The following is a 56,483-nucleotide window of genomic DNA, read 5'->3' as shown; positions in this document are numbered from 1 at the left end:
CATGATACGCATCTGATCGATTTTTCCGGTTTTTTTTAAGGGCGGTGCGACTGATTTTTGCGTCATATTTTGTTGCACAATTGCATCAATAGGATGCTGTTTGATTTGCACAATATCGGCAGAATATGCAGACAAGGGGAGACAGCTTAAGCTCCAATAAAGACAATGGCTAAGTCTATTCTGGTATAAATTTTTAAAATTATTCATTGTTATACTCACTTTTATCATTTATTGAATTTTTCAAAAATCTCAATTTATTCATCATTGTTTTATTATGCAGTGGGCTGGTTGTAGAGCAATCAGGCACGAAGTAAATCATCAATCAACAGCTTTTCATTTTAAACACCGCTGCCTGCGCACGAGGGTTTTGCCTGAGTATTTCACTCAAATTTTCAGGATGAATTTGCCAGCTCACACCAAACTGGTCTTTACACCAGCTACATTGGCTTTCTGTACCTTTTAGCGTGATGCTATTCCAGTAATAATCAATTTCAGTTTGATTTTCGCATTCAATGATCAAGGATACGGCTTCATTAAATTCAAACGGTTGAGGAACCCCACTGTCCATGGCCATCAGGGTGAAGTGATTGGCGATCACTTGGGCATGTTTGATTTGTCCGGCGTACTCGTCCTCGCTATATTTTAAAATGCCTTGGGTGCGAAAATGATGAAATAGGCTTTGGTAAAAATTTAACGCAGCCAGACATTGTCCCTGATATGCGCCGCAATACATCAGCGTTGGGACAATCTTTTGCTGATTGGTATCGGATAATTTTCCTAAATAAAGTTGCCAGCTAAAACCATATTGATCTTGCAGCCAGCCATAATAATCACTCCATGCATATTGCCCCAATGCCATTTGTGCAGAACCGCCTTCAATCAATTGATTCCAGTAGCAATCAATCTCGGTTCGATTTTCACAAATCACCATAAAAGAAATTGAAGGATTGGGATGAAATGTAGGTTCATCATTAATGGCTAAAAACCGTATGCCCGCCAATTGTGCTTTTACCGCATACTGATTTTCTTCGATCAGGTGGCTATTGGGAAAAATAGAGCAATACCATTCAAATGCAGCTTTGGCATTTTTTTCAAACCACAGGCAAGGGTAGATAGAGTGTGTCATTATTATGCTCTATGTCTGCAATATCAGCAGATAATGCGGCCTTCTACAGCCTTAACACAAGTAAGTTTATAGAGCTTAATTGTATAAAAATTATTCAGCTGGAAATGAAAAATACTGCCTTAACATGGCATCTTTCCAGCATTTTAAAACTCATCAGAATACTGTAACTTGAGCCTATATTCATCGATATCAACAACAGTACTTTTCGTATACGGTTGTGGGTGGAGTGGGAGAGTGAGGGCGATAAATAGACCTTAAAAATGATTCGGGATGTCTTGATCACTGCCAACGACACACTTACAGCATAACAAGTTGCCACAATGCCCAACAGTTGCATTGGGCAACGGATCATGCAGAAAATCCACTTAGCGATCAATACACATTTTCTAGCTTGTTTTCTTTATCTAAATGAACGCTATCTTTAGGTAAAACCATCAATACAGACAGGTTTGAATGCGAATTTTCATTTCCAACGCTTGTTGCACAATAAAGGTTTTCATCCAGTTCACCTGTTGTCCCATGGGATTGGTTTTAATGGCTGTATTTAAGAAATCTAATGACGGCTGACTGAACAACTGCGTTTCAATTGCATCTGTAAGCTGAGCGCTATTGGCGGTCAGTGGCAGGCTGACCAGATAAAATGCCTTGGGATAATTATAAAAGGCGTAGAGCAGGTTAAAGGCTTTTTGATCGGCCTTTAAATTTCCTGCACCGATTTCATAGCCGCGATCCTGGTTGCTATGGGTTACACCGATCAAAAAATCATATTGATTACCCGAAAGTCGTAGTCCAAATTGCAGTCCAATCTGGTCAGCACTCAGTTCATGCTGAACAAAATTATTCAGAATGGTACCATCCTCAGCCCAAGGTTCTTGTAAGACCAGTAAATGCTGATTGTGCTGATAGATATGACCAGCAAGCTGGGCGCGTTCTAGGCGGGACTTAACGGATTCAATGTTTGGGTCGGGTAGTGGCATAATTTAAAAAACACAGGAGATAGGAGAAAGTTCAGTTAATGTATGAAATTTTCAAGGCGAATAAAATATATGGCTTAGAGGAATTAACAATCAGCTTATATTTTGTACATTTTAATCTTTAGTTGTGATCCTGACTGTCCCTGAGTAGAATAACAAGAGGCTTAAGCTGATCATTAATAAAAACTTATACTCATTATCAGAGAAGCTTTATATGATAAATTTGCATATCAATATAATAAAACAAGCAATAGTTGTGATAACTAAATCTCTATAATGAATATATATATTTTTAAAAGTGTAATAAGTACACGTTGATCTGAGTTGGTGTTGTCAATGTCCATAACTGAGGAAAGACTTACTCATCTTAAACAGCTTGAAGCTGAGAGTATTCACATTATCCGTGAAGTGGCTGCCGAATTTGAAAATCCGGTCATGTTGTATTCTATTGGTAAAGATTCTGCAGTAATGCTGCATCTTGCTTTAAAAGCATTCTACCCCGCAAAACTCCCATTCCCGCTACTGCATGTAGACACGGGCTGGAAGTTTAAAGATATGATCACATTCCGCGACAACATGGCGAAAACCCATGGTTTCGATTTGATCGTGCATCAAAATAAAGAAGGTAAAGACGCTGGGATCAATCCGTTTGATCACGGTAGTTCTAAATATACCGACATCATGAAAACCCAAGGCTTAAAACAGGCTTTGGATAAATACGGTTTTGATGCAGCTTTTGGTGGCGCGCGCCGTGATGAAGAAAAATCACGTGCCAAAGAACGTGTTTATTCATTCCGTGATAGCAAACACCGTTGGGATCCTAAAAACCAGCGTCCTGAACTTTGGAATCTTTACAACGGTAAAGTGAACAAAGGTGAAAGTATTCGTGTATTCCCGTTATCAAACTGGACTGAGCTTGATATCTGGCAATACATCTACTTGGAAAGCATTCCATTAGTACCACTTTATTTAGCTGCAGAACGTCCTGTGGTTGAGCGTAGTGGCACACTGATTATGGTTGATGATGAACGTATGCCTTTAAAAGAAGGTGAGGTTCCGCAAATGAAATCGGTACGTTTCCGTACATTAGGTTGTTACCCATTAACGGGTGCGGTTGAATCAACTGCCAACACCTTGCCGGAAATTATCCAGGAAATGCTTTTAGCCACCAGTTCTGAACGTCAAGGTCGTATGATTGACCATGATGAAGCAGGCTCGATGGAAAAGAAAAAGCAGGAAGGTTACTTCTAATTAATCTCTCCCAACCTCTCTTTACGAAAGAGAGGAGAAAAAGTCCCTCTTTTATAAAGAGGGATTTAGGGAGATTTAGAAACCGATTTCAACGAATTTGTGGAGCTTTGAGCGATGTCTCATCAATCAGAATTGATTAGCCAGGATATCTTGGCGTATTTAAAACAGCATGAAAATAAAGACCTGTTACGTTTCCTGACTTGCGGTAACGTGGATGACGGTAAATCGACTTTAATCGGTCGTTTGCTTTACGATTCAAAATTGATCTATGAAGATCAATTGCAAGCCGTAACCCGTGACTCTAAAAAAGTCGGTACAACAGGTGATGCACCTGACTTGGCGCTTCTTGTAGATGGTCTTCAAGCTGAACGTGAGCAGGGGATTACCATTGATGTGGCATACCGTTATTTCTCTACAGAAAAACGTAAGTTCATCATTGCCGATACTCCGGGGCATGAGCAATATACCCGTAACATGGCTACAGGTGCATCTACCTGTGACCTTGCAATCATCCTGATTGATGCGCGTTATGGTGTACAAACTCAAACACGTCGTCACACTTACATTGCAAGCTTGCTCGGTATTAAGAACATTATTGTTGCGATCAACAAAATGGACTTGGTGGAATTCTCTGAAGCACGCTTCAATGAAATTCAAGCTGACTATGCTAACTTCGTAAGCCAATTGGGCGACCGTAAGCCAAGCAACATCATCTTTACGCCTATTTCTGCATTGAATGGCGATAACGTGGTGAACAAGTCTGAAAACACACCGTGGTATACCGGTCAAACCCTAATGGGTTCACTTGAGTCTGTTGAAATTAACCGTGATACCGCGAAACGTGATTTCCGTTTCCCTGTGCAGTATGTGAACCGTCCTAACCTCGACTTCCGTGGTTTCGCAGGTACGATTGCGCTGGGTGAAATTAACGTAGGCGATAAAGTTGTTGCGTTACCATCGGGTAAATCTTCAACTGTTAAAGAAATCGTGACCTTTGATGGCAACCTTGAACATGCTTTTGCAGGTCAAGCGGTAACATTAACGCTAAACGATGAGATTGACGTATCACGCGGTAATATGCTGGTTCGTGCGGATCAGGGTATTCCTGCCATTTCACGTTCGGTTAAAGCAACTGTGGTCTGGATGGCGGATCAACCGCTTGTGTTGGGCAAGTTGTATAACATCAAAATTGGTACGCAAACTGTTCCTGCCAAAGTTACTGGCATTAACTTCCGTACCAATGTGAATACACTTGAGCAAATGCAAGTGGATCATCTTGATCTAAATGCCATTGCCAATGTAACTGTTGAATTTGATGCGCCAGTGGTCTTTGACCGTTATCAGGACAGCCGTTATACCGGTTCGTTTATCTTCATTGATCGTTTGAATAACGTAACGATTGGTGCAGGTATGGTTGAAGAGTCGGTTGAATGGACTGCACATAGCAACCCTGTAACTGCGGAAGACCGTGCGGCACGTTTGGGTCAAAAACCTGCGTCAATTACAGTATCTGCTAAAGCACTGGAAAATGCGCAAGCGCTTGAAAACTTGTTATTACAACAAGGTATTGTCGCGATTGCCAAAGCTGACCTTGATGCTGCGCAAGTTGCACTGCTTCGTGAAACGGGTATAGCGGTCATTACCACTGTTGCGGAAGCTACAGATGTAAGCTTCGCGCAAGAGTCGGTTGAAGAGCTGGCTGAAAAAATTGTGGAATTGGTTCGTCTGTAATAGGTTGAATTGATTTAAAAAAACCCGCTTAATGCGGGTTTTTTACTCTATAATAATATTTAATTAGTAAACATATTTCTAAAAAATGCGCGAAAAATTTTCTTGTTTTTATAATGATGAATCTGACGATAACCTTAAACCGATTTGGGAGAGTGAGGGAACTCTTTTTGTATTTGATACAAATGTTTTAATAGATCTTTATTCTTTTCAACCTGAAAGTCGTGAAGACTTTTTCAAAGTACTAGATAAGTTAAAAGATAGAATTTGGATTCCTTATCATGTTGGTCTAGAGTTTCAGAGAAGACGCTTAGAAATCATAAAAAAACGTAGAGAGCATTTTGCTAAAATAGATAAAGAAGTAGATGATTTAAATAGTACTTTCTCTTTTGATCAAAAAAAATTTACTACATTAACTACACAGTTGATTACTAAAAAGAATTATCCTGATTTATATGAAAAGATACAAAATCTTTCAAATACATTTGCTGAAAAATCAGAATTATTAAAAAAACAATTAAAAGTTGATTTAATTGGATTAAAAGAAGGAATTAAATCTTATGATAAAGATAAAATTTTCTTGAATACGGATGATCATATTCGTAAAAAAATTGATAGTTATTTTACAAATGATAAAGTTGGTGATTGTATCTTTGCTAATCAAAATGATATTGATCAATTAAATTTAGAGGGAGAAGAGCGTTTTAATAAAAAAATACCCCCGGGTTATGAAGATGAGAAAGAAAAAGGAGAGTCAACTTTTGATTTCAATGGTCTAATCTATAAAAGAAAATTTGGTGATCTAATTATTTTTAAAGAAATTATTCAAATCGCATTATCTAGAAAAATTGATAATATAATCTTTATTTCCGGTGATAAAAAACCAGATTGGAGAATGATTGATAAACTAGATGGAGAAAAGATCCTAGGTGCGCGAACAGAACTAAAATTAGAATTGAAGAATAAAGCTAATGTAACTAATTTTTTCATATTTCAAATTGAAGAGTTGTTAGACAAAACTGAAAAGTTTTTAAATGTACAAATTAGAGAAGATTCATTGACAGATATCAAGAAATCTTTAAATGAAAATAAATTAATTATAAAAATTTCTAAAGAAAATAGAGATAAAGCTAGTCAAAATCTTGAAAAAATTAAAAATAAATTATATTTGGAATATAGAGGTATAGGTATTGACTTAAAAGAACCTGAATTAACAAATAAAGCTTTAAATTTCATTGCAAAACATGGAATTGGAGGTGTTGAAGAGGAGGACAATTTACATGCTATTGTTTATCAAGATATTGAGTCTAGATTGACTGAGAGTAAAAAGGAACAAACTTATTTGGAGAAACTTCAATCGTTAGCTTCAAACTCGTATCTTAAAAAATATTATGAATTAGATAAGCTTTTTGAAACATTAATGAATGAAAAAAATATAATAATTAATAAAATAGATGAAATAGAATTAATTGAAGATGAAAAAAATGTCTCTATGCTTAAAAAAATGGCATTAGAGCAAGAAAAGAAATTATTAAGAAATAAGTTGAATGAGATTAGACAGCAGTTAGAAGAAGTGCAAATAGATATGGTGAGTACAAAATTCGAATAGTTTTTTCATTTTATGAAATCAAAGACAGATGATTTTTGGCTATAAAAAAATTATAAATTTAATTGTTATGATAAGATATATCTTTAATTATAAGATGTATCTTAGTTATGCCAAATTCCAACCTTATTGAGAACAGTGAAAGTACGCCAAAACCCCGCAAACGCCTGTTTGAAGCAGGTGAAATGAAACTGTTGGTACTACATTTTATTGCTCAAGCACCCAAGTTTAGTTATGACATCATCAAAGATGTTGCTGCTTTTGTCGGGGGGGAATATAAACCGAGTACAGGCACGATCTGCCCGACGATTAACTATCTTGAAGAACAACAATATACACAAGTGATCATGAGTGCTGATGAGCGCAAGCAATATCACATTACTGACAAAGGTCTTGAGCATCTTGAAGACAGTCAGGATACCTTGCACAGAGTTCTCAGCCGTTTCGAAACCCGCCGCCGGATTAAAAATGATGAACGCTATATCGACATCAACAATGCGATGGAAAGCCTAAAAGCTTCACTACGTTTGAAACTGTCGCACGCTGAATTAAGCAGTAAAGACATTCAAAAAATTGCAGAACAGATTGATCAAGCAGCAGCAAACATTACCCGTTTGTAATTCAATTCACGATTTAAAAATTAGGTTAAATGATGAAAAATAATCTCCCAAAATTTCACCCAAAACATCTGGCTTGGCTGATGCCCCTCATCCTGTCAGGCATTATGAGTGGGGCAATTTCCTGCTTTAACATGTTGCTAAATAACGGCTTTGTTGATGGCTTCTTTTCTCTGTGGCTACATGCCTGGAGCTTATCATGGCTGATGGCATTTCCACTGATTCTGGTGGTGCTGCCACTGGTACGTAAATTTCTGATGCAATTTGTGGATATGCCCAAATAAGAAACACTTCGGTTGATTAAAAATTATCCAAACCATGAATATGAAAGAAGGGGGGTGAATGCATAACTTTAGCCCCGTTTTTTTATCAGCCAGCTCACTAAGCGGGTCAACATCAGCAGTACGGCAAAATAGATCTGAAAGACGGCTGCAAAGATCATGATCCAGCCGCTATTCCCGGGTGTCTTTCTTGCATCAATCTCAATTGCAAATACCAAAATTGCAATCACAATTTCAAAAGCAATTACGGTTTTCAATAGCCAGGTCCAGGGAAAACGCAACAACCATGTGAGGAAAATAATGCCCACACAAGGAAACAGGCAAAATAGAAAAATAATTTTTAAATCCATAATATTTGGGCATTTTTATTGGGGGAGTTAGTCTTACAATATATTGAATAATAATGGAAATAAAGCAATGCACCTTGAAATGACTATTCAATATTCAATTGGGTATTTTTATCGCCTAGCAATAATCATTTTAAATTAACCCATTGAATCCAAAATTCTTTTCAATTCATTCAAACTTTTCACCCCTGCAATCCGTTGCATGATTTGTCCATTTTTAAAAATCAGCGTAGAGGGCAAGCCGTAAACGTTATAGCGCAATGTCAAAATAGGGGATTGATCGATATTCACTTTGCCAAATTTGATCTCGGGTTTTACTTCAGCATAATGTGCAGCCAACTGTTCAAAGACAGGGAAGTTTTGTACACAGGGTTTGCACCAGTCGGCATAGAAACGGATGACTGCCAGACCTTCAAACCATTCAAAGTCACTATAATTATCTTCATTGTATTCAATGACAGCTGACATCAATTTGTCCTCATATTTTCCGGATCAATGCTTGGACCAAGTCATGTTCAATTCTGTATGACCAGTGTTTTTATCCATGGCTTGGCTGATGGTTTTAAAGCCCTGCTGCTGATAAAAATTTACCGCTGCGGTATTTTCAGCATACACATTTAAATGCAATTCATCACATTGCTGTTTTAAAAAATCAATTAAACATTTGCCATATCCACAGCCTTGCTGATGAGGTGCAATAAAAAGTGCAGCTAGCACCGCCTCTGATCTTAATAAAGATGCAAATCCGAACACCGTTTTATTTTCTTTAATGACATAATTTTCTGCCAAAGGCAGATAAAGATCACGCATTGGAATCAGCTGCTTTTCCCAGTAAGTAGCAGGAATAAAATCATGTGCCTGTAAGGAAGCATTGAGCCAGATGTCTAAGATAGCTTCCATATCCTGTATTTCAGCTTTTTGAATAGTTGCCATGCCTATCTCATATCATTTTGCTGAATAGTGGGAAGATTATACATAAGTCCACGGTTATTCATTCCCGGCTATTTCTATGTTCAAATAGGACGGTAAATTTAAAAAGTAATGAATAGATCAGGAAGAAAATATGTCACAAGCGACTATGCAACAAGTCATTATCACAGAACCGGGCGGCGTGGATAAACTCGCTTACGAAACTGTTGCAGTACCTGAAGCTAAAGCAGATGAAGTCTTGGTAAAGGTGCATGCATTTGGTATTAACCGTCCAGATATCTTGCAGCGCCAGGGTCTATATCCAATGCCTAAAGGGGTGACGCCTGTACCGGGTCTGGAAGTGGCGGGTGAAGTGGTGGCTGTAGGAAGTGAGGTTTCTAAGTTTAATGTCGGCGACAAGGTTTGTGGCTTAACCAATGGTGGTGGTTATGCAGAATATTGCGTGGTGCCTGAAAGCCAGACTTTAAATATTCCTGAAGGTGTAAGCTTTGTGCAGGCAGCGGCGATTCCTGAAACCTTTTTTACCGTATGGGCCAACGTGTTCCAGATGGGTAAAGCCAAAGCAGGGGAAACGGTACTAGTGCATGGTGGAACCAGCGGTATTGGTACCACTGCATTGATGCTGTGTAAATCACTCGGTATTAAAACTTTTGCCACTGTAGGTTCGGATGAAAAAGTTGCAGCAATTTCAGATTTAACCACGGCAATCAACTATAAGACTCAAGACTTTGAGCAGGTCATTAATGAAAAAACTGACAATGGTGGTGTCGATGTGATTTTAGATATGGTTGGTGCGCCATATCTGGATAAGAACCTGAATCTGCTACGTCGTGAGGGTCGTCTGGTCTATATCGCATTCTTGGGTGGTGCCAAAGCCAAAGAGGTGAAACTCGGTCAAATCATGATGAAACGTCTGACCATTACCGGTTCAACCATGCGTGCGCGTAATACTGCTGAAAAGGCTGAAATTGCTCAAGGCTTAAAGGAGCAGGTTGCACCGCTGTGGGCAAAGGGGGAATGTCTGCCAATGATCTATAAAACTTTCAAGTTTGATCAGATTCAGGATGCACATGCGGTGATGGATACCGGTGAACATGTCGGTAAAGTTGTGGTAGAAATCATTTAACGATTCAAGCTTTAAATAAAATAAAAGCCAACAGATGTTGGCTTTTATTTTGCATGTAATAAAAAATGATAAGTAATTTAAATTAATGAATAGAAAAAAGGTCATAAAGTTTAAAAAATGGTAAAAAATGTCGATTGTTCGACACAACCTGTCAGAACTAGGATGTAGATTAAGATTTAAAATAATCCGACTAAATTGTTTGGTATTAATAGAAGTGTCATGTAATAAAAGGAAGTATATTATGAAAATAGTCTCAGCTCCTTATACATCTGAACATGGTTTACGTGCATTAAAACGGTTGCATAAGGCCATTATTTGCAATCAGATATTACCCTCTAACCTGCATCAGTTCTATAAAGCCATGCTGCATCTTGAGCGTTATGTTGAACGGCTTAATCCTAAACCGCCGACAAAAGGTGTCACCAGCCGTTTCAAATCGTGATTCGAGTTTTTCCTATTAGGTTTAAGTTGAAATAAATATATAAAATTAAATTTTTGATTGGTATTATAATTTTTAGATAATTTAAAAAATTTAGCATTTTAGGCATTGTGCTTTTATTGCACAAAGAGGGTGTTTATGAAGGGCAATGCGTCAACGCATGAGCGCCTCGCAGAGCGTTTGGCCAATATTTTAACCAAACTGAATATAGGGCATCAGTTAAGTGTACAAGAACTGGCGGGTGAGTTTCAGGTCAGTACCCGAACCATTGAACGGGACTTTGATCGGCTTAATTCATACTTGCCTTTGATTCAGGATGGGAACACTAAACGCTATTATCTGGAACCTTCCTATTTAGGCCGTTTTAAACTGCAGGATATCCAGAATTTTGCGCAACTGTCGGGAATTAGTGAGCTTTACCCGACGCTGGATATTTCTTTTTTACGTGAATTGCTGGACGAGCGGGCGAATCAGGTCTTCTCGGCGAAAGGCTATTATTTTGAAGATACCAAGCGGTTTGCTGAACATTTTAAGCTGCTTAGCGCTGCGATTTATAAACGTCAATGGATTGAGCTGCAATATCGTGATCAATGCAGAATCATCCAGCCTTATCGTTTAATCCATCATCATGGCATCTGGTATTTGGCGGGTGTCTTTCAGGAAAAACTGCAGACTTATCGCTTAAGTCAGATTCAGCAGGTGAAACCGCTATTTGAGGCAGAAAATTTCCAACATGATGCCGAGCTATTGAAAATACTGGCCGATGAGGAAAGCATCTGGTTTGGACAGCAAAAACAGCAGGTTTTTATCCAGGTAAAAGCTGAGGTTGCGGTATTTTTTAAAGAGCGGCGTTTGTTTCCGGAACAACAGATCGAACAGGAATCCACATCGGGAGAATTATTGCTTAGCTGTCAGGTTCGCCACGAAATGCAGTTGTTGCCTTTGGTGCGGTATTGGCTACCACATGTTAGGATTATTCAGCCGGTTCATTTGCAGCAAAAACTGGAGCAGGATCTGGAGAACTATTTGCGCTCTGCAGGATAATATTCAAAGAGTACAATAGGGGAATGCAATTCAGAATAAAAATCTGAGTTGCTAAATTTTAGGCATAAAAAAACCAGCTGGTCGCTGGGTTCTTTATTTACACCATCTTAGTAGGCTAAGAATGGTGCCCGAGGCCAGACTCGAACTGGCACGCTTTGTGGGCGGGGGATTTTAAATCCCCTGTGTCTACCGATTTCACCACTCGGGCTTAACAAGATTGGAGGCGGAGGTCGGAATCGAACCGGCGTACACGGAGTTGCAGTCCGCTGCATGACCACTCTGCCACCCCGCCATCTCTTGTTGCTGCGTATATTATCAAGCCCTGAAAAAAAAACAATAGTAGATTTATGCAGATGTGCATAAAAACAGCATATAGCGGAAATTATTTAAAATATTCATGTAGAATGTGCGAAATTGATTCATATCAACACTTGGGAGAAGTGCCGTGGCATTAGTTTTAGATGGTCGTGCATTGGCAAAGCAAATTGAGGCTGATTTGTTAACTCGCGTAGAAGCGTTAAAAGCAAAATCAGGTCGTACTCCAATCCTTGCGACTATTTTGGTGGGTGACGATGGCGCATCTGCAACTTATGTGCGTATGAAAGGAAATGCTTGCCGCCGTGTCGGTATGGATTCATTGAAAGTTGAACTTCCGAAAGAAACCACGACTGAAGAATTACTGGCTGAAATTGAAAAACTCAATGCCAATCCTGATGTTCACGGTATTTTGTTACAACACCCTGTACCGGCTCAAATTGATGAACGTGCATGTTTTGATGCTATTTCACTGGCGAAAGATGTTGATGGTGTAACTTGCCTTGGTTACGGTCGTATGGCAATGGGCGAAGCAGCGTATGGTTCTGCAACGCCTGCAGGCATCATGACCATCCTAAAAGAAAACAACATTGAAATTGCAGGCAAACATGCAGTTGTGGTTGGTCGTTCTGCGATTTTGGGTAAACCAATGGCTGCAATGCTGCTTGAAGCCAATGCAACTGTTACGATCTGCCATTCACGTACTCAAAACCTGACTGACTTCGTTAAACAAGCAGACATAATTGTCGGCGCGGTAGGTAAAGCTGAACTGATTCAAAAAGACTGGATCAAACCAGGTGCAGTTGTGGTTGATGCTGGTTTTCACCCACGTGATGGCGGCGGTGTAGGTGATATTCAACTCGTCGGTATTGAAGAAGTGGCTTCTGCGTATACACCTGTTCCAGGTGGTGTAGGTCCTATGACCATTACCACTTTGATTCGTCAAACGGTTGAAGCTGCTGAAAAGGCTTTAGGTTAATTCCTACAGAATGTTCCTTCTCTTACGCTGTATACGGCTCAGGGAGAAGGTTAGGATGAGGGGATTTTAACAATAATCCTCTCCCTAGCCCTCTCCTTTAAGAAAGGAGAGGGAACTTCTATTATTAATTTATATTTATTATTGAAACTAAAAATTTGCATATCCGAACAATAAAACTCCAATGAGCTGTACTTTCAAATTTCCAAAAGCCCCCGAACATTTAATTCAAGCTTTGCATGAAGTGATTCCAAGCTGTGAGCTGCTTGCTCAGCAATTGCCTGAAACCCCGATTTCACTGTGGCTGATTCCACCGGTATTTCCAACCGATAAACTCGATGATGAAGTGATTCGTCGGATCTGGAACGATACGCCGTATTGGATCTTCTGCTGGGCATCAGGCTTGGCGATGGCACAGTGGCTCTTGGCAGAGCCCGATCATGTCAAAGACAAAGTCGTACTCGACTTTGGTGCAGGATCGGGCGTGGTTGCAATTGCAGCGAAAATGGCAGGGGCCAAGCGTGTAATCTGTTGCGATATCGATACCGTGAGTCTGGATGCTTGCCGTGCCAATGCAGAATTGAATGATGTTGAGCTGGAATATCTGAATGACCTGTATAAAGCCGAGCAGGTCGATGTGCTATTGGCCGCAGATGTACTGTATGACCAATGCAACCGCTTTTTCCTGGATGAATTCCTGAAATTTGCACCTGAGGTATGGGTAGCAGATAGCCGGGTAAAAAACTTTAGTCATCCAAAGTATGAAAAACTGGATGAACGCAGTGCTACAACTTGGCCAGACTTAGATGAGTCGCCAGAATTCCGTAATGTCAGTTTTTATAAGACGCTATAAATAGCGTCTTTTTTATTTAGCAAGTCATTTAAAGCGATTAAGAACAAGTATAGCGAACCACACTTAATGTGCTCGGACGTGCTTCTAAAGACTGGCGAGTGGCCATATTTTCACTGTTATACAAATCTGGGGTATTGCTTAAACTCACGCTGGTACGGCTTTGACCTAGTTGACGACCATATTGGGGTGTTTGTATTTCAGGGTTGGCAATTTCACTAATGCTTAAAATAGTTAATTTATATTGTTTATTTAAGCCCAATACTTTTTGACAGGCGCGTTGTAATTTCTGCTCATCCATTTTCTGGTTTTGACGAACAGCCAAAGTATAAGCCAGTGTTGCACGATCCGCCGACTGGCTTTCAATCTGATAGCCGACACTACCATTGTATTGGCGCGGAGTACTTTGACAAGCACTAAGTCCAAGCGCAATCAAACCTAAACCTAATAATTTATATCTCTTGTTCATCTTCAAAAGTTCCCGGCGTTATTATTCCATTCAGTATGCCATAAGCCCGTTTTTTTAACGATCTTGACGTGGCATATATCCCATAAAAAAGCTTTCCAAATGTGACCATCTGGAAAGCTTGTGAGCTGACTATTGAACTGGATTAAATCGACTTAATCATCAGTAATCATGCTTGCATTTTGGTGTCTTTCATAAAGAAATAAGTAATTAAAGACAAGCCAATCATGAAGGTAATGTAATAGAAAAAGTAGTTTTCATGACCTGCATTTTTAAAGCTGAGAGCGACCAGTTCCGCAGTACCACCAAACAAGGTATTGGTAATGGCATAAGGAAGCGCTACAACCTAAGGCACGAATATGTGGCGGAAACAATTCGGCTTTGACTACAGCATTAATTGCACTATAGCCAGTCACAATCACCATGCCACTCATACAAAGCATGAATGCAGTGGTTGGATTGGTGGTTGAACCCAAACCGTTGAAAATTGGAATGGTGAACAATACGCCCAGAATACCAAAAGTAATCATAATTGGCTTACGGCCAATTTTATCTGACAATGCAGCAACAGCCGGTTGTAACAGAATGAAGATAAAGATCACTGCTGTGGTAATTTCAGTGGTTGTGGTTTTTTCAAAACCAGAAGTATTGACCAGATATTTTTGCAAATAAGTGGTAAATGTATTGAAAGCCAGTGTACCGCCGGCAGTCAACATAATCACGGTAAAGGCTTGTTTAGGATATTTGGTAAATAATGCTAAAGCACTCGATTTAGGACCACCTGTTTTCGCCTGTTCCTGAGCCTGTTTGGAAGATTGAGTTTCAACCAGTCCGCGCGAATCCAGAACACCACGACTGCTAACAATGCACCAATGGCAAAAGTTGAAGCAGTTTTACGGTGTCATCGCCTTCAAGGGAAAATTGGGAAGCAAAGTACAAGGTAAATGCGGCATAGACATACCAGTTATACCATTCAACCAGGTTACCTGCAGAGCCGCCGAGGATAGATTTAAAATGAATTTTTCTATCAAGTGGCGAAGCCGCAACCTGAGGAGATGAATCTGTCACAACAATTCTCCAAAAGAATGTTGGCAAACCCCATCCTTTTAAATTATTCGAGGTAAAAAATTTAAAAACATATATTTTGTTGTGGAAGATAGAAATAAGGTTTTACAAGTACGTTATACGCCGATGTTTGTGCTTCTTCATTGGAATTTAGTCTATACAGTGTTTTGGTTTTGACTTTTTAGTACTAACTAACTGTTTATTTTTATTCAAAAGTATAGATAAATAAAAAGCCTTTCTGTCTAGGAAAGGCTTTTAAAAAATGACTTTGGATTAGTGTTCTTTAATTTCTGAATGGTGTTTTGTATCTTTCATAAAGATATAAACTATCAATGAAATCGAAATTAAAATGGTCACATAAATAAAGAACCAGGACTCATGTCCTGCTTCCTTAAAGCTGAGTGCGAAAAATTCGGCTGTACCCCCAAACAGTGTGTTGGCGAGGGCATAGGGCAGTGCAACTCCCAAGGCACGAATATGCGCCGGGAATAGTTCTGCTTTGACGACTGCATTGATGGAAGTATAACCGGTGACAATAATCAGGCCTGCCAGACACAGCCAAAAGGCTGCCCAGTAGTCATGGGTCTGGCCTAATCGATCAAATAAAACGTAGGTAAATAAAACACCCAAGACCCCAAAGGCAATCATCAGTGGTTTGCGTCCAATTTTATCCGATAAAGCTCCGGCAAAAGGTTGTAAACACATGAAAATAAAAAGAGCCAAAGTGGTAATTTGTGTGGCTTCAGGTTTGCTAAATCCAGAGGTATTGACTAAATATTTTTGCAGGTAGGTGGTATAGGTATAGAAGGCCACCGTACCGCCTGCGGTTAAAAACAACACCGTAAAGGCTTGTTTGGGATAGTGTTTGAAGAGGGCAAACATACTGGATTGGGGCTGGTTTGGATCTTTTTGTGCATTTTTAAAAGATTGGGTCTCTAACAGCCCACGGCGGATATAAAACACCACAATGGCCAAGCAGGCACCAATAAAGAAAGGAATACGCCAGCCCCAGTCATGCAGTTGTTCTTCAGTGAGTACAAACTGCAAAATCAGCAGTACGCAGAGTGCTGTCAACTGACCTGCAATCAGGGTCACATACTGAAAACTGGAGAAAAAACCGCGCCGGTGTCTTTCAGCCATTTCACTTAAATAAGTGGCGCTGGCACCGTATTCGCCGCCCACACTCAGGCCTTGAATTAAGCGTGCCACAACTAGAATAATAGGGGCAAATATCCCGATCTGATCATGGGTGGGAGATACTGCAATCATCAGAGAACCAATACACATCAAGGTCACAGAAAGCGTCAGACCGGATTTTCGTCCTTTTTTATCCGAGTAAATCCCCATAATCCAGGCACCAATCGGCCGCATTAAAAAGCCGACTGCGAAAATGGCCGCAGCTTGAAGGAGTTGTGCTGTCTGGCTGCCTTTGGGGAAGAATGCATGGGCAAAATATAAGGTGAACGCGGCATAGACATACCAGTCATACCATTCCACCAGATTACCCGCTGAACCGCCAAGAATGGATTTGACCCGTGTTTTGGTATCTAAATTTACTTGAGAAACGTTTGTTTCAATCATGTCTACAAGTCCATTTTGTTATTGTTTTTTAATATTAGAGCAATTGGGTTAGAGACATAAGCCGATGATTTTTTTGTTTTGTATGAAAAGTGTGCAAAATTTAAGTGGTTGAAAGTGAAGTAGTTGAGGGAAATAGCTAGATTGAGGATTTATGGGCGTAGTTTATTTTTTGATATAACAACCCCATTGTTATTTTATATACATACTATTGATCAGAAATTTTTAAGTGTCATTTCATTTTTAATGGTGTTAAGTTGCTTAGCACAAGAAGAAATTTAAGTATGCTGTTTTAACCGGATTAGAGGAGGCAATCATGCAAAACAATCATCCGGTGTATGATGTTGTTGTGGTGGGTGGTGGTATCAATGGTGTAGGTATTGCCGTGGATGCTGCAGGACGAGGATTGTCTGTGTTTTTATGTGAAAAAGATGATTTAGCCAGCCATACTTCCTCTGCAAGCAGTAAGCTTATTCATGGCGGTTTACGTTATCTGGAACATAAAGAATTTCGTCTGGTACATGAGGCTTTAGCTGAACGGGAAATTCTGTTGGCCAAAGCACCGCATATTATTCGTCCCTTGCGTTTTATCATGCCTCATCAACCGCATTTACGTCCTGCATGGCTGATTCGGACCGGTTTATTTTTTTATGATCATCTGGGAAAAAGACAAAAATTAGCCAGTTCACGGCACATTCATTTTGATCCCGTTAGCAGTCCTTTAAAAGATGAGATGACACAGGGTTTTGAATACTCTGATTGTGCGGTAGATGATGCACGTTTGGTGGTTTTAAATGCCCTGCAAGCCCATGAGCTGGGTGCCAACATTGCAACACAAACACGCTGTACAGCGGCTTACCGTGAACAGGGATTATGGAATGTTCATCTGGAAAATGCGCAGGGCGGTTATCAGGTACAGGCAAAAACCTTGGTTAATGCAGCCGGACCTTGGGTGACTCAGTTTATTGAACACAATTTAAAACAAAAATCGCCGCATGGCCTTCGTCTTATTCAAGGCAGTCACATTATTGTGCCAAGAATTTATGATGGCGATAAAGCTTTCATACTGCAAAATGATGATCACCGAATTGTTTTTGCCATTCCTTATCTGGAGCAATACACCTTAATTGGTACCACAGATCATGAATACAAAGGTGATCTGGACCAGGTCAAGATTACCCAGCCAGAAGCGGATTATTTGCTGGATGTTTATAATGATCACTTTAAGCATCAGTTAGGACCTGAAGATATTTTGCATACCTATTCAGGTGTACGGTCGTTGTGTGATGACGAGTCGGATAATCCATCAGCCATAACCCGCGATTATACTTTGGCGATATCCCATCAGCAGCAAGATGATGTGCCTTTACTTTCAGTATTTGGTGGCAAGCTCACCACGTATAGAAAACTGGCTGAGTCGGCAATGCAGCATTTGGCCCCGAACTTCCCCGACATGAACAAGCCCTGGACTGAAAAAGCATTATTACCGGGAGCAGAAAATCTGGTTTCAGTCGAATTTTTGATTCAGCAGATTATGCAAAATATTGAAAATGTTCCTTTAAGCTTAGCGTCGCGCTGGGCGCACGCCTATGGTTCACGGGTTTTACGATTTTTGAATCACATTGCAAACCTGAATGATCTTGGTGAAAATTTTGGCCATGGCTTGTTTGCCAAAGAAGTGGATTATCTGGTCGATCAGGAATGGGCAAGAACCAGTGAAGATATTTTATGGCGTAGAACCAAACTCGGCTTTCAATTTAGCGCTGATGAAATACAGCAATTAGATCAATATCTTTTAAAGTTGCTGCTGACAAGATCAAGCGATACTGCAGCTTAAGCGGTTCAACAAGAAAAAAGACCGCCTGAGCGATCTTTTGGGTGCAGCAAGTTTTAGTTCTTATCTTCATTCAAGTTTCAGCTGTGTGCTGTACTTAAATTTCAACGCCACCGAGTTCTTTACAATTTACCGGTGTATTCCATTTCACTGCCGTACCCCAAACCACGGGGCGTACAATACGCCAAGGCCAGAAACCGAATCTCTGGCTGGCATTGTAGTTAATGACCACGTTGCCACCCACTTGATGGGCACGTTCTGCAAAACGTGAATACAGCTCTTCTACGCTGCCATAAGTCCCTTTAGCCACTTTAATGCGCTTTTTGATCTGAAACTGGCTAGAGTCTGGCGTACCTTTGATTGCACAAATGTGAAGAGCAGGCTGTTCAGGTGTCTCGGGTTTGGCCATCGCCAAAGTAGACATGCTAAGCAGACAGGCAGTCAGTGTGAGTGTTTTTAACATGAAGTTTCCCCTTTTATGGTTGTTGTTGAGTTATAAAGTCTTGTTATTAAAAAAATGAAAAAAAGACCGCACATGCGGCCTTTTTTTATTTAGCGATTAAGCAGATTGAACTGCAGCTAAAAGTTCAGCTTGACGCTTTTTCAACGCTTCTGGTAAACGATCACCAAGTTTGTTGAACAATTCAGAGTGGCTTTCAATTTCTTTGATCCATTGATCTTTGTCTTGAGAAGTTACCAGGTCAAATTGTTCTTTAGTGAAGTCGGAACCAGTCCAGTTCAATTGTTCGTAAGTAGGAACACGGCCGATAGGTGTGTCAATAGCAGTTGCACGACCTTCACAACGGTCAATGATCCACTCAAGAACACGCATGTTTTGACCGAAACCAGGCCATACGAAGTTGCCTTCAGCATCACGACGGAACCAGTTCACGTTGTAGATACCAGGAAGCTTGTTGCCCGCAGCAGCAGCTTTCGCACCTACTTGCTCACCCATTTCTAACCAGTGAGAGAAGTAGTCAGCCATGTTGTAGCCAGTAAATGGAAGCATCGCAAACGGATCGCGACGTACAACACCTTGTTGACCAACTGCAGCTGCGGTGGTTTCAGAGCCCATGGTTGCAGCTTTATAAACACCATCAACCCAGTCAAATGCTTCTGAAATAAGAGGCACTGTGTCCGCACGGCGACCACCGAAGATGAACGCAGAGATTGGAACACCTGCTGGATTTTCCCAGTCAGCATCAATAGAAGGACATTGACCTGCAGCAACGGTGAAGCGAGCATTTGGATGCGCAGCTTTTTCACCAGCAACATGTGGTTGACCCTTCCAGTTAGTCAGGTTCGCAGGCGCTTCTTTAGTCAGACCTTCCCACCAAACTTCACCGTTGTCAGTCACAGCAACGTTAGTATAGATAACATCTTTCGCTAATGTAGCCATACAGTTCGGGTTAGTCTTGGTATTTGTACCAGGCGCTACACCGAAGAAACCAGCTTCTGGGTTGATGGCATATAAGCGACCGTCTTCACCTGGTTTGATCCAGGCAATATCGTCACCTACAGTTTCAATTTTCCAGCCTTCGTAGCCAGCTGGTGGAATCAACATTGCAAAGTTTGTTTTACCACAAGCAGATGGGAATGCAGCTGCGATGTAATGTTTTTCGCCACGTGGGTTGGTCACGCCAAGGATCAGCATGTGTTCAGCTAACCAGCCTTGTTGACGGCCCATAGAAGACGCAATACGTAAAGCCAGGCATTTTTTACCAAGCAATGCGTTACCGCCGTAACCAGAACCGAATGACCAGATTTCACGGGTTTCTGGATAATGAACGATGTATTTTTCTGGGTTGCATGGCCAAGCAACGTCTTTTTGACCTTCTTCCAATGGTGCACCCACAGTGTGTACACATGGAACAAATTCGCCATCAGTGCCAAGAACGTCATAAACAGCTTTACCCATACGAGCCATTTTAGACATGCTTACAGCTACGTAAGGAGAATCTGTTAATTCGATACCGATATGTGCAATATGAGAACCTAAAGGACCCATAGAGAAAGGAACCACGTACAAAGTACGGCCTTTCATTGAACCGTCGAATAAACCGTTAAGGCGAGTACGCATTTCAGCTGGAGCTTCCCAGTTGTTTGTCGCACCTGCATCTTCTTGTTTTTCTGAACAGATAAATGTGCGACCTTCAACACGAGCAACGTCAGAAGGATCAGAGTTTGCCAAGTAAGAACCAGGATGTTTTTCTTGGTTAAGCGCTTGCATAGTGCCGTTAGCGATCATCAAGTCAATAAGACGTTGATATTCTTCTGCGCTACCGTCACACCATTCAATTTTTGCCGGTTTTGTTAATTTAGCAATCTCTTCCACCCATGCAATAAGCTTAGGGTTACGAACGAATTCTGGTGCGTTCACTTGGGTCATGGTGATGCCTATATCAAATATGTACGATTTAAATGTACAAAGTACAATCCAAACAATGGGGTACATCGCTTGGAGGAAAATATAAAAAAAAGTGGCTGTATTAAAGCACAAAATCGTAAAAAAAATAAGACTTAAGAAGTGATTGAAATAGATTGGAATATTATATATGTATATTTTTAATTGATAAAAAACAAACACTTAAAGTTAAATATGTTTATTAATTAATACATTTATTAATTTTATGGACAATATTTATTTAATTTATTATTTTTATAAACAATATGTTATTGATGGTATTTAGATAAGAATCATTATTGATTTAATAAATGCTAGTAATTCGAATTTTACATAAAGATGCTTTCAATTGTTGATAATTTGGACAAAATTAGAGCAATTACTTCAAAAAAGTATAGAAAATGTCAGTCTCTGTAAAGCCTTTGTCGATTATCTATAATGAAAAATCAGGATTTCATGCAGCCAATAAAGATGAAATCTATGAACAACTTATGACAAATTTAACCACTTATGGCTATGAAATTCAGACTTTCGAAATCAGTGCTGAGGCAGATTTTAACAGTTTGATGGATAAAATTATTCTACGCCATCAACAGGCTGAAGAAATTGGCATTGTGGTAGCCGCGGGGGGAGACGGCACTTTAAATACAGTGGCAACCAAATTGATGACTACCGAGATTCCGATAGGAATTTTACCCTTGGGAACCTTTAATTATGTCGCCCGCTTGCTGCATATTCCGCTTGATTTGTTAAAAGCAGCTGAGGTCATTGTGCAGGGTAGGGTGCGTGAAGTACATGTGGCACAAATCAATGATCATATCTATTTAAACAATGCCAGTTTGGGACTATATCCTTTATTTATACAACGGCGTGAACTCTATAACCGGCGTTTTGGTCGCTTTACTTTACATGCCTATACTTCAGCATTAGATGTACTGATTCGTGATCGCAAAGAACTGAAGCTTGAAATCGAAGTTGAGGGAAAAAAATATCCTGTGAAAACTCCGCTTATTTTCTTTGGCAATAATCAGTTGCAACTGGCAGAGATGAATCTACGTATTGCTGAATGTGCTGAATTGGGAAAAGTCGTGGGTGTGGTGGTGGCGAAAAGTGATAAACGTACCTTATTTAAAATTTTATGGCAGTTGATTCGGGGCAATCTTGATCATGCGCCAGATGTGTATAGCTTTTCTGCTGACAATGTGCAAATACATTCCAAAGCCAAAAAACTGACGCTGGCACTGGATGGTGAAATTGTAGAAATGCAGCCCCCGCTTCATATTTCCGTGCGTAAGCATGCACTCAAAATAATGGTTCCTCATGATTTTACATCTGTCTGATTTGCATTTTGGTACGGAAAAATTGGCCTGTATGGCTGCTATCCGTCTATTTTGTCAGCAACAACCTCTCGAGGCTGTAGTTGTAAGTGGTGATTTAACTCAACGTGCCCGTTATAAGCAGTTTTATGACTGTAAACAGTTTCTGGAAAGTTTAAATCTGCCTTATCTAGTGGTGCCTGGTAATCATGATATTCCCTTGTACCATGTCTGGAATCGAATATTCAGTCCTTTTACCCGCTATAAAATTTTCTTTGGCCACATGGAAATCGTGCTGGAAACCGAGCATTTTTATTTGATTGGGGTTAATAGTATTAGACGGCGTTATCATACCCGTGGGCATATTTCCTTAGAACAAATTCAACAGATTGACCAGTCTTTAATGATTGCCCCCGCAGATAAAATCAAACTGATTGTTGCACATCAACCTTTTTATACCCCCCCGAATAATCCACATGGCATCAAGGACTGTCCAATGCTGGGACGTATGGCCCTGGAATCATGGAGTCAAAGTGGTTTAGATGGCCTGTTGCATGGTCATCTTCATCAATCTGCGGTGTATGACCTGAATCAGATTTACCATTTGGGGGCGAACCATCACGTGCTGGATATTCATGCGGGAACAGCAATTTCTTACCGTTTACATCGCGGTTTGCCGAACAGCTTTAATGTAATTTATCCCAATGCCGATGTGCAGCATTATTATTTTGATGAGCAACGTAAAGAATTTATTTTAGATGAAAAAAATGCCGATTAAATGCGGAAACACACAGGTTTGAATAAAAAAAATACAAAAAACAGCAATTTTTTTTTGCTTGCCCCTTGAAGCGTTTTTTTCCATCCCCACAAAAGTGTCATCGAAATTATTTGATGATGACCGATGGAATAACAAAGTCATCATTACTTCACTATAAAAGACTTAGTCTGATGGAGTTTCCAATGAGCAACATTCGTCCATTACATGATCGCGTAGTTATTCGTCGTGTTGAAGAAGAAACTAAAACTGCTGGCGGTATTTTACTTCCAGGTTCTGCTGCTGAAAAACCGGCTCAAGGTGAAATTATTGCAGTAGGTAATGGCCAGATTACTGACAATGGTGTACGCGCTTTAGATGTTAAAGTAGGCGACAAAGTATTGTTCGGTACTTATGCAGGTACAACGGTAAAAGTACAAGGCGAAGAACTTCTTATTATGAAAGAGTCTGACATTTTGGCTGTGCTTGAAGCTTAATTCTGAGCCAGAAAATTCAGACCTGATTCTTTATACAGATTATTGAAAATTAAAAATATTTGGAGTAAATCATGTCAGCTAAAGACGTAAAATTTGGTGATTCAGCGCGCAGCAAAATGATTGCAGGCGTAAACGTACTTGCAGATGCTGTAAAAGTAACTTTAGGTCCTAAAGGCCGTAATGTTGTGATCGACCGTTCTTTCGGTGCACCCCACATTACTAAAGATGGTGTAACGGTTGCGAAAGAAATTTCACTGGCAGACAAATTTGAGAACATGGGTGCTCAACTGGTTCGTGAAGTATCTTCAAAAACCAATGATATCGCAGGTGATGGTACAACAACTGCAACTGTACTTGCGCAAGCCATCTTGAATGAAGGGATCAAGTCAGTAACTGCGGGTATGAACCCAATGGACTTGAAACGTGGTATCGACCTTGCGGTTCGTGCTGTAGTTGAAAACATTAAAGCCACTGCTAAACCTGCTTCTGATACTAAAGCGATTGAACAAGTCGGTTCAATCTCTGCAAACTCTGATACCACTGTAGGTAAACTGATTGCGCAAGCAATGGAACGTGTGGGTAAAGAAGGTGTCATTACTGTAGAAGAAGGTTCAGGCTTTGAAGATGCTTTGGACGTTGTTGAAGGTATGCAGTTTGACCGTGGTTATATCAGCCCGTACTTTGCAAACAAACAAGATACTTTAACGGCTGAACTTGAAAATCCGTTCATTTTGCTTGTTGATAAAAAAATCAGCAATATCCGTGAATTGATTACTGTGCTTGAAGCAGTGGCTAAAACAGGTAAACCGCTTCTTATCATCGCTGAAGATGTTGAAGGCGAAGCACTGGCTACGCTTGTAGTGAACAACATGCGCGGCATCATCAAAGTGTGTGCGGTTAAAGCACCTGGTTTCGGTGACCGTCGTAAAGCAATGCTTCAAGACATCGCAATCTTGACTGGTGGTACTGTGATTTCTGAAGAAGTAGGCATGTCTTTAGAACAAGCGACACTTCAAGACCTAGGTACAGCTCATAAAGTTACTGTTTCTAAAGAGAATACAGTTCTTGTTGATGGTGCAGGTGATGCAGCTCAAATTGCTGATCGCGTTCAACAAATCCGTGCGCAAATTGAAGAATCTACCTCTGAATACGATAAAGAAAAACTTCAAGAACGCGTTGCTAAATTGGCAGGCGGTGTGGCAGTGATCAAAATCGGTGCTGCAACTGAAGTTGAAATGAAAGAGAAGAAAGACCGTGTGGATGATGCACTTCATGCAACTCGTGCTGCAGTTGAAGAAGGTGTAGTTGCCGGTGGTGGTGTTGCGCTTGTACGTGCAGCTTCTGCACTTAATGGTGTAACTGGTGCAAACGATGACCAAAATGTAGGTATCAACATTTTACGTCGTGCGATTGAAGCGCCACTTCGTCAAATCGTAGCGAATGCGGGCGATGAGCCTTCAGTTGTGATCAACGCGGTGAAAAATGGCGAAGGTAACTTCGGTTATAATGCTGCAACTGGCGAATATGGCGATATGCTTGAAATGGGTATTCTTGACCCTGCAAAAGTAACGCGTTCGGCACTTGAGCATGCTGCTTCTGTTGCAGCATTGATGCTTACAACTGAGTGCATGATCACTGATATTCCTGAAGACAAAGCTGCTATGCCTGATATGGGCGGCATGGGTGGTATGGGCGGTATGATGTAATCTGCCTATGCTGTTGGTAATTCTTTGTAATTTATAGATTTATTTATTGTATTCTTATAAGTTACTCACAGTGTTACTCACAAAATATTTTGTTGTAAAAAAAGGTCGCTATTTTTAGCGACCTTTTTTATTTTATTGCTCTTAAAGGGTATCAATATACATTTCCGTGCTAGTGATACATGCAAGTACATAACTATTTAGCCAAAAATTTTTACGACCATCCTTGATAGGTGCTTGTATACGCCCATCTTTAATACGTTGATAGAGTTCTTTCTCACTGATATTCATACGCAAAGCAAATTCTGCTGTAGAAACTCGTCGTTCTGTATTGGTGAGATCTATAGTGATTCCCATATTATTCTCCCAACCTTATTCAGCATTAAAAGATAAAAAACTTTGTTTGAGAGAAGAGGGTAAGTAACCCCAAAATTTTTGTACTACATTAAACATTTTTAATCCTATAGCTACATAGTTTATAAATTTTTAGCGCACATAATTTCTTTAGATGTTCATCACATTTGAAAATATGTTGTCTAGACTAAAATAGCAGGGTTGAATTTTTAAAAATTAATTTTGTTTGAAACTTCAAAAAAATGGTTAACTTCTAAATTTAGTATGAAGTTTAAATCTATTGTTGCGATTCGTTATTTAGGTTCTTTGAGCCAAATATTTCTAAGAGTCGGCTCATGAGGTGTACAAATGCTAAGTGAAATGAAAAGTAGGACTAAAATTTAGTAGTCAAATTTTATGAAAAATATGGTATCAAATAGCTCAAATAAGCTATGTTCTAAAGTGCCTTAAATTGAACTTTAATTGGTATTTCAGCGATCTAAGTACCATCTAGGTGACTTTACATGACACGGCATCATTCTAAGACAGCGCATGCTCTTGCTATTGAGTTAGGGCAAAGGTTACAAAGAGCTAGACTCAACTTAAATCTGACACAACTGGAGGTAGCTCAACACACAGGAGTCTCTAGAAAAGTTGTGATGAATGCAGAAGCGGGACAGGTCACATTAGAAAACTTGATCGCGATTTTGATTACATTAGACCTAGTTGATCATTTAGATTTATTTTTACCAGAACAGCTAATTTCACCAATTCAGCTATGGAAATTACGAGGCAAGATTCGACAAAGAGCAAGTCGTAAAACTGATCAAAATCTACCAACAGATGATGACTTGGGTTGGTGAATAGTTGTGTGAGTTAGGATAACTGATTTGATAAATAATTTTTTATATTTCAAAGAACATCTATTTTGATTTATATGATTGTAATTTTCAAAAAAAATGTTAGATTAAAAACAAGGTCGCCTACCGTACTTACGCATGAGTAGAAAAGGGGTTGAGTTTTATTGGTTTAATTTTACAAACCACATCTATATTTTAATTTTCTTAAGCATCAACTCGTTTGGTTCTTAGCATTTAAACATGCGTTGCTATAAGTCATATGACACCAAGAAATTCTTTGAACAAAAGAATTTAGAGTTGGCTGTAGAGAAAATTATGTCTATTCAAGATTTCGCATTTAAATTATCAAAAAAAATTCAGGAACAGCATTCTGTAAAGATTAGTCGTTCGCATATTTATGAATTAATCGCTTTAAATCAAGGCTATAAAACGTACAATGCATTTGTAAGTCAAAATCTAATTATCCAAGTTCAATATGATGATTCTGAAGAATATTATCAGCATGATCTCGTCAACGCATTAAGCTTAGAAATATTTAAAAACCCACCTGAATCAGACTATTCGAATTATGATGAAGATGATCTACATTGGGATGACTATGAAGGTCGTCAATTACTAGATCAAATCAAAAATCTTATCACTCGTTTGCAAATTTTATCGAAATTAGATCTTCCAGAAGAGATTCACTTTTCGATCGCTAAAACTGTCTATCAGGAGCTTTTATATCTAAATATAGAAGTTACAAATTTTAGAGTGATGCGAGAAAGTTTGAGTCATGTTTGCTTTGATAACGGATTACTGAATACATTTGAATTTGGGGAAGAGTCTGACTATGGGTATTTTGAAGATGAGGAATTTGAGTTCAATACAATAGGAGAGCATCTTGAGACTATATTGTCTTATGCAAAAGATCGTAAGAATCTTGATGCCTATGCATTGGTTGCTGGATATTATCGTTACCTAGCGAATCAAATTGCGCCTTATGGTCGAAATGGTTCGAATTTCGGTAGTCGTTGGGATAATGACAAACAAAAATATATAAAATCTGAGGAAACTACAAAGAATAAAGAAAAATATGACGAATATATAAAACAAGCTGAATTTTACGAATCGTATATCAAAAATTGTCCATTAAGTATTGCGGAAATAAATTTTGATGCAGATGAGGATGAGGTCTATCAGCAGATGTTGTATCTATGCAATCAAGGTGACACAGAGGCAATTGAACACTTCCTTTACCAAAGACTATTTAAGAATACTGGTGAAGCATGGCTATATATTTATCTAGCTCAGTTATGTGATGTTGATTTTACGCAAGATGATTTACGAGCTTACAATGCCTATACAGGCGAAGCATATGATGACTATGGACCTATGGAAGTTGCAGGTCGTGAAGCAATTCAATATGTCATTAACTTACCTGATTTGCCAGAAGCTCAAGATGCTTTAGCAAGAAAAATTGCAAATGAACTATTTGAGAAAATTTAATCTTTAAACAGGTTTCAAAGTTAATAAAAATCCCATTTGGTTAAATGGGATTTTTTAATTGGATTACCATTTTTAAAAAATAGCTAAAAAACTCAAAATCACCACAGAAACCAACCCGCTTTTTTGTTCTTTGCTAATGTCATAAAAATCCGTGATGGGAATAAGCAAGCCTACCTGTACATACAAAATTCTTCGAATTTTTATGTACAGGGCTTGTTAGGAGGGAAACCCTCCTAAGACCTCCCAGCCCATCACAGATGGGCAAGTCAACTTCGTTGACTTAAAAGCAGAAAAGCAAAGAACAGTTAGCGTGATTATATATGAGAAGTAAAACCAAAAATTTTAGACTTACTCCATTTCAGCTAGAGCAGTTGGATCTGCACATTGAAAAAGAACGTACTAACTTTACTGACTTTATTCATTCTTTGATTCAACGTGAAGTGATGCATGATGCTGTTACAGTTCGAGGGATGATTGAAGAGGAGAAGGAGCCGAGACTCAAAATTAAAACTGAAGTTGAAGTCGTTAAACTTTATCAAATCATTGATCCTGCTTTATTACTCGCGTTATCTAAAATTGGGAATAACCTGAACCAGATAGCACGTGCTTTAAATATCATTAAAAATGCGGATCCACGAGATCAGCGTAAGCTTGATATTTTTCATGTGTTATTGGTCTTAAAAAATATCCAAAATGAGCTAGAACAAATATTTCCAACCCTACCAAAAATCAGTAGACAACGTTCAAACAGGCTTAGAAAGCAATTTGAGGCTTTAAATGTTGATCAAGTACAACCTTCAATCGTGTTAGCGGAGAAGGATGAAAGTGCATATTAAATTTTTAGAACACGGTAGATTCATTTTCAATATCAATTCAAGAGATACAGACCAAAATAAACAACCAATTGCAGAATATCTCGATAGACCAACCCAGTTTACAAAAGACTATACAAGCCCAAATACAGCAAGCGATCGCCAACCAAAGCAAGTCGATAGAGAGCAGTATAGAAATGCTGATCACGGAAAAGATAGATACGCAAAAAGCGACATATATGTTGGGTGGGGCGATAGTGATTGGACTATTGAGTCTTTTAATCGCTTTATTTATGGCTTATGCGGTTGTCGATGTAGGCAATAATCGTTACATCATTAGTTTAATTATTTAAGAAAGTGGTTTGATATCAGCTGATCCTAAACAGTAACGTAAACAACCGATCTCTAAATCGAATAACTCATTCAAGTTTTGAAATGTAAAACTTTAGACCATTATTAAAAAGCCTTGGCAGTACCAAGGCTTTTTTTACTACTTCATTCTGTAGTCAGACCAATAACAAGGCACTGTGGTTAATTGATTTTCATGTAATCTTGACCAAAGCCTCATACCTAAATCAGTCTTAAGCGCATCAAGGATAAAATTAGAAATAATCATAGTTGGCTTCATCATGTCATAGCGTTTGTATAGCACTTTATGAACAAGTTCTAAACGAGATGAATGACGATCATGTAGCCCATATTCATCTAAGACTAGTAAATCAAAATCAGCAAAAAATTGAATCCATTGCTCTTCAGATTGGTCTTCAATACTCCATGAATTCATAATGGTTTTTGCTATCTGAGCACTTGTTATATAACGAGATGACATTTTGGTTTTATAGATAACATTGCGAATAATCGCTGATCCTAGATGGGTTTTTCCAGTACCTGGCGTGCCATAAAGGATAAGGTTGGATTTCGAACCGTTTAATAATTGCTGTGTGAAATTCTGACAGCATTCGACAACTTGCTGCTGTTCAGTAGTACTAGCACTATAATTAGAAAAACCACATTCCAAGTAACGTTGATTTAGCCCTGAGCTATGAATACGGTGTTGTAACAGCTTTTGCTGTAACTCTTCCTTGTGTTCTCTATTCGTTTGTTCAAGATTTTCTTTCGCACAGACTTTGCACAATTGATGACTACCTATTTTTATTAATGGATAGCCATGTTTTGTACAGAGGGTGCTTAAAATATCCTTAGGAGTTTTTAAAAGATCAATTCCTATATTCATCATCTACTCCTAAATCCATTTTCGATTAATCGGTTTTGCTTCATTTTTATCATCCTTCCTTTGAGACGAAGATGAAGATGAAGATGAAGGTGAAGGTGAAGGTGAAGGGCATTCTTTAAGTAATGCTTGTGCATTGCTAGAGCACTCCGAATCTGATGCATCAGCATTACTTGAGCTTTTATTCCAACGAGCTTGTGCTGCTATTTTCCCACGTTCAGATTTCATCTTTTGATTCAGAATGGCTTGTTCTTTTAAGGTAGTGATGTAGCTAGATTGTATGAAACCATTTACTTCCTCAAAAAGGTTCAAGGTTTTTAATGTAATCAGTAGACTCTTTGTTTTGGGACTCGTTAATTTAGTCACACTCATTAGAATGTTGGGTTCGCTTGGTATAGGACCATTCTTCCAAAAGTCCATCATGAGAAAAAGGGTAGCACCGACTTGCTCGCTCGAAAGGCGAGTAAATTTTGCTTGAAGATCACCAATGTAGAGTGGCATCCAAATTGTTGCGTCAGTATTCATTTTGAACCTACAAAAGGTAGGGGCATTTCAAACATGCCCCAGAAGAGAATTAAGAAAATATTTTTAAAAAAAGTGTACGAGCCGTTTGTATGAGATCTTCTAAGTCGTATACGCTGAAATCATTGGTAGTGGGATAGTTTTCACATAAACGATCAGCCCAAAGACGAAGGGCTTGATGATCATTGAAGCAGCTATTTACTTTGAGCTTAGTAGCTAAACGATCTAAACGAGGGATTTCAAACTCATGAATAATATGAGTTGCCATCACATCGGCAGCTTCACATACAACGACGCCGTCGAAAACTGATTTATCCAACATAGTGAATCTCCTGACAACCTAAATTAAGCAGTGCAAGGAAATAGGGATTTCGTTTAGATGTTATTTTCTTTATCATTGGTAAGTACCTCATGATTTACGTCTTGGTGGTATCTCAGGCTTGTTTGCACACTTATGTTTCACTTTGGCGAGAGAGGTATAAGTTGTTTAGACAGGCCTGAATTCTTTGTTCTTCGTAAAATGTATGGGGAATTATTTGCAGCTATGGCATAATCAACCTCATAAAAAGTACTAGGAAAGTAGGAAAATTTATTCCTTAAACGTAAATTATCATATTTTTACGTCATTTCAAGTATTTTTTACTATTTAAATAGGAAAAAATATGATTAAGTCAAACTTAGCTGTGTTGTTAGCTGAACGAAAACTGCGTGTTACAGATCTTGTAAAAGAGACGGGTATTAATAAAAGTACGCTTTATAAGCTGTATAATGACGAGTCCGTTCGTATAGATTTTGAGACGATTGATAAGATTTGTTTGGCTTTAGATGTCGGTGTTGCTGACATACTCAAATTTGAAAAACGTTAAATTGAATTTGTACTATAAATTCTGATTTTATTTTAAATTGTCCTAGTTAAATAAGATGAATAATTACCAAAGACTATGATTGGAAACTAGATTTAAATATGAGACTATCTCTTTACCATCAGATTATTGAGAAGATGAGTTTATATGGAATTTCATGATATTTTGCATGGTCTTATTGAATTTCCAGACTTTGATGAGTCTACAAAATTATTGCGTGATCTTCTTAATAGTACAGAAATAAATCGTCTTAGAAATATGAGACAAATGAATTTTGATGTGCCTTTGATTCAAGAATTAGGTAGATCTAGAAGACTTCCTCATTCTATTGGGGTAGCTAACTTAGCATTTAAATTATCAAAAAAATCTTTACTAGATGATCGGAATTCTAAGGTTCTGCTAGCAGCTGCTATTATGCATGATGCAGCAATTCCCCCTTATGGGCATTTAGTTGAATCTGAATTGAAGGCTACTTCTTCTTTTAGTCATGAACGCCGTGTTGAAGAATTGGTACGTGGAAAAGAAGGGGATTTTGGAAATACTGAAATTTTTGAAGGAAAAGCACCAGAAGTACTAAAAATATTAGAAAAACATCAAACTAATGTGGATCATGTCATGTCACTTATTAGACCCTCTGATGGAACTAAAACTCCTATATCAGCAGATATTGATCTAGATAATATTGATAATGTTCATAGAATGGCAGCCATGCTAGGGTGGGATAATGCTCGAGAAAATTTTAATCGTTTAGTTAATTCGATAACCCTTAATGAATTACAAGAAATGCGCTTTTCTAATGATGCCTTACCACATGTAAGGAAATGGTTGGAGTTCAGAGAGCATATCTATACGATGATTATCGCTCATAAAGAATGTATCCCCTACAATGCTTTACAAGCTGATTTAGTGCGTTTAGCGATTCAGAAAGAAATTATATCTCCAGAAAACTGGATGCTTAATGAGCAAGAGTTTGAAGAAAAACTTAGAAGAGAACCATCTATTAGACCTTTAGCGATGCAGCTAATTACAGGTTGTGAATACAGTTTAGTAGACTATATTTGGTTTAAAGATTTTAAGTCCAATAAAAAACTTAATAACTTAGAGATAGTTAAAAGTTTGACTGAAAATTTACCTGAATACAAAAATGACGACTACGGTTATTTTGTATGGAATGAGAAAGGGTTAATTTCTAGAGAAATAAAATTAATGAAAACTAATGGTGAGGAGTGTACTTTAGGTTACAATTCAACTAGCTGTATGATTGCATATGTCAAGAAGACTGGGCGTAATCCGCAGTGGCCAAATGGTACAAATAAGGTCCATTGGAGAGAAGCTGTAATTTCTCATTTTAGAGATTTGTTCGACGTATCATATTTTAGAACTGACTTCCCTGAAACATATTCGGGATCTTTCTTAACTAGTGGAAATAATGAATTTGTCTTTGACTAAATCTTCTTTAATTAATGAGCTTGAATCTATTGATTGGTGTTTCCCAAATTTGTCTAATTCGGGTTTACATTCTTTTCATTGGTATCCCGCAACTTATATTTCAGCAATACCAGGAACTATAATTTCTAAAGTTTCTAAACCTGGAGATACAATTCTGGATCCATTTTGTGGTTCTGGAACTACTGGTGGCGAGGCGATCCGTTTAAATCGCAAGTTTATTGGTATCGATACTAATCCTATAGCTATTTTGATTACTGAGGCCAAGATAAAATATCCTGATCTTGATGATTTAAAGTTACAATTAGAAAATATAATTTTTAAGACAAATCCTCTTTATGTCTTAAATGAAAAGGTAGAAAAACATCCAAATCATGATGAATTAGCATTTTGGTATGATTTAAAAACGTTAAATGAACTCAACTACATTCTTAATTTGATTTTAAGTATAGATGAGCGATTGATTCAAAGAGTCCTGCTTGCTATTTTTTCATCTATTTTAAAAACGTGTTCGTCACAGGGGAAACATTGGGGATGGGTTTGCGATAATGTAAAACCTAAACCAAATGAAATTGTATACAAAGATGCAAACCTCATTTTTATTAATGCTGTCAGAACATTTATAGAGGATTCTGAATTTACATTTACAGAATGCTCTTATCATACAGATGGAGTTAATCGAACTACTTTAAGAGAAAGGTCTCAGCTCTTTAATGGTAGTTGTTTAGACCATTTGAAAGAAATAAATTCAGATAGTGTGGATGCTATTATTACATCACCACCTTATTATGGTGTTGCAGATTATGTGAAATCTCAGAGACTAAGTTATTTATGGTTTGATTTAGATAAACTTGCAGAAGATAAACTTGGATTTCGTGATTTTAAAGCATTGCGTGCAACTGAGATGGGAGCTAGAGCTCAGAGGTACAAAACGACTAGTCATGCACAGTATATGGAGTTTATGGATGCTTGTTTTTCAGAATGTTATCGAGTAATCAAATCTAAACACTTTATGAGTCTAGTGGTTGGCGAATCATCGGCACGTACAGGCACAATTGATAAATTAGTAGAACTTGCGACCAAGAATGGTTTTATTCTAGAGACAAAGACTAATAGGAATATTAGATCAAGTAAACGCCGGTTGATGGCAAAAGTACGAACAGAAGATATTTTATTCTTTTCAAAGAAATAGTTTATTGGGGATAGTTAATCTAATGTCAGCTCAGAAGATATGTGAAGGAGTATACCGGGTAGCAGAGCGTGGGGGAGATTCTTCTATTGAAATAGATGGTAAATATTATTATCAAATAATGGACTTCTTTTATATAGAATTACCTGCAGAGGAGTTAAGCCCTGAACAGGTATCAGGACTTTGTCAAGCACGGGCAGATGAACCTAGGTGTTTTGGGGGGGCTAATAAAAAAATTAAGCAACTTTTTAATAGATTTTTGAAAAGTAATGAAGGAAAAACAATTTTAGAAATTGGTGCTGGAACTAATCCAATTCTTTCAGAGAGTGAAGTGAGTAGTCACCAAATAAAATATATAGGAAGTGATGCAGATAATAAATATTCAGGTTTATATCATTTTGATGCGAGTACTAATCTTCCGGATGATAGTTTAGATGTTGTGATAGCTCTTTTTGTACTTCATTTTAAATTCTATGAACATCAAATTTCTCAAATTTATGAACATATGAAAGAAGACGGCATTTTTTTAGCGAACGTATATAATCGGAATGCTGCATCTCGGGAAAAGTTAAAACAGGATTTTGAAAATGTTGGTTTTAAAGTGGAATTTATTGTAGATCCTCAAAATACCTGCAGAGACCATCATTATTTCTTTGCATCTAAAGATGGGATAGTGATAGAAAAGAATAAAACTGTACTTTTAGATCTACTACAAAGACAGGATTTATAAGGTAGAGTCCCGCCATAATTTCATTAGTTTATCAATTTCTAGATACAGTTCACTCTTAGTTCTCTCATTACAAATTATTATATCTGCTAATCCCAGTAACTCATTAATTTGAAGTTCGCTTCTTGCATATTGTAATTTATCAAAATCTGATTTTGATAATGTAGAGTCTTTTCCTTGGTTAGCAAGGTGATTTAATCTTGCTAGTCTTAAATCATCTGAAGCTTGAACACCTATTAGTTTAAATGAGGTTAATTGTGAATAAAGTTCTATTTCTTCTTTATAACGAATACCATCTACAATGATGGGAAATTTCTGAGGTTGACTCAACCGGAATCTAGCTAAGGTATCATTACCTAGTACAGAGAAGATAGAATCCCCTAGTTTTTTTAGATTTTCACGATTCTGCTCCATTCCTAGATTTTTGGCTATTTCTCTTAGCAAATCAGAGTTTGATGCAAGTGAATAGTCATATTTATGACATAAATATTCAGCGATAGACGATTTTCCTGAGCGGATATGACCTACTAGAGCAATTATTGAAGGATACATAAACCTACCATTAGCGCGAAAACTAAATATGTGATACTCAACAGTATAACCCTACACTTTTCCCATTTGGTTGGAGGATCGGCTCGTTTTGTATTTTTTCTGGTTGCTTGCCAAGGAAATATCTTAAGCCCATAATATTCATAAACTTTTGCTTGATAGAAAAACAATAGAATACATATTAGTGCAAGATCAGCAAGTATTGTAGTTAATGCGGTTGGATTTTGTGGAATAATTACAAGCAGAAAAATAGAGGCTATTAGGCATATAGTTGATACAGAACAGTAAACAAAGTAACCGCATAACTGGTCTATAAAACTATCAAAGCAATCTGAACTTTTATATTCGCTTGGACTATTAATAATATCTGTAGTGATATCCCAAATAAGAAAAATTATGAAAATCAAACTCATAATGAATATTTCAGGTAAGGGTGAAACAGTCGTTATGTATTTTGATGTTTCTTTAGTTTTATTGAATTCAGAAAAATCTACTTCAAGCGATTTTGCTAGCCCATAATAGAGTGTGACTAAAAGAATCTCTAAAATAAATGTGAAGAATTTAACTGTAAATATCTGATTAATATCATTTAGATGAGCTTGAGCTTGCGATTTTGACCACATAATCCAACTTATTGATATCATAAGCAAGGCAAGGAAAATTTGTGCAGCAACAGCTAGAAAATCAAGATTAATTCCGGACCCTATGGGAAAAGAAGTCCAATTGTTTGTTAGAACTGCTAAAAATTCAGTAATGGTTTGAGCATGAAATGAGATTACAAAAGCAAATACCATTGCGATAAAAGTCTTTTGTAGTTGGTTCTGTCCTGGCGTTGAATCTTCTTTTGATTGGGTACTCATTAGTTCATATGCCTAATTTAAGATTACTCATTGATATATTCTGATAGCGATATTAAGTGCTCAGTTACAATATTCTTTTAACTTTCAAATTAATATATTAGGGCGAGAGTATATATCAGTTTCTAAGTGAGAAAAAACAAGTATTTACCAACTATCATTCACATTAGCTAAATACTGCATCAGTTCTCTTCGATCTTTTAACCAGCGTGCATGATTGTAAGAAGCACCTGACATACCACTATGCCATGGGCTAACTGTAATCCAATCCTAGCTGTGAATCTGCTAATTTGAATAAATAACTATTCAATGTAACTTGAGTAGAATGCACAAATTTTCTTAGTCTTTACTAAGCTAAAATCTCTGTAAAGCCTTTATCCATAGTTAGAATTATGAACTACTTTCCTAAAGTTATTGTTTTTGATGCTTTCGGTACACTTATCAAAATTAGTGAGAGTCGATCCCCATATCGTAAGTTGATGAAGTGGCTAAAAGCTAATGGTAGAAAACCAAGTGCACAAGATGCAAAGATCATCATGTCAAATCCTGTTGATGTTGCACAATTAGCGATGAAGTTCGGAGTAGAACTACCAGGGCAACTTTTGAGGGAGATCAACAATGATCTTCAGCTTGAATTAAGCACAATTCAACTGTATGAAGATACAGTGCCTACGCTGCAAATTTTAAAAGAAAGAGGTTTTAAAATTGCGCTTTGTTCCAACTTGGCGATGCCTTATGGTGAACAACTTAGAAAACTACTCCCTGATTTTTTTGATGCTGTTGTATTTAGTTATGAGGTTGGAGCCATAAAGCCTGAACATCAAATTTATAAGGTGATTCAGGCACATTTTGGCTGTGATTTTCCAGAAATGCTCTTTATTGGAGATCATCCCATTTTGGATGTTGAAACGCCTATTTCCTTAGGGATGAAGGCAAGGCTCATCGAACGTCATAAAAACCAAAGACTGTTAGATGTCATGGGTGATTTAATCTAACAGTATTATTTTTGATGTCATTCATGCCAATGATCAATAGTATCAGCTAAATGCTGCATCATCTGTCTTCGATCTTTTAACCAACTTGCATGGTTGTAAGAAGCTCGGGACATGTCGCCATCTACATGGGCTAACTGTAATTCAATCCAGTCCTTACTGTAATTCTGTTCGTTTAAATAGGTGGATGCAGTTGCACGGAAGTCATGCATGGTAATATGGCCTAGACCCATGTTAACGAGTGCTTCATTGAGTGTATTTTTCCCCAACATTGATATGCCATCATCCCCAGGGAATAAGTAAATACTGTCAGGGTAAAGCTGTAACTGCTCTTTTATAATTTCTAGCATTTGTGTAGATAAAGGTACAACATGCGTCCTATTCTTCTTCATATTCCTTTTACCATCCTTAATCTGTGCATTTGATACACGAGGAATAGTTAAGGTCGCATCTTTTAGATTAACAAAAGACTTTTTAGCCCTGCGTATTTCTATCGTACGTAGCATACTGTACAAGGCAGTCCTTAAAGCATTCTGTGTGCCAGTAGTTCCACCATATTGATTGATCAAAGCCAGAATCACTTTCTTATCTTTTTCTTCTAAAGGGGTAGCGTGATTAACAGGAGGACGTCTGATATAGCTGCGTAGCGCGATTGTAGGATCATTGATTATCTTCAGTGTGATAATTGCGTATTGCATGACTTCAGCGCAGATTTGTCTTACATAGATTGCTTTAACTTCACCAGTACCTCTTTTGCTTTTGCGAATTCGTGTAATGGTATTATCCAAAATCACTCGAATATCATTTGAATTCACTTCTTTGATTGGCTTATTGCCAATGACGGGGTTGATATCTTTTTTAAAGTATCTCAGCCTGTTTTCATACCATTCTTGTGAGTGAGTGTCCTTGTACTTTTCTAAATATTCATTCGAGATACTTTTAAAAGTATGCTGTATTGCATCCATTGCGGAATCAAGCGCTTTCTTTTGCTCTGTTACAGGGTCGAGATTTTTAGCAAGCATCCCACGATATTCCCTTGTCTTATCACGTGCGTATGACAAACTGATCTCAGGGTAGGGACCTATAGTTAACATTTTAGGAATGTTTAGGTATCGATAACGGTAGCGCCAAAATTTACTCCCTGTAGTTCTTACTTCAAGGCATAGCCCCGCATGATCTGCAACACGATACATTTTATCTTTGGCTTTTAATTGCTTGATTTTAAGATCATTTAACATATGGATGTGAGTAAGGCCTTATAATTGATTTCGTTACTCACAAGGTTACTCACAGATTTTAGTAATGTCACGTGTACTAAGGTGACGCATGGTAATTCCGGAACATTATTAAAAACAATTGGTTAAGTATCGTAGTAATGCAAGGTTATACGTGCGGACATGGTTGTGAAGCATGATGTAATTCATACAGGTTTCATACCATAAAAAATCCCCGCATTAAGCGGGGATTTTTTTGGTATGAAAAAAGTCGTGAAAAATAAATTTCAAAGTTTTTGATAAAATTAAAATATTGATTAAATAGATATTTAGTTATGAGAAATAGTTATTGTTTTTATATACAAAAGTATAATTGTGTAGTTTTTTTGTTGATTTTTTTTAAAAAAATGGTTTATGATTTGATCAAATCTTAATTTACTGTTTTGGTCATGAAAAAAATAAACAAGAATTGTATTGAAGCTTGCTACGATCATGCTGATTCAGTAGTCATTAAGAAAAATGAGCTTAAGAGTTTATATAGGAAGATAAGAGAGTACGAACAAATACTAGATATGTATAAAAAAGAGAAGCAACACTTTATGAAGTTGCTTCGTAACAGGTTATCCTAAAATTTCTTCAATCAGTGAAGTAATTAATTTTTTTTGTGAATTATTTAATCGTCTAAATTTAAAATAAAAATCCAGATCAATTGAATCGGAATCATTCTGATTTAATAATGGAGGCGCTTGATCACTATCGCCAAAACGTAGCCATTGGTTAGAAACATTTAACCATATTGCAAGAATGGCCAGTTTATCTTGATTCGGTATCGCCTTTCCTAATAACCAGTTATTAGCTGACTGGACACTAATAGGCTGCCCATCATAACGATGATTAAATTCGTTCGATAAATAAGTTGGACTAATCGGGTGCTTTGCTTCCATCAAAGCGTTAGTTAGTCGTTCAGCAAAAAGCTTTTTTTCTTGTTGATTGCTCATAGTCCAAAATAAACCTCAAAGATATAAGTATTTTACACTTTTTAAATGGTCAATAGTTTTTTTAATTGTAGTTTTTTAATTCATAATAGTAAACCAATATCAATATCTAAAAAGATCTTGATTTTTTAATTTGTATCTAAAAATTTCTTTTGATGTCTGATTCGTGAAGATTAATTTTAAAAAATTATAAATAACCCGAATCACGGATAAGAAATTGACTTGAAAAATAAGAGGACTAGAGCCATCAGTTGAGTTACCACACCAAACTCACAACTCTAGTCCTTATGTTCAATAGTACCGAATTATTCTGTGTAATTGATGATTTCTTTCTTAAATTTGAAGCAACTTACTGGAAATTCCTCAAGCAAAGCCATCACTGTTTAAGAATCCGAACTGCTCAACTGAGTATCTCAGAAATCACTTTTATCGCCATTTGGTATAAGTGTTCTCACTTCAACAATTTCAAAGCATTCTTCTCATGGTTGAAGCAGGATAAATGTCATTTATTTAAAAGCTTGCCCTGTTACCAACGTATGATTTACTTGATTAATATGCATCAATTGACACTACACGCTCTACATATCGCTCTGATGAAAGGTCAATACAAACAATATTTATGGATTGACTCAACGACTCTACCGGTCTGTAAAAATCAACGCATCCAACGCCATAAATCATTAGTCAGGATTGCATCTCGCGGTAAAAGCTCGATGGGGTGGTTTTATGGCTGTAAATTACATATCGTGATGAATCAATTTGGCGAGATCGTTAGCTCAGCATTATCCAATGGGCATATTGCTGATATTAAAATGGTTGAGCAGTTAGTTACAGGTTTACAAGCGAAGCTCTATGGAGATCGTGGCTATATCAGCCAAGAATTAAAAAGCAGATTAAGAGATCAAGGTATTGATTTTATTACCTATCATCGAAAGAATATGAAGTCTGTTCAACTACCAAAATCTGATGAATATCACTTAAAACAGCGCAATAAAATAGAAACGTTATTCAGCCTATTGAAAGGACAATACAATTTAGTAACAAGTAAAGCTCGTAGTATTTCGGGCTTTTTAAGTGGGATTTATGCTTCGGTATGTGCATACCAATTAATCCATCGAAATAAGCCAATCATTCAGATTATGGAATCATTGGCTTAAACAGGATTCGGGTTATAAATAAATTGATTAACGTGTTTTTCATTAGATCTCAAGTTTAGAATTTAATGTGTTTCTAAAGTTGATGAAGATGAGAATGGTTTTTATATAAAGTATTAATTTAAGTTTTTCACTATATGTTATTTTGTTTAAGTTGTTAATTTATATAATATTTTTTTTAATTTTTAATTTTTATATAAATATAAATCAAATATTGATTGATAAGAATGTTTATTTTTGTATATGATTGGCTAGTAGTTGGTGAGGGTTTGATCTTAATTGGTAAAAGATTCGAATAACTACACCTTCATTAGAAGTTTTGCTGGTTTACATGATCCTAGGGTAGGCCAGTCTTTTTATAAGAAACGGAGATATATATGAATTTGCAAAATACATTTAAACTGTCGGCTGTAGCGCTTGCAGTAAGTTTGTCAGCAGCTGCATATGCTGATACTACTGTAACTGACATTGATAGTGTAAATATTGTTGTAGATAATAATGATGGAAGTGTGGGTTCTTTTAATGTGATTAAAGGGGTTACAAATCCTACTACTCTAATCACATCTGATGTAAATACTTCAGGTGGTACAGTCATCAATACTAATACTGCAATTAATGGTAATTTCAATGTTAATGGTGGTACCTCAACGATTCTTACTGCTGCTCCTGTAACAACAGGTGCAGACTTGGTTATTCCTACAGTTAATGCTGCTTTCGCAAATACCACGCAACCATTCAGTCAAAATCGTGACGATACACAAGATCAGACACGTTCGGTTGATTCACAAATTATTGACCAAAATAAATTCCAGTTAAATACTTCAGTACAGACTGGTCAACAATCTTGGACAACTTCACAAACTGCATCAGCACAATATGATGCAAATGGTGTAATCATTCCAGGAAGTTTAACTGGTCCAGTTTTAGGTGCTACAGTTGATAATGGTTTTACTGCATCCTCTGTTAATCAAATTCAAGATTTAGTTTTAGGTCGTAATAACGCTACAGAAGATTATCAATTATCTATCAGCAAAACAGATAATGGCGTGACAAATTCAACTACTGTAAATGCTTCTGGTATTTCAACAGGTCAAATTACACTTGCTGGTCAAGATTTGGCAACGACTCTTGCTACTGAAGCAGCCACTCGTGCAGCAGCAGATACAGCATTAAATACTCGTGTTGATACTGAAGCAGCCACTCGTGCAGCAGCAGATACTCAATTACAAGCAAATATTGATACTGAAGCAGCAACTCGTTTAGCAGCAGATACTCAATTACAAGCAAATATTGATACTGAAGCAGCAACTCGTGCAGCAGCAGATACAGCATTAAATACTCGTGTTGATACTGAAGCAGCCACTCGTGCAGCAGTAGATACTCAATTACAAGCAAATATTGATACTGAAGCAGCAGCTCGTACAGCAGCAGATACAGCATTAAATACTCGTGTTGATACTGAAACAGCAGCTCGTACAGCAGCAGATACAGCATTAAATACTCGTGTTGATACTGAAACAGCAACTCGTGCAGCAGCAGATGTAGTTTTACAAGACAACATTAATGCTGAAGCAGCAACTCGTACAGCAGCAGATACAGCATTAAATACTCGTGTTGATACTGAAGCAGCAACTCGTGCAGCTGGTTTAGCAGCAGCAGCAACAGATCGTCAAGCGATTCGTTCAGAATTTGCTAATGGTGATGTAGCAACTCTAGCTTCAGCAAATGCTTATACAAATACACAAGTGGCTAATGTAAATTCACGTGTGAACCAGTTAAATTCACGTGTTGATGACGTTGAGAAAACTTCTTACCGTGGTATTGCTATCGCGTTAGCTGCGCAACAACAAATCCCTAACATTGGTGCTGGTCAGTTCGCTGTATTTGGCGGTGTAGGTCACTATGAAGGTGAATCTGCAGGTGCTCTAGGTATTGCTAGTGTATTTGCTGACGGTCGTACTTCTGTAAGTGCTGCGGTAGGTTTCGCTGGCGGTAACGAAGTTGGCGGTCGTGTAGGTGTATCATACGTTTTTGGCGGTAAATAATTACCTGTTAAAAAATATGGATTAAACAAAAAATCCCCGCCTCGTGCGGGGATTTTTTTTAACGCTTTTTCATATTATTTTTACCCTTTGTTTGACTAATCACCGTAGTTCTCTATGCTTTAAGGTAAATAATTACTCAGTTTTTATCTGTTTAGGACCGGTGAAAATGATGCAAGAGGAGCTGGAGAATAAAATTATTGGACAAATCTATGATGCTGCCTTGAATGCCAGTTTATGGCCTAAAGTGATTCAGCAAATTGTTCAATACACTGAAAGTCAGGCAGCCATGTTTACTGCTTTAGATCAATTGAACCCTGCCTATAACTTTGTGCACACGTACAATATTCCAGCCTGCAGTTTAGAAACCTATCAGCAAGAAAAAATAAAAACGATGAATCAGAAGTTGCATTTGCCATTCTGGTTAGAAGTTGGTGTTGGAAATGCATTAAGTCAGAATCTATCGCAATATGGTCAGCTATTTGCTACAGATGAATATGTTTTTTATGAAAAATGTTTAAAAGCGACCGGCGTCGGGTTTATTGCCAGTCTATTACTGGATCATGGTGATCATCAATGGTCAGTACTCGGTATTCATCGCGGCAAGCAAGATCAACCCTTTACGCAATATGAACTGGATATTCTAAAAAGGTTGGGTTTGCATTTACGTAGGGCATTACAGATTCACAAGCAATTAAGTTTAGCTCGGCTCAAAAATAGGAATTTATACCGAATTCTAAATGTCATTAAAACAGGCATTTTACTCATTGATATGAATCGAGAATTGTATTATCTCAACCAAAAAGCACAGTACTTTTTTGAACAATCCAAGTTATTCGAACTCGATAAAAATAACCAGATTAATATAAGCAAGCCATATCAATTAGATTTAGAGCAATTAATATCCAGCATTAAGCCAGAGTCTAATTATGCTAAAAAACAGGTAGGAGGGGTGTTGGCCATGGAAGATCAGCATGGACAAAAAATTATGCTGACCATTGCACCTTTTAACAGTCCACGACATTTTACCGATTTAAAAGATCATTTTAAACCGTATGTCATGCTATTTATTACTGAAACTGAACAGCATTATAAGCTGGCTTCGTCTTATTTAAGACAAGTGTATGGTTTATCCAACAGGGAATGTGAATTGTGTGAATTATTTGTGAATGGCTATAACCTGGAACAGATTGCCGCCCATTACCAATTAGCATTAAGTTCTGTACGAACCTATCTGAAAAATATTTATGCGAAAATGCAATGTAAATCACAGGCAGAATTTTTGTATAAACTTATGGGCGTTACCATCGATTTTGAGCATGTGAGTTAATCTATCCAGAATCCAGTTCTGGATAGATATATTTTGAGCACTATTAAGTAGCACCAGTACCAGTGCCTGTAGCTATGAAATCTTTATTGAAAGTATATGAAATCTCACCGCTGACAAGCGTTAAAGATCCAGTAGCAAGAGTGTAGGTGAATGGAGGGTAGAGTGTTGTCCCATTTACAAGCCCCGAACAGCCAGTTGTATCTACTATAATTTGACTGGCAACCACAGTTCCATTGGTCGTGGTATATTTACCGTATTCAACCCCCGGTGTTGGTGTTCCACAATTATCACTTGCTAAACTGTCAATATACATATAATAACCGTCACTAAAGAATGTAAGTGCATTCGTATCATTGAACCAGTTGTCCTGAATATTGTTTGCAGTGGTGCTAATCCGTTTTAATTTATTTTCACCATTAGTTACCCCAGATTCGGTCAAGGTTACATTGGTTCGATCATAACGTAGGGTAAATGCTACTCCTCCGTTCGGATTAGACAGACCCAGATCGCCATTGGTGTCAACCTCAATCACTGGATTAATTTGTCCCGTACTTGGATTCCATTCCAAGGTACCAGTTTCCACACCGCTACCAGTTAGATTAGCTGAATCTACTTCACCTAATATATATTGTCCGGTAGGACTTATATGAACCACAATGGCACCTTGTCCAGTACGGTTTAATTTCCAACTTCCTGCAATATCTTTATAGAAGGCATTTTTGGAATTAGTGAGTGCAGTTTCTAATGCAATTGGAGTTTTATTAAGTTCGGTAAAAGCAGGATCGGTAATAAATTGAGCATAAGTCTGGTTGAAGTTGATGGTATTGTCAGCCAATGCAGTGAAAACGGCATCACTAATCTGAATGCCATCGTCGTGGTTTGCATTGTCATCCAGTGTTTGCAAGAAAACGATAATATTTTCACGAACATTTTGAAGCGTAGATAATTCCATTGGAGTGATGCGAGGAGAAGCTGGAACTGAGTCACCTATTTGTACACCGCCAATAAAAAATTTAATGGTGTCGCCAGCCTTATAATTAAAATAACCCTCTGCATCTGTTTTAGCTTTGATCCCACTACTGGTTTGGTATTCAACACCAGATATAGTACCATCAACTAACTGTCCCTGTTGAGTGGTAGGTGTAGGTGGTGGGTTGGAATCATCATTATTATCATTACATGCCGTAAGTAAACCTGCGATGGCAACTGCCAAGAGCACTTTTTTCATTTTCGACTCCATTATCATCTTTGATTATAGTGACTAAAAGCATAGTCAAGCCTGTACTCAGGAAATATCCTCAAATGAGGATAAACAGGTAAGTTTGAGACTTTATTTGTTATTTTTTATAACAGTCTATTGGACCATAAACCATGTCATGAGTAAGGCTGGGTTTTGATGATAAAAAAGAAATGTAGTGTTTGGTAAATATGAGAAAAAAGAGAACGGGATATAAAAAATCCCCATATTTCACGAAAATTTTTTATAGATCAAGCTGCCTGCTATTTAATTTTGATATAAAGCCGTGGCGATGATTCGGAATGAATAAATGAGACCAGATGGTAATTGGTTTTATTGGGCTGAATCGGTGGAATTGGACTGTTGTCAATGCTGGCCGGATATTCATTATTTTTATCATCGACCAGTACAATATCACTGTCGCGTATTTTTAGGGCACGGTCGGAGTGATTATTAATTTCAAAAAAATAAGTCAGCTTGGTGCTTTCTAGCTTATTGGACCGTATTTTTTCAGTTTTAAATAGATCTGCCTGTATATCTACATGTTTCAGGGCATTATTCACTTCTATCTTTTGTATTTTAGGAATCTGATATTTTTCAAAATTATTGCGTTGATTTTTATGTCGATCCCGAAGTTCTAAAAATTGGTCATGCCACGAAAGATAACGTATTTTATTGCTTTTATCTTCTGTGAGCTGAATTAGTCTGGAATTTTTAGGATCAAAACTGAATGTACCAGAAGACTGTTTTTGTTTGGTTTTTTGTTTAAAAAACTGAATTTCTTTGAGGGTATAAGTCTGGTTGGGATGCAGCTGTATTGAAAAAAGTTTCTTCTCGCAGGCCTTACAGGGAATAAAGGCTTTGTAATGTCCTGTCCAGTTCGGAGTCTTCAGGTTCTGTGGCTTGGACAGATGATCGTTAGTTTTAGCATGGTCTTGAATTAAAGGAGAATTGGGCTTATCGCAGCCACTTAAACAGAGTAAGGAGCAAAAACTGAGGGTTATCATTGTTTTTTTCATTATGATCATCAAATGAGAAAAATATTTTTTAACCATAATCATAACAGCATGATCGGGCTAGTAGGGCAGAAGGAAATAGGTCATTTATTTGTTGCAAATCATGACGATTGCCCAAAGCAGGGCAAATAAAAAAGCCAGATTTTCAGTCTTTTTAATGAATTAAGAGTGATATTCAAATAGGGCAATTAATTAGCATCTTTCTGTAATTTGTAATTCATTTTGGAATCAATCAATTTTTCTGATTTTATATCGCGTGCTTCAACAAAATTTTCACCAATAAAGAATTTACGGTTTTCTCCTGCTTGGTCCAGGCTAATCATAGCGGGATTGTCTGCATCAAAACTAAAAGTTCCTTTCACTTTGAATTCACTATTTTTTCCCTTACCCAGGTATTCCTGTTTCAACTCATAGGTTTTATCAGCTTTTAATTCCAGTTCGGTCTCAATACCCTGACAGTCAGCACAGGGAAAAACTCCTTTATATTCACCTGGCCAATCCAGTGACGTTTCTGCTGTATCACTCATAGTTGCGGCCGGTTCAGCTGTGGTAGCTTGGGTCATGGGTTGATCAGGAGCTGTATTGCTTTCATGAGTATTGGTATCTGGTTTACTACACGCAGTGAAAACTAAGCTGCTCAGTGACAGGAGGAATATTATTTTTTTCACGATATTGTTCCTTTTAGCCAAATATAGCTTTAAAAATTACGTAAAAATGCAGATGGGTTAAATATCGATCTTGTTGGGGCTTTGTTATGCCTTTTTTTGTGCGAATTTTAATGTGGAATTAGAAAGTCTGAGCTAAGGAGGAAGAAATTTCGGAAAAACAAAACAGCAACTTTACATATTTTATTTGAACTCTAAAGTTATACATTTATATATTAATTGATTATTTATTGGTCATATTGCACTTTTATATTTCAGCAACGTTGTTAGAATCTGCGCACTTTATAGAGGTGTCGGTGCGGCAAGTGTTTGAAAAATTAGCTGAACAAAGTTTAAAAATGATGGGCTGGGAAATCGATAATCATTGGCCGCTTGATTTGGATCAATGTGTGATGATTGCAGCACCGCACACCAGTAATTGGGATGCCTTATATGCACGCCTGGCACTCAAGGCATTAGGGGTGCATGTCCGTTTAACCATTAAAGACAGTTATATGAAATTTCCTTTTGGCCCATTTGTACGGGCAATGGGCGGAATTGGAATTGACCGGACAGTGAAGAAGGCAGGAGAGCCACGCCCCAGTATGGTTCAGCTGATGTCGGATTTATTTAAAACCCATCCGAAACTGGTAATGTTGGTGACTCCAGAAGCAACCCGTGCCAAACAGGAACAATGGAAAACCGGGTTCTATCATGTAGCCATCAACGCAGGTGTGCCGATTGCGTTGGCTTATATGGATTATGCCAAGAAGAAAACCGGGGTCGGTAAAATTGTTTATCCGAGCGGTGACTATGAAAAAGATATGACTGAAATTATGGCTTTTTATGCACAAATTCATGCCAAATTTCCAGAGAAGTTTAGCGTAGATACACGTTATTATCAGGAACCGAACTAAGAAATACAGGCATCCTTGTCTGGTATGCAAGCTAAGCCAAGAGGAAAAATGACAAAATCTTGGCTCGCTGCGCATAATTTATGGGGCAGCATAGGGCTGTCCTTTACTTAATGGAACTATGGCGCTTGCGTTGGACGAATGCCGCCTAAATGCTGACACGCTTCCTGATAAATAAAATATTGTTCCTCAATCACTTCTGTTAACGGCACATCAAATAACTTGTCCCCATCTTTATAGCTTTGCACATAAGATTCGGCTTTTTGGCGGCTAGAAGCCAGGGATTGTTCATGGTATGAAGTAATAGAACTATGCGCCATTTGTGCGGTTTCAATATTATTGCATTGAAAATAGCTGAGCATTTTTTCTGCATGTTTGACATCGCGGGATGTGCTTAGGGAACAGCCAGTCAGGACAATTATTGCTGCTAGCAAAATCAAGGTTTTCATTTCTGAGGAAAGATTAAATGGGGGATAAGCTATTGTATAAAGTTTTCCCTCGGATAAATTTGCTCAGCCCCACTGATTGGGTATTTTTTGTTTAAATGAGACTTATCGTAACTTTGTCCAGCAATGATAGAAAAATAAGGCTGCAATAATTCAATATATAAATTTGATTTTTTCAACAAGCAATAAGAATTACAGCACCGTATTGAAAATCAAGAAACAGCCGGAAGCAAATAAAAGGCTTAATACTGTATGTTTAAATTGTTTTTCCGAAATTTTATAAAATAATTTTGCCCCTAAAATGGCGGGAAAACTGACACTGATCAGCAAGATGACGATATAAGGCCAAAGCTGGATTTCAAGTGTGCCTTGCAGTAAATAGGCCAGTAGTGTAAACAGCTGAATGCCAAAATTAAAATGCCGTAAAATATAACGCTGTTGCTGTTTTGATAGATTTTTCAGCATGACCCAGGCAGATGGCAACGAACCGCAAAACCCGCCTAATCCCCCTAGCATTCCACCGATAAATCCAATCAGGCCATCGGCCAGTTTTCCCGATTGTTGCAGTCGTGGAAATGCCGGATTGAAAAACATCACCGGACACCACAACACCAAAAATACGCCTAAAACGATTTTAAAGGTTTCGGGTTGAATAATATGCAGTAAATAGGTGCCCAAAGGCACGCCAATCAGACCGGCAATTAAATAAGGTAATACCAGTGTTTTGTTCAGGTGGGGATGCTTTTGTTCATTGGATAATGAAATGATATGGCTCCATACCGAAGCAAAGACCACCAAGGGTGCAGCAATTTGCGGGGGCAGTGCCCACACCCAGAATGACATGGCAATTAAGGCAAAGGCAAAGCCGGTGAGTCCTTGTACAAAACCTGCGACCATTGCACCAAGAATAAATAACAACCAAGTCATAGAAATAGGTACAGATGAAAAGGCAGTAGTATTCAAAAGATGGGTAAAAAAGCCAAGCTTATATTTAGCAGTATTTCTGCAAATCTAAGGAGAATTTTGTATAAAACCGCTTCGGAATCAGCTATTGGAGTTCGGCTTATGAATAAACAATGGATAAATGACTACAAGAATTCAACACGGACTCCCAATACTCTTCATTAAATCATTCGATACTGATGCTATGCGGTAAAAGAGGTGATGAACATGATGAAAAAAGTGATCTTACTTTCTGTATTGGCAGTGTCAATAACTGGCTGTATGCTTGATCCTTATTATGATGACGATTATGGTGGTCATCGGGACCGCAACGGACATTATGACCGAGACCATGGCGACCGAGACTGGAAAAATAGAGACCATGGGGACTGGAAGCATGACAGAGGTGATCGGGATTGGCGCTATGGGCGTTAACAGATCTATCCCCCGATCTTAAATTGATAGACTACATTTGATAAAAAAGGATTCCATAGAGGAATCCTTTTTTATTGCCTTTTATGAATAGGCATTAGCAGACATTTTTCTGATACAGCCCAGCTCGAACTGTGCCGGCTTTAGTCTGTTTCACCTGTTGCCAGCTAACAGGAAGTTTAAGCTGATTTAAATCACGATCGGCCTCAACATATATAAATGCTCGGTCTTTAATGAGCGGATCGGCAAGCTGGGCCAGTTCTTCCCATAAATTCAGGCTGTAAGGGGGATCTAAAAACACCAGATCAAAGCTTTGTTTCAGGGTGGGGAGCGTTTGTTGAGCTGTGGCTACTTTCAGTTTGGCGTGTTGACTGGTGACTTTCAGCAACTGCAAATTATCGGTTAAAAAAGCAGCTTGCGTGCGATTCGGTTCAATCATTACCACTTGTGCTGCACCACGTGATAAAGCTTCAAAACTTAAGGCACCTGAACCGGCACAAATGTCCAGAACCTGTGCGTTTTGAATATCCCACATCAACCAGTTAAACAAAGTTTCACGTACCCGGTCTGGTGTAGGGCGTAAGCCTTCAATACTGGCAAAAGGAAGCTGGCGGCGTTTCCATTCACCGCCAATAATACGGAGTTGATTTTTCATAGATCAGTCACCTTCAACTTCTGCTGGTTGTGCGCCTGATGCGGCTTGAGTAGCGTGCTGGGTCGCTGCTGCTGTTGTATTGGCCTGAGTATTGTCAGTCGTGTTCACAGGTGCCGAACCACTTGGCAATTCACCCGGTTTGATGCCTGCGGTCATGAGGCCGCCACTAATTTGATGGCCTGCGGGACGGATCGGATTTTTTTTACGGGTGTATAACCAATAGTCAAACAGAGGACGAGCCAGCTGCGCTGCCGAACCACCGTGTTTACCATTTTCCCAAACAATCGCAACTGCAATCTCGGGATTTTCAGCAGGGGCAAAACCAATAAATAAACCATGGTCAAGCTGACGTTCACTTAATAACGCTTCGTTGTATTTTTTACCCTGGGCAATACTTTTGACCTGTGCAGTCCCGGTTTTCCCTGCAATATGATACAGCGGGGTACGGATACCACGACCTGTACCGGTCTCGATGACATCGATCATGGCATCACGCATTTTGATCCAGTCTTCAGGTTTGCCATTAAACTGAATTTTGCCATCTGGAGCATTATGGGCGGTATAAGGTTTGGCACCATGGCTTTCACGCAGGACATGAGGAGTAATGTGCGCACCCTGATTTGCAGTAATTGCAGTGGCCATCGCCAGTTGTAGCGGTGTTGCAGTAAAGGCACCTTGTCCAATACTCACGGAAATGGTTTCACCTTTTAACCATTTGCTTTTACGGGTCCGCATTTTCCAGTCTGGGCTTGGATACAAACCGGTACTTTCACTCGGTAAATCGACACCGGTTTTTTGACTAAAGCCAAATTGGCGCATCCAGGCATTCATTTTTTCAATGCCCATGCGGTAGGCCAGAATATAATAATAGGTATCGCAAGACACCACTTGAGCTTTATGCAGATTTACCGCGCCATGACCTGATTTGCGCCAATCGCGGAATCTATGCGAATCGCCGGGTAAAGAAAAATAACCGGGATCTAAAATAGCGGTGTTCCAATCGACAATATTATAGTGTAAGCCACCTAAGCCAAACATCGGTTTAATGGTTGAACCTGGAGGATAGGCACCTTGCACAGCCCTGTTATAAAGTGGCTGGTCAATATTGTCGCGAAGCGCGCTATAGTCGGTACTGCTAATGCCGGTCACAAATAAATTCGGGTTAAAACTCGGGCTGGAAACCAGGGCTAAAATTTCACCAGTTTTGGGATTCAGGGCCACAATGGCACCACGACGACCTGCCAGTTGCTCAGTGGCTGTTACCTGTAAGCCATAGTCAATTGAAAGGTATAAGTCATTTCCACGAACAGGCTCTTTACGGCCTAAATTACGTAATACATTACCGTGAGCATCTGCTTCTACCGACTCATTGCCGGGCAAACCGTGTAACAGCTCTTCATAGGATTTCTCTACCCCGATTTTCCCAATCAGGTTGGTGCCGGCATACAAGTCTTTATCAATCGATTTTAATTCTTTGTCGTTAATACGCCCCACATAACCAATCACGTGGGCAAACAGCTCGCCATGCGGATAGTAGCGGGTCATCTGGGTTTCTATATTCACCCCGGGAAACTGAAATTTGACTTCGCTAAATTTGGCAATATCGGTTTCGGTTAAATTTAATTTTAATGATACGCGTTCGGTTTTTTTAGAGGTTTTAATCCGGCTGCTAAAACGGTCGATGTCTTCTTGGGTCAGGCTTAAGATGGGGGTTAAACGCTGTACGGTTCCATCAATATCTTGCACATCGGCTCGTGACATGGTTGCGGAAAATACCGGATAGTTATCTGCCAGCAAAATCCCATTACGGTCATAAATATAGCCGCGCGCAGGTGCCAAAGGTTGTAACCGGATACGGTTCTGGTCTGAGGCGGTTGAAAATTCATTAAAATGCATAAGTTGCAAATAGGCATAACGGGCAACAAGCAGGAGCAGAAAGAACGCCACAATCCCGATAGAGATAAAAACCCGATTGCGATAAATGCGCTTTTCTTGTTGAACGTTTTTTAAAGGAAAGTGCTGCTTCATACGCGATCGACTTACATCATACAGGGGAGTGAAAAATCCAGTGGCATATTCTAACGCAAGTCAGCATTTTTTGATATTTGTTCTGGAGAACAGTTGAATCGGTTTAGCTTAAACTTTGACTTTACAGACATTAAAATTGTAAAGTGCAGTATATAAGAGTTCTAATAATTCTGCTAAAGTCAAAATTCAAAAAAAGGACTGTATTAAAAAATAAAATTTAAGGACAATGATGAAAATAATCACAAAAGCATCTTCTTTGCTGGCATTTTTTGCGCTAGCAAATGTGGCTTATGCACAAGACAATTCGTATTTACCGGAAGCAAAATTGACATCAGACAGTGCAAAAGCCTGGAATGTTGGGGCTGGATTCACCCAAGAAATGATTCATGCGAATGCAGAGTGGGTTAATCCGTATGGAATCGCCTATGCAAAAGCAGGGGTATTCATAGATGATGAGTATACTCCCGGTGGTCAGGTTGGATTTCGCTATCCCTACCATCTCACCGGTAAAGATAAAAATGGTTATTATATCGGGGTTTATGCCGGCCATATTGAAAGTAAAGGTGTGGACAATGATCTCAAAGCACGATTAGGCGCGGGCGTGGATTTAGCCTATGTTTTGCTAAGCAAAGAACGGATCAGCAGTTTTAGTATCGGTATTGGTGCCGGTGAAGAGTTAAAGAATAGTGCTGGCAATGTCGTTGCTGAAACAGAGCCGACAATACAATTCTCCTATACTTTAAGTATCGGTTTATAGTGAAAATAGTCAGTTTTTATAATTTAGTATTCCGTGATTAAAAAATTAAATATGGATATCGTGCATGTTTGAGTACGTCAACGAATTGTGGCAAACCTTCTTGAATCGCCCTGATTTCTGGGCAGTACTTAGCATCATTCCTGTGACAGCTTTTGTAACCTGGGCGCATGTGTGGATGGCGCTGAAAATGGTATTTTATCCCCTGACGTTTTGGGGGTTCCATTTAGGACCATTACCTGTCGGCTGGCAGGGGATCGTGCCACGTAAAGCTGGTCGCATTTCAGGAATTATTACAGATAATACCTTGTCGAAACTGGGTTCATTGCGTGAATTTCTAGATGCCATGGATCCAGAAGATATGGCACGGATCATCGGTGAGCAGGTCGGTTTTGAACTTGAACATCTGATTGATGAAATGATGATTGACCGCAATGCGGTACTTTGGGAAAACTTGCCCTATTCAATTAAACGCCGTATCTATTCGCAAGCGCATAAACAGTTGCCGGGTATTTTAAGAGAACTGGTGACCGAGCTGACCATGAATGTCGAGTCACTTGTGGATATGCGTGAAATGGTGGTTCGCCAGATGGAAGGTGATCGCCGTTTAATGGTGAATATGTTCCTGAAAGTGGGTCAGAAAGAAATCAACTTTATTTGGCATATTAGTGCGTTAATCGGGATGTTCTTTGGTGTATTCCAGATGATCGTCTGGTTTGTTGTGCCCTGGCACTGGACGGTTCCTTTCTGGGCGTCTGTCTGGGGGTTCCTGACCAACTGGATTGCCATCTGGATGGTTTTCAATCCGCTTGAACCGCATTATGTTCGCTATCCACAGTTCTTTGCGCGTACGACAAGCCGCAAGTTTCCCTGGATCAAACCGGTCATTCCGCGGATTGGCACTTATAACATCCAGGGCGCGTTTATGAAACGTCAGGACGAAGTTTCCGATGTTTTTGCGCGAGTAGTCACAGAAGACCTAATTACGTTAAAATCCATTATGACTGAGATGATGTATGGCGGGAAGAAAGATAAAACTCGCCGTATCGTTAAACGCCATATTAATGAAATTATGGAAACCCCGATTGTTCGGACCTCTTTGCAGTTGTCTCTAGGTCCAAAAGAGTATGCAAAACTCAAGACGGACTTGATCGATCGCTCGATTGAAATTACGATGGTGCCTGTATGCGACCCGGCCTTCAATGCGAGCCGTGCACAGAAAATCTATCAAATGTTTAGAGACCGTATTCGAGAGTTGACGCCAAGAGAGTTTCAGAATTTATTACGTCCTGCCTTTCAGGAAGATGAATGGATTTTGATTGTCTTGGGTGGCGTAACCGGATTTATAGCGGGTACAATACATTTGTTTGTGGCTTTCTTATAATTAGATGCTGGACTACATGGTGAATAGATCGGTTCGCCATGCCAATGCATCACATATATTTGTTAAATGAGGATGTTTTTTTATGCGCATTATATTACTCGGACCACCTGGAGCAGGTAAAGGTACACAAGCTCAGTTGATCTGTAAGCGCTACAATGTCCCACAAATTTCAACCGGTGATATGCTCCGTGCTGCAATTCGTGAAGGTACTGAATTAGGTCTTAAGGCTAAAAGCGTGATGGAAAGTGGTGGTCTGGTATCAGACGAGCTTATCATCGGTCTTGTGAAAGAACGTATTGCTCAACCTGATTGTGTAAACGGTTGCATTTTTGATGGTTTCCCTCGCACAATTCCACAAGCGGAAGCTTTGGAAAATGAAGGCATCAACATTGATCACGTGATTGAAATTGATGTTCCAGACGAAGAAATCGTTAAACGTCTTTCTGGTCGTCGTCAGCATCCAGCTTCTGGCCGTGTTTATCATGTGGTTTACAATCCGCCTAAAGTGGAAGGTAAAGATGATGAAACTGGTGAAGACCTGGTTCAACGTCCAGATGACCTAGAAGAAACCATTCGTAAACGTCTGGGTTCATATCACACTGAAACTGAACAATTGGTAGGTTTTTACCAAGGCCGTGCAGCATCAGGTGAAAATGCACCGACTTATGACAAACTCAATGGCCTTCGTCCAATTGACGAAGTTCAAACTGATTTGTTTGCAATTTTAGATCAAGCAAAATAATTCATATGCCTGTATAGGGTGAATGTTTTGACATTAAAAGAGTCCTAAGTCATATTAGGGCTCTTTTTTATTTGTCTTGTTGACGGGAACTGCCACTGTGAAAATGGGTGTTTTGGTTTTAATGCTGCTGTTTCTGGTAGTTTTGATCGCTTTGTTCTATATGAGCTTTAAAATACTGGGCAAAGTGCGCCAACAAGAACGTGCAGAAAATGCAGCTAAAGCTCCACAGCGTCAATTGCATCCGAAGATACAGGCGCAACGCGATCAAGAAAAAGCTGAACAAGAAAAAAATAAATAAACTGCGTATAAAAAGCTGAACTTAAAGTTCAGCTTCAATATTTTTTACCGCAATGCTACGTGCTGCACCGAATTCGAAACGGTCTGGCCAGTTGCAGACATCTGAGACCACACATTCATAACATTTGGGCTTGCGGGCAATACAGCAATAACGACCGTGCAAGATCAGCCAATGATGGGCATCGACAATAAATTCCTTGGGAATGACTTTGACCAGCCGGTGTTCAACTTCAAGCACATTTTTGCCAATAGCCAGACCGGTTCGATTGCCTACGCGAAAAATATGGGTATCGACCGCCATGGTCGGATGGCCAAAGGCAGTATTGAGCACCACATTGGCAGTTTTACGTCCCACACCGGGTAATGCTTCCAGATCGGCACGATTGTTGGGCACCACGCTGTTGTGTTTCTCAATCAGCATCTTGCAGGCTTTAATTACATTCTCGGCTTTAGCGTTATATAAGCCGATGGTTTTAATATATTCTTTTAGACCATCGACGCCCAAGGCATAAATGGTTTCAGGGGTATTTGCCACCGGAAAAAGCTTATCGGTGGCTTTATTCACACTGACATCGGTAGCTTGAGCTGAAAGTGTAACTGCCACTAACAGTTCAAAAGGGGTGCTGTAATTCAGTTCGGTTTTGGGGCTAGGTCTTTGCTCACGTAAACGCTCAAAAAACACCTGAACCTGCTTTTTGGTCATGTTTTTAACCGCCATCATGATACTCCCAAAGCACTCAGCTGCTGTTGTAAATCATCAAGCAGGGTACGTTTTTTTATGTCTTCCCGAACACTAAGCTGTTTTTCTAATTTTTTGATTTGTGTGCGAATTTTGGCAAGCTGAATAGTTATTGCCGCATCTTGGGTAATGACAGGTTTGTCTATTTTCGCTACCAACTGGATTTCTGGAACCACATCGCTTAGCGTTGAAAATTGGGCAAATAATGCGGTATCAATATTGGTACGCACCACCGGACCCTTCCGGTTGATACGGCGTTTTTCTTCGCGTTGAATATGCGCATAATAGCGATTGCGCAGGTCATTTTGTTCAGCAATACGCGCCTCTTCGGAAGGTACGGCTTGCAGATCTTCAACCAGGTCAATGCAGTCGACCGGGCAGGGAGGAATGCAGAGTTCACAACCCGTGCACAGGTCAGTCAA

60 protein-coding genes, 2 tRNA genes and 1 pseudogene (2 of these 63 cut by a window edge) are annotated in these 56,483 nt (G+C 38.7%); 33 read left to right on the top strand and 30 right to left on the bottom strand.

Going from position 1 to position 56,483, the window contains the following annotated elements; translation table 11 throughout:
• The 3 genes from pgaB to WAE57_RS02000 all read right to left on the bottom strand — a co-directional run.
• Positions 1 to 135: the 5' end (the start) of a poly-beta-1,6-N-acetyl-D-glucosamine N-deacetylase PgaB gene (gene pgaB, locus WAE57_RS02010; protein WP_337707780.1), read on the bottom strand. It extends 1,023 nt beyond the left edge of the window; 135 of the gene's 1,158 nt are visible here — the first part of the coding sequence; it begins with the start codon at positions 133 to 135; its stop codon lies off the left edge, out of view.
• A 187-nt stretch (positions 136 to 322) separates the two neighbouring features.
• Complete coding sequence (locus tag WAE57_RS02005; protein ID WP_337707778.1) at positions 323 to 1,126, bottom strand: VOC family protein; 804 nt, start codon at positions 1,124 to 1,126, stop codon at positions 323 to 325.
• A 434-nt stretch (positions 1,127 to 1,560) separates the two neighbouring features.
• Positions 1,561 to 2,103: a hypothetical protein gene (locus WAE57_RS02000; protein WP_337707776.1), complete on the bottom strand. Its 543-nt coding sequence runs from the start codon at positions 2,101 to 2,103 to the stop codon at positions 1,561 to 1,563.
• 339 nt (positions 2,104 to 2,442) lie between these two features.
• Between WAE57_RS02000 and cysD the strand changes: the two genes are divergently transcribed.
• The 5 genes from cysD to WAE57_RS01975 all read left to right on the top strand — a co-directional run bounded on the left by cysD (position 2,443) and on the right by WAE57_RS01975 (position 7,586).
• Entirely contained in the window at positions 2,443 to 3,351 is a 909-nt protein-coding gene (gene cysD, locus WAE57_RS01995; RefSeq protein ID WP_237786815.1) for a sulfate adenylyltransferase subunit CysD, read from the top strand.
• 114 nt (positions 3,352 to 3,465) lie between these two features.
• Positions 3,466 to 5,082 carry a sulfate adenylyltransferase subunit CysN gene (gene cysN, locus WAE57_RS01990; protein WP_337707774.1) on the top strand — a complete coding sequence of 539 codons (1,617 nt, stop codon included), beginning with the start codon at positions 3,466 to 3,468 and terminating at the stop codon, positions 5,080 to 5,082.
• An 85-nt stretch (positions 5,083 to 5,167) separates the two neighbouring features.
• The gene (locus WAE57_RS01985) at positions 5,168 to 6,688 is read left to right on the top strand and encodes a PIN-like domain-containing protein (protein ID WP_337707772.1); all 1,521 of its coding nucleotides are present in this window, start codon (positions 5,168 to 5,170) and stop codon (positions 6,686 to 6,688) included.
• Between the two features lie 107 nt (positions 6,689 to 6,795).
• On the top strand, positions 6,796 to 7,305 hold the full coding sequence (locus WAE57_RS01980; RefSeq protein ID WP_337707770.1) for a PadR family transcriptional regulator: 510 nt from the start codon (positions 6,796 to 6,798) through the stop codon (positions 7,303 to 7,305).
• A gap of 32 nt (positions 7,306 to 7,337) precedes the next feature.
• Entirely contained in the window at positions 7,338 to 7,586 is a 249-nt protein-coding gene (locus tag WAE57_RS01975; RefSeq protein ID WP_337707768.1) for a DUF2798 domain-containing protein, read from the top strand.
• Between the two features lie 68 nt (positions 7,587 to 7,654).
• Here WAE57_RS01975 and WAE57_RS01970 read toward each other — a convergent pair whose 3' ends face one another.
• The 3 genes from WAE57_RS01970 to WAE57_RS01960 form a co-directional block, all read right to left on the bottom strand.
• Positions 7,655 to 7,840, bottom strand: coding sequence for a hypothetical protein (locus WAE57_RS01970; protein WP_337707766.1), 186 nt, complete (start codon positions 7,838 to 7,840; stop codon positions 7,655 to 7,657).
• 228 nt (positions 7,841 to 8,068) lie between these two features.
• Positions 8,069 to 8,398 (bottom strand): thioredoxin family protein, encoded by a 330-nt coding sequence (locus WAE57_RS01965; protein ID WP_337707764.1) that lies wholly within the window; start codon positions 8,396 to 8,398, stop codon positions 8,069 to 8,071.
• A 24-nt stretch (positions 8,399 to 8,422) separates the two neighbouring features.
• Positions 8,423 to 8,863 carry an N-acetyltransferase gene (locus WAE57_RS01960; protein WP_337707762.1) on the bottom strand — a complete coding sequence of 147 codons (441 nt, stop codon included), beginning with the start codon at positions 8,861 to 8,863 and terminating at the stop codon, positions 8,423 to 8,425.
• 130 nt (positions 8,864 to 8,993) lie between these two features.
• On the opposite strand from WAE57_RS01960, the gene WAE57_RS01955 reads away from it, so the two are divergent.
• The 3 genes from WAE57_RS01955 to WAE57_RS01945 all read left to right on the top strand — a co-directional run bounded on the left by WAE57_RS01955 (position 8,994) and on the right by WAE57_RS01945 (position 11,469).
• On the top strand, positions 8,994 to 9,986 hold the full coding sequence (locus WAE57_RS01955; RefSeq protein WP_337707760.1) for an NAD(P)H-quinone oxidoreductase: 993 nt from the start codon (positions 8,994 to 8,996) through the stop codon (positions 9,984 to 9,986).
• A 241-nt stretch (positions 9,987 to 10,227) separates the two neighbouring features.
• Complete coding sequence (locus tag WAE57_RS01950) at positions 10,228 to 10,428, top strand: hypothetical protein (protein WP_237786742.1); 201 nt, start codon at positions 10,228 to 10,230, stop codon at positions 10,426 to 10,428.
• A 135-nt stretch (positions 10,429 to 10,563) separates the two neighbouring features.
• Entirely contained in the window at positions 10,564 to 11,469 is a 906-nt protein-coding gene (locus tag WAE57_RS01945) for a WYL domain-containing protein (RefSeq protein WP_237786743.1), read from the top strand.
• Positions 11,470 to 11,591: 122 nt separating this feature from the next.
• Here the strand turns inward: WAE57_RS01945 and WAE57_RS01940 are convergent.
• Both WAE57_RS01940 and WAE57_RS01935 read right to left on the bottom strand, forming a co-directional pair.
• A tRNA-Leu gene (locus WAE57_RS01940) sits at positions 11,592 to 11,677 on the bottom strand.
• A gap of 10 nt (positions 11,678 to 11,687) precedes the next feature.
• Positions 11,688 to 11,761: transfer RNA gene (locus tag WAE57_RS01935), tRNA-Cys, on the bottom strand.
• 153 nt (positions 11,762 to 11,914) lie between these two features.
• Between WAE57_RS01935 and folD the strand changes: the two genes are divergently transcribed.
• Both folD and WAE57_RS01925 read left to right on the top strand, forming a co-directional pair.
• Entirely contained in the window at positions 11,915 to 12,763 is an 849-nt protein-coding gene (gene folD, locus WAE57_RS01930; protein ID WP_337707758.1) for a bifunctional methylenetetrahydrofolate dehydrogenase/methenyltetrahydrofolate cyclohydrolase FolD, read from the top strand.
• Between the two features lie 181 nt (positions 12,764 to 12,944).
• Positions 12,945 to 13,613, top strand: a complete 669-nt coding sequence (locus tag WAE57_RS01925; RefSeq protein WP_337707757.1) for a 50S ribosomal protein L11 methyltransferase — start codon at positions 12,945 to 12,947, stop codon at positions 13,611 to 13,613.
• 37 nt (positions 13,614 to 13,650) lie between these two features.
• Here WAE57_RS01925 and WAE57_RS01920 read toward each other — a convergent pair whose 3' ends face one another.
• From WAE57_RS01920 to WAE57_RS01910, 3 genes and pseudogenes are all read right to left on the bottom strand, one after another.
• Positions 13,651 to 14,079, bottom strand: a complete 429-nt coding sequence (locus tag WAE57_RS01920) for a hypothetical protein (protein WP_237786746.1) — start codon at positions 14,077 to 14,079, stop codon at positions 13,651 to 13,653.
• A gap of 152 nt (positions 14,080 to 14,231) precedes the next feature.
• Positions 14,232 to 15,144 (bottom strand): annotated as a pseudogene (locus WAE57_RS01915) (MFS transporter).
• Positions 15,145 to 15,414: 270 nt separating this feature from the next.
• Complete coding sequence (locus WAE57_RS01910) at positions 15,415 to 16,722, bottom strand: MFS transporter (RefSeq protein WP_337707756.1); 1,308 nt, start codon at positions 16,720 to 16,722, stop codon at positions 15,415 to 15,417.
• 313 nt (positions 16,723 to 17,035) lie between these two features.
• Between WAE57_RS01910 and glpD the strand changes: the two genes are divergently transcribed.
• Positions 17,036 to 18,556, top strand: coding sequence for a glycerol-3-phosphate dehydrogenase (glpD, locus tag WAE57_RS01905; protein WP_337707755.1), 1,521 nt, complete (start codon positions 17,036 to 17,038; stop codon positions 18,554 to 18,556).
• Positions 18,557 to 18,650: 94 nt separating this feature from the next.
• Here the strand turns inward: glpD and WAE57_RS01900 are convergent, their stop codons facing one another.
• Together WAE57_RS01900 and WAE57_RS01895 are read right to left on the bottom strand one after the other, a co-directional pair.
• Positions 18,651 to 18,977 (bottom strand): hypothetical protein, encoded by a 327-nt coding sequence (locus tag WAE57_RS01900; protein ID WP_337708038.1) that lies wholly within the window; start codon positions 18,975 to 18,977, stop codon positions 18,651 to 18,653.
• A gap of 135 nt (positions 18,978 to 19,112) precedes the next feature.
• Positions 19,113 to 20,942 (bottom strand): phosphoenolpyruvate carboxykinase (GTP), encoded by a 1,830-nt coding sequence (locus WAE57_RS01895; protein ID WP_337707754.1) that lies wholly within the window; start codon positions 20,940 to 20,942, stop codon positions 19,113 to 19,115.
• Positions 20,943 to 21,358: 416 nt separating this feature from the next.
• Between WAE57_RS01895 and WAE57_RS01890 the strand changes: the two genes are divergently transcribed.
• The 4 genes from WAE57_RS01890 (at position 21,359) to groL (ending at position 25,230) form a co-directional block, all read left to right on the top strand.
• Positions 21,359 to 22,297 carry a diacylglycerol kinase family protein gene (locus WAE57_RS01890; RefSeq protein WP_337707753.1) on the top strand — a complete coding sequence of 313 codons (939 nt, stop codon included), beginning with the start codon at positions 21,359 to 21,361 and terminating at the stop codon, positions 22,295 to 22,297.
• A complete protein-coding gene (locus WAE57_RS01885) occupies positions 22,278 to 23,051 on the top strand; it encodes a metallophosphoesterase (RefSeq protein WP_337707752.1) in 774 nt (257 codons plus the stop codon). Before WAE57_RS01890 ends, WAE57_RS01885 begins: the two co-directional genes overlap by 20 nt.
• Positions 23,052 to 23,233: 182 nt before the next feature.
• A complete protein-coding gene (locus tag WAE57_RS01880) occupies positions 23,234 to 23,524 on the top strand; it encodes a co-chaperone GroES (protein ID WP_086175216.1) in 291 nt (96 codons plus the stop codon).
• A 71-nt stretch (positions 23,525 to 23,595) separates the two neighbouring features.
• On the top strand, positions 23,596 to 25,230 hold the full coding sequence (gene groL / locus WAE57_RS01875) for a chaperonin GroEL (RefSeq protein ID WP_301435161.1): 1,635 nt from the start codon (positions 23,596 to 23,598) through the stop codon (positions 25,228 to 25,230).
• Between the two features lie 141 nt (positions 25,231 to 25,371).
• Here groL and WAE57_RS01870 read toward each other — a convergent pair whose 3' ends face one another.
• A complete protein-coding gene (locus WAE57_RS01870) occupies positions 25,372 to 25,584 on the bottom strand; it encodes a hypothetical protein (RefSeq protein ID WP_046206083.1) in 213 nt (70 codons plus the stop codon).
• Positions 25,585 to 26,084: 500 nt separating this feature from the next.
• Between WAE57_RS01870 and WAE57_RS01865 the strand changes: the two genes are divergently transcribed.
• The 4 genes from WAE57_RS01865 (at position 26,085) to WAE57_RS01850 (ending at position 29,045) form a co-directional block, all read left to right on the top strand.
• Positions 26,085 to 26,423 (top strand): helix-turn-helix transcriptional regulator, encoded by a 339-nt coding sequence (locus tag WAE57_RS01865; protein ID WP_046206082.1) that lies wholly within the window; start codon positions 26,085 to 26,087, stop codon positions 26,421 to 26,423.
• Positions 26,424 to 26,735: 312 nt separating this feature from the next.
• Positions 26,736 to 27,908, top strand: coding sequence for a hypothetical protein (locus WAE57_RS01860; RefSeq protein WP_337707751.1), 1,173 nt, complete (start codon positions 26,736 to 26,738; stop codon positions 27,906 to 27,908).
• A 320-nt stretch (positions 27,909 to 28,228) separates the two neighbouring features.
• On the top strand, positions 28,229 to 28,744 hold the full coding sequence (mobC, locus tag WAE57_RS01855; RefSeq protein ID WP_046206080.1) for a plasmid mobilization relaxosome protein MobC: 516 nt from the start codon (positions 28,229 to 28,231) through the stop codon (positions 28,742 to 28,744).
• Entirely contained in the window at positions 28,728 to 29,045 is a 318-nt protein-coding gene (locus WAE57_RS01850) for a hypothetical protein (protein WP_337707750.1), read from the top strand. Before mobC ends, WAE57_RS01850 begins: the two co-directional genes overlap by 17 nt.
• A gap of 165 nt (positions 29,046 to 29,210) precedes the next feature.
• On the opposite strand, the gene WAE57_RS01845 is transcribed toward WAE57_RS01850, so the two are convergent.
• From WAE57_RS01845 to WAE57_RS01835, 3 genes are read right to left on the bottom strand one after another with little or no spacing between them, the layout of a single operon-like run.
• On the bottom strand, positions 29,211 to 29,954 hold the full coding sequence (locus WAE57_RS01845) for an ATP-binding protein (RefSeq protein ID WP_046206078.1): 744 nt from the start codon (positions 29,952 to 29,954) through the stop codon (positions 29,211 to 29,213).
• 9 nt (positions 29,955 to 29,963) lie between these two features.
• The gene (locus tag WAE57_RS01840) at positions 29,964 to 30,476 is read right to left on the bottom strand and encodes a hypothetical protein (RefSeq protein ID WP_337707749.1); all 513 of its coding nucleotides are present in this window, start codon (positions 30,474 to 30,476) and stop codon (positions 29,964 to 29,966) included.
• A gap of 49 nt (positions 30,477 to 30,525) precedes the next feature.
• Positions 30,526 to 30,795, bottom strand: a complete 270-nt coding sequence (locus WAE57_RS01835; protein WP_046206076.1) for a hypothetical protein — start codon at positions 30,793 to 30,795, stop codon at positions 30,526 to 30,528.
• Between the two features lie 340 nt (positions 30,796 to 31,135).
• Here WAE57_RS01835 and WAE57_RS01830 point away from each other — a divergent pair, with 340 nt between their 5' ends.
• The 4 genes from WAE57_RS01830 (at position 31,136) to WAE57_RS01815 (ending at position 34,701) form a co-directional block, all read left to right on the top strand.
• Complete coding sequence (locus WAE57_RS01830; protein ID WP_046206075.1) at positions 31,136 to 31,339, top strand: helix-turn-helix transcriptional regulator; 204 nt, start codon at positions 31,136 to 31,138, stop codon at positions 31,337 to 31,339.
• Positions 31,340 to 31,483: 144 nt separating this feature from the next.
• Positions 31,484 to 32,785, top strand: a complete 1,302-nt coding sequence (locus WAE57_RS01825; protein ID WP_337707748.1) for an HD domain-containing protein — start codon at positions 31,484 to 31,486, stop codon at positions 32,783 to 32,785.
• Positions 32,778 to 33,974, top strand: a complete 1,197-nt coding sequence (locus WAE57_RS01820; protein WP_337707747.1) for a DNA methyltransferase — start codon at positions 32,778 to 32,780, stop codon at positions 33,972 to 33,974. Before WAE57_RS01825 ends, WAE57_RS01820 begins: the two co-directional genes overlap by 8 nt.
• Positions 33,975 to 33,996: 22 nt before the next feature.
• Complete coding sequence (locus WAE57_RS01815) at positions 33,997 to 34,701, top strand: methyltransferase domain-containing protein (RefSeq protein WP_337707746.1); 705 nt, start codon at positions 33,997 to 33,999, stop codon at positions 34,699 to 34,701.
• Here WAE57_RS01815 and WAE57_RS01810 read toward each other — a convergent pair.
• The gene (locus tag WAE57_RS01810; protein WP_337707745.1) at positions 34,696 to 35,250 is read right to left on the bottom strand and encodes an AAA family ATPase; all 555 of its coding nucleotides are present in this window, start codon (positions 35,248 to 35,250) and stop codon (positions 34,696 to 34,698) included. The genes WAE57_RS01815 and WAE57_RS01810 overlap by 6 nt on opposite strands.
• Entirely contained in the window at positions 35,235 to 36,107 is an 873-nt protein-coding gene (locus WAE57_RS01805; protein ID WP_337707744.1) for a hypothetical protein, read from the bottom strand. The genes WAE57_RS01810 and WAE57_RS01805 overlap by 16 nt, the downstream gene beginning before the upstream one ends.
• 389 nt (positions 36,108 to 36,496) lie before the next feature.
• Between WAE57_RS01805 and WAE57_RS01800 the strand changes: the two genes are divergently transcribed.
• Positions 36,497 to 37,099, top strand: coding sequence for an HAD family hydrolase (locus tag WAE57_RS01800; protein ID WP_337707743.1), 603 nt, complete (start codon positions 36,497 to 36,499; stop codon positions 37,097 to 37,099).
• 17 nt (positions 37,100 to 37,116) lie between these two features.
• Here the strand turns inward: WAE57_RS01800 and WAE57_RS01795 are convergent, their stop codons facing one another.
• Both WAE57_RS01795 and WAE57_RS01790 read right to left on the bottom strand, forming a co-directional pair.
• Positions 37,117 to 38,334: an integrase arm-type DNA-binding domain-containing protein gene (locus WAE57_RS01795; RefSeq protein WP_005015621.1), complete on the bottom strand. Its 1,218-nt coding sequence runs from the start codon at positions 38,332 to 38,334 to the stop codon at positions 37,117 to 37,119.
• A gap of 596 nt (positions 38,335 to 38,930) precedes the next feature.
• Positions 38,931 to 39,308: a hypothetical protein gene (locus tag WAE57_RS01790; RefSeq protein ID WP_337707742.1), complete on the bottom strand. Its 378-nt coding sequence runs from the start codon at positions 39,306 to 39,308 to the stop codon at positions 38,931 to 38,933.
• A 284-nt stretch (positions 39,309 to 39,592) separates the two neighbouring features.
• On the opposite strand from WAE57_RS01790, the gene WAE57_RS01785 reads away from it, so the two are divergent.
• The 3 genes from WAE57_RS01785 to WAE57_RS01775 all read left to right on the top strand — a co-directional run bounded on the left by WAE57_RS01785 (position 39,593) and on the right by WAE57_RS01775 (position 43,831).
• On the top strand, positions 39,593 to 40,462 hold the full coding sequence (locus WAE57_RS01785; protein WP_337707741.1) for an IS982 family transposase: 870 nt from the start codon (positions 39,593 to 39,595) through the stop codon (positions 40,460 to 40,462).
• A gap of 374 nt (positions 40,463 to 40,836) precedes the next feature.
• On the top strand, positions 40,837 to 42,504 hold the full coding sequence (locus WAE57_RS01780; protein WP_337707740.1) for a YadA C-terminal domain-containing protein: 1,668 nt from the start codon (positions 40,837 to 40,839) through the stop codon (positions 42,502 to 42,504).
• A 166-nt stretch (positions 42,505 to 42,670) separates the two neighbouring features.
• Positions 42,671 to 43,831 carry a helix-turn-helix transcriptional regulator gene (locus WAE57_RS01775; RefSeq protein ID WP_337707739.1) on the top strand — a complete coding sequence of 387 codons (1,161 nt, stop codon included), beginning with the start codon at positions 42,671 to 42,673 and terminating at the stop codon, positions 43,829 to 43,831.
• Between the two features lie 43 nt (positions 43,832 to 43,874).
• Here the strand turns inward: WAE57_RS01775 and WAE57_RS01770 are convergent, their stop codons facing one another.
• The 3 genes from WAE57_RS01770 to WAE57_RS01760 all read right to left on the bottom strand — a co-directional run bounded on the left by WAE57_RS01770 (position 43,875) and on the right by WAE57_RS01760 (position 46,752).
• Positions 43,875 to 45,059, bottom strand: coding sequence for a hypothetical protein (locus tag WAE57_RS01770; RefSeq protein ID WP_337707738.1), 1,185 nt, complete (start codon positions 45,057 to 45,059; stop codon positions 43,875 to 43,877).
• A 272-nt stretch (positions 45,060 to 45,331) separates the two neighbouring features.
• On the bottom strand, positions 45,332 to 46,075 hold the full coding sequence (locus WAE57_RS01765; RefSeq protein WP_337707737.1) for a copper resistance protein NlpE N-terminal domain-containing protein: 744 nt from the start codon (positions 46,073 to 46,075) through the stop codon (positions 45,332 to 45,334).
• Positions 46,076 to 46,272: 197 nt separating this feature from the next.
• Entirely contained in the window at positions 46,273 to 46,752 is a 480-nt protein-coding gene (locus WAE57_RS01760; protein ID WP_337707736.1) for a copper resistance protein NlpE, read from the bottom strand.
• Between the two features lie 302 nt (positions 46,753 to 47,054).
• On the opposite strand from WAE57_RS01760, the gene WAE57_RS01755 reads away from it, so the two are divergent.
• On the top strand, positions 47,055 to 47,645 hold the full coding sequence (locus tag WAE57_RS01755; protein ID WP_337707735.1) for a 1-acyl-sn-glycerol-3-phosphate acyltransferase: 591 nt from the start codon (positions 47,055 to 47,057) through the stop codon (positions 47,643 to 47,645).
• Positions 47,646 to 47,761: 116 nt separating this feature from the next.
• Here WAE57_RS01755 and WAE57_RS01750 read toward each other — a convergent pair whose 3' ends face one another.
• Positions 47,762 to 48,091 carry a hypothetical protein gene (locus tag WAE57_RS01750; RefSeq protein WP_337707734.1) on the bottom strand — a complete coding sequence of 110 codons (330 nt, stop codon included), beginning with the start codon at positions 48,089 to 48,091 and terminating at the stop codon, positions 47,762 to 47,764.
• Positions 48,092 to 48,280: 189 nt separating this feature from the next.
• Positions 48,281 to 49,015 (bottom strand): sulfite exporter TauE/SafE family protein, encoded by a 735-nt coding sequence (locus WAE57_RS01745; RefSeq protein WP_337707733.1) that lies wholly within the window; start codon positions 49,013 to 49,015, stop codon positions 48,281 to 48,283.
• Between the two features lie 243 nt (positions 49,016 to 49,258).
• Between WAE57_RS01745 and WAE57_RS01740 the strand changes: the two genes are divergently transcribed.
• Positions 49,259 to 49,465, top strand: a complete 207-nt coding sequence (locus WAE57_RS01740; RefSeq protein ID WP_237786761.1) for a hypothetical protein — start codon at positions 49,259 to 49,261, stop codon at positions 49,463 to 49,465.
• Between the two features lie 94 nt (positions 49,466 to 49,559).
• On the opposite strand, the gene rsmD is transcribed toward WAE57_RS01740, so the two are convergent.
• Positions 49,560 to 50,117 carry a 16S rRNA (guanine(966)-N(2))-methyltransferase RsmD gene (gene rsmD, locus WAE57_RS01735; RefSeq protein WP_337707732.1) on the bottom strand — a complete coding sequence of 186 codons (558 nt, stop codon included), beginning with the start codon at positions 50,115 to 50,117 and terminating at the stop codon, positions 49,560 to 49,562.
• Positions 50,118 to 50,120: 3 nt separating this feature from the next.
• Positions 50,121 to 52,145: a penicillin-binding protein 2 gene (mrdA, locus tag WAE57_RS01730; protein ID WP_337707731.1), complete on the bottom strand. Its 2,025-nt coding sequence runs from the start codon at positions 52,143 to 52,145 to the stop codon at positions 50,121 to 50,123.
• A gap of 229 nt (positions 52,146 to 52,374) precedes the next feature.
• Between mrdA and WAE57_RS01725 the strand changes: the two genes are divergently transcribed.
• From WAE57_RS01725 to WAE57_RS01710, 4 genes are all read left to right on the top strand, one after another.
• A complete protein-coding gene (locus WAE57_RS01725) occupies positions 52,375 to 52,902 on the top strand; it encodes a hypothetical protein (RefSeq protein WP_337707730.1) in 528 nt (175 codons plus the stop codon).
• A gap of 64 nt (positions 52,903 to 52,966) precedes the next feature.
• Positions 52,967 to 54,283 carry a hypothetical protein gene (locus WAE57_RS01720; RefSeq protein WP_086175227.1) on the top strand — a complete coding sequence of 439 codons (1,317 nt, stop codon included), beginning with the start codon at positions 52,967 to 52,969 and terminating at the stop codon, positions 54,281 to 54,283.
• 82 nt (positions 54,284 to 54,365) lie between these two features.
• Complete coding sequence (gene adk, locus WAE57_RS01715; protein WP_086175228.1) at positions 54,366 to 55,025, top strand: adenylate kinase; 660 nt, start codon at positions 54,366 to 54,368, stop codon at positions 55,023 to 55,025.
• 97 nt (positions 55,026 to 55,122) lie between these two features.
• Positions 55,123 to 55,323: a hypothetical protein gene (locus WAE57_RS01710; RefSeq protein WP_337707729.1), complete on the top strand. Its 201-nt coding sequence runs from the start codon at positions 55,123 to 55,125 to the stop codon at positions 55,321 to 55,323.
• 21 nt (positions 55,324 to 55,344) lie between these two features.
• Here the strand turns inward: WAE57_RS01710 and nth are convergent, their stop codons facing one another.
• Positions 55,345 to 56,040, bottom strand: a complete 696-nt coding sequence (gene nth, locus WAE57_RS01705; RefSeq protein WP_337707728.1) for an endonuclease III — start codon at positions 56,038 to 56,040, stop codon at positions 55,345 to 55,347.
• Positions 56,040 to 56,483, bottom strand: the 3' portion of a protein-coding gene (locus WAE57_RS01700; RefSeq protein WP_337707727.1) for an RnfABCDGE type electron transport complex subunit B. Its footprint extends 351 nt past the window's final position; 444 of the gene's 795 nt are visible here — the last part of the coding sequence; its start codon lies off the right edge, out of view; its stop codon occupies positions 56,040 to 56,042. Before WAE57_RS01700 ends, nth begins: the two co-directional genes overlap by 1 nt.

This window comes from Acinetobacter sp. NS-4 (assembly GCF_037402435.1).
Classification (GTDB): Bacteria; Pseudomonadota; Gammaproteobacteria; order Pseudomonadales; family Moraxellaceae; genus Acinetobacter.
This window is presented reverse-complemented; position numbering and strand designations above follow the sequence as displayed.

What these genes read in the sequence shown, in the direction of transcription:
- WAE57_RS02005 (WP_337707778.1), bottom strand. Translation starts at nt 1,126, where the DNA reads ATGACACACTCTATCTACCCTTGCCTGTGGTTTGAAAAAAATGCCAAA.
- WAE57_RS02000 (WP_337707776.1), bottom strand. Translation starts at nt 2,103, where the DNA reads ATGCCACTACCCGACCCAAACATTGAATCCGTTAAGTCCCGCCTAGAA.
- cysN (WP_337707774.1), top strand. Translation starts at nt 3,466, where the DNA reads ATGTCTCATCAATCAGAATTGATTAGCCAGGATATCTTGGCGTATTTA.
- WAE57_RS01985 (WP_337707772.1), top strand. Translation starts at nt 5,168, where the DNA reads ATGCGCGAAAAATTTTCTTGTTTTTATAATGATGAATCTGACGATAAC.
- WAE57_RS01980 (WP_337707770.1), top strand. Translation starts at nt 6,796, where the DNA reads ATGCCAAATTCCAACCTTATTGAGAACAGTGAAAGTACGCCAAAACCC.
- WAE57_RS01975 (WP_337707768.1), top strand. Translation starts at nt 7,338, where the DNA reads ATGAAAAATAATCTCCCAAAATTTCACCCAAAACATCTGGCTTGGCTG.
- WAE57_RS01965 (WP_337707764.1), bottom strand. Translation starts at nt 8,398, where the DNA reads ATGTCAGCTGTCATTGAATACAATGAAGATAATTATAGTGACTTTGAA.
- WAE57_RS01960 (WP_337707762.1), bottom strand. Translation starts at nt 8,863, where the DNA reads ATGGCAACTATTCAAAAAGCTGAAATACAGGATATGGAAGCTATCTTA.
- WAE57_RS01955 (WP_337707760.1), top strand. Translation starts at nt 8,994, where the DNA reads ATGTCACAAGCGACTATGCAACAAGTCATTATCACAGAACCGGGCGGC.
- WAE57_RS01950 (WP_237786742.1), top strand. Translation starts at nt 10,228, where the DNA reads ATGAAAATAGTCTCAGCTCCTTATACATCTGAACATGGTTTACGTGCA.
- WAE57_RS01945 (WP_237786743.1), top strand. Translation starts at nt 10,564, where the DNA reads ATGAAGGGCAATGCGTCAACGCATGAGCGCCTCGCAGAGCGTTTGGCC.
- WAE57_RS01925 (WP_337707757.1), top strand. Translation starts at nt 12,945, where the DNA reads ATGAGCTGTACTTTCAAATTTCCAAAAGCCCCCGAACATTTAATTCAA.
- WAE57_RS01920 (WP_237786746.1), bottom strand. Translation starts at nt 14,079, where the DNA reads ATGAACAAGAGATATAAATTATTAGGTTTAGGTTTGATTGCGCTTGGA.
- WAE57_RS01910 (WP_337707756.1), bottom strand. Translation starts at nt 16,722, where the DNA reads ATGATTGAAACAAACGTTTCTCAAGTAAATTTAGATACCAAAACACGG.
- glpD (WP_337707755.1), top strand. Translation starts at nt 17,036, where the DNA reads ATGCAAAACAATCATCCGGTGTATGATGTTGTTGTGGTGGGTGGTGGT.
- WAE57_RS01900 (WP_337708038.1), bottom strand. Translation starts at nt 18,977, where the DNA reads ATGTCTACTTTGGCGATGGCCAAACCCGAGACACCTGAACAGCCTGCT.
- WAE57_RS01895 (WP_337707754.1), bottom strand. Translation starts at nt 20,942, where the DNA reads ATGACCCAAGTGAACGCACCAGAATTCGTTCGTAACCCTAAGCTTATT.
- WAE57_RS01890 (WP_337707753.1), top strand. Translation starts at nt 21,359, where the DNA reads ATGTCAGTCTCTGTAAAGCCTTTGTCGATTATCTATAATGAAAAATCA.
- WAE57_RS01885 (WP_337707752.1), top strand. Translation starts at nt 22,278, where the DNA reads ATGATTTTACATCTGTCTGATTTGCATTTTGGTACGGAAAAATTGGCC.
- WAE57_RS01880 (WP_086175216.1), top strand. Translation starts at nt 23,234, where the DNA reads ATGAGCAACATTCGTCCATTACATGATCGCGTAGTTATTCGTCGTGTT.
- groL (WP_301435161.1), top strand. Translation starts at nt 23,596, where the DNA reads ATGTCAGCTAAAGACGTAAAATTTGGTGATTCAGCGCGCAGCAAAATG.
- WAE57_RS01870 (WP_046206083.1), bottom strand. Translation starts at nt 25,584, where the DNA reads ATGGGAATCACTATAGATCTCACCAATACAGAACGACGAGTTTCTACA.
- WAE57_RS01865 (WP_046206082.1), top strand. Translation starts at nt 26,085, where the DNA reads ATGACACGGCATCATTCTAAGACAGCGCATGCTCTTGCTATTGAGTTA.
- WAE57_RS01860 (WP_337707751.1), top strand. Translation starts at nt 26,736, where the DNA reads ATGTCTATTCAAGATTTCGCATTTAAATTATCAAAAAAAATTCAGGAA.
- mobC (WP_046206080.1), top strand. Translation starts at nt 28,229, where the DNA reads ATGAGAAGTAAAACCAAAAATTTTAGACTTACTCCATTTCAGCTAGAG.
- WAE57_RS01850 (WP_337707750.1), top strand. Translation starts at nt 28,728, where the DNA reads ATGAAAGTGCATATTAAATTTTTAGAACACGGTAGATTCATTTTCAAT.
- WAE57_RS01845 (WP_046206078.1), bottom strand. Translation starts at nt 29,954, where the DNA reads ATGAATATAGGAATTGATCTTTTAAAAACTCCTAAGGATATTTTAAGC.
- WAE57_RS01840 (WP_337707749.1), bottom strand. Translation starts at nt 30,476, where the DNA reads ATGAATACTGACGCAACAATTTGGATGCCACTCTACATTGGTGATCTT.
- WAE57_RS01835 (WP_046206076.1), bottom strand. Translation starts at nt 30,795, where the DNA reads ATGTTGGATAAATCAGTTTTCGACGGCGTCGTTGTATGTGAAGCTGCC.
- WAE57_RS01830 (WP_046206075.1), top strand. Translation starts at nt 31,136, where the DNA reads ATGATTAAGTCAAACTTAGCTGTGTTGTTAGCTGAACGAAAACTGCGT.
- WAE57_RS01825 (WP_337707748.1), top strand. Translation starts at nt 31,484, where the DNA reads ATGGAATTTCATGATATTTTGCATGGTCTTATTGAATTTCCAGACTTT.
- WAE57_RS01815 (WP_337707746.1), top strand. Translation starts at nt 33,997, where the DNA reads ATGTCAGCTCAGAAGATATGTGAAGGAGTATACCGGGTAGCAGAGCGT.
- WAE57_RS01810 (WP_337707745.1), bottom strand. Translation starts at nt 35,250, where the DNA reads ATGTATCCTTCAATAATTGCTCTAGTAGGTCATATCCGCTCAGGAAAA.
- WAE57_RS01805 (WP_337707744.1), bottom strand. Translation starts at nt 36,107, where the DNA reads ATGAGTACCCAATCAAAAGAAGATTCAACGCCAGGACAGAACCAACTA.
- WAE57_RS01800 (WP_337707743.1), top strand. Translation starts at nt 36,497, where the DNA reads ATGAACTACTTTCCTAAAGTTATTGTTTTTGATGCTTTCGGTACACTT.
- WAE57_RS01795 (WP_005015621.1), bottom strand. Translation starts at nt 38,334, where the DNA reads ATGTTAAATGATCTTAAAATCAAGCAATTAAAAGCCAAAGATAAAATG.
- WAE57_RS01790 (WP_337707742.1), bottom strand. Translation starts at nt 39,308, where the DNA reads ATGAGCAATCAACAAGAAAAAAAGCTTTTTGCTGAACGACTAACTAAC.
- WAE57_RS01785 (WP_337707741.1), top strand. Translation starts at nt 39,593, where the DNA reads ATGTTCAATAGTACCGAATTATTCTGTGTAATTGATGATTTCTTTCTT.
- WAE57_RS01780 (WP_337707740.1), top strand. Translation starts at nt 40,837, where the DNA reads ATGAATTTGCAAAATACATTTAAACTGTCGGCTGTAGCGCTTGCAGTA.
- WAE57_RS01775 (WP_337707739.1), top strand. Translation starts at nt 42,671, where the DNA reads ATGATGCAAGAGGAGCTGGAGAATAAAATTATTGGACAAATCTATGAT.
- WAE57_RS01770 (WP_337707738.1), bottom strand. Translation starts at nt 45,059, where the DNA reads ATGAAAAAAGTGCTCTTGGCAGTTGCCATCGCAGGTTTACTTACGGCA.
- WAE57_RS01765 (WP_337707737.1), bottom strand. Translation starts at nt 46,075, where the DNA reads ATGATAACCCTCAGTTTTTGCTCCTTACTCTGTTTAAGTGGCTGCGAT.
- WAE57_RS01750 (WP_337707734.1), bottom strand. Translation starts at nt 48,091, where the DNA reads ATGAAAACCTTGATTTTGCTAGCAGCAATAATTGTCCTGACTGGCTGT.
- WAE57_RS01745 (WP_337707733.1), bottom strand. Translation starts at nt 49,015, where the DNA reads ATGACTTGGTTGTTATTTATTCTTGGTGCAATGGTCGCAGGTTTTGTA.
- WAE57_RS01740 (WP_237786761.1), top strand. Translation starts at nt 49,259, where the DNA reads ATGATGAAAAAAGTGATCTTACTTTCTGTATTGGCAGTGTCAATAACT.
- rsmD (WP_337707732.1), bottom strand. Translation starts at nt 50,117, where the DNA reads ATGAAAAATCAACTCCGTATTATTGGCGGTGAATGGAAACGCCGCCAG.
- mrdA (WP_337707731.1), bottom strand. Translation starts at nt 52,145, where the DNA reads ATGAAGCAGCACTTTCCTTTAAAAAACGTTCAACAAGAAAAGCGCATT.
- WAE57_RS01725 (WP_337707730.1), top strand. Translation starts at nt 52,375, where the DNA reads ATGAAAATAATCACAAAAGCATCTTCTTTGCTGGCATTTTTTGCGCTA.
- WAE57_RS01720 (WP_086175227.1), top strand. Translation starts at nt 52,967, where the DNA reads ATGTTTGAGTACGTCAACGAATTGTGGCAAACCTTCTTGAATCGCCCT.
- adk (WP_086175228.1), top strand. Translation starts at nt 54,366, where the DNA reads ATGCGCATTATATTACTCGGACCACCTGGAGCAGGTAAAGGTACACAA.
- nth (WP_337707728.1), bottom strand. Translation starts at nt 56,040, where the DNA reads ATGGCGGTTAAAAACATGACCAAAAAGCAGGTTCAGGTGTTTTTTGAG.